This window comes from uncultured Parasphingorhabdus sp., assembly GCF_963975555.1.
Classification (GTDB): domain Bacteria; phylum Pseudomonadota; class Alphaproteobacteria; order Sphingomonadales; family Sphingomonadaceae; genus Parasphingorhabdus.
This window is the reverse complement of record NZ_CAXBHH010000004.1, coordinates 171,866-229,536: the sequence shown is the minus strand read 5'-3', so window position 1 is coordinate 229,536 and position 57,671 is coordinate 171,866. Positions and strand designations below refer to the sequence as shown.

General features: G+C 55.9%; 57 protein-coding genes and 1 tRNA gene (2 of these 58 running past the window's edge). 43 read left to right on the top strand and 15 right to left on the bottom strand.

Annotated features, from left to right (window positions below; genetic code table 11):
- The 3 genes from recA to alaS all read left to right on the top strand — a co-directional run.
- Positions 1-320 carry the 3' portion of a recombinase RecA gene (gene recA, locus AAC060_RS10915; RefSeq protein ID WP_339826041.1) on the top strand. It extends 772 nt beyond the left edge of the window, so 320 of the gene's 1,092 nt are visible here — the last part of the coding sequence; the start codon falls outside the window, past its left edge; its stop codon occupies positions 318-320.
- 324 nt (positions 321-644) lie between these two features.
- Positions 645-1,271: a glutathione S-transferase gene (locus AAC060_RS10910; protein ID WP_339826039.1), complete on the top strand. Its 627-nt coding sequence runs from the start codon at positions 645-647 to the stop codon at positions 1,269-1,271.
- A gap of 55 nt (positions 1,272-1,326) precedes the next feature.
- Complete coding sequence (gene alaS / locus AAC060_RS10905) at positions 1,327-3,975, top strand: alanine--tRNA ligase (RefSeq protein ID WP_339826345.1); 2,649 nt, start codon at positions 1,327-1,329, stop codon at positions 3,973-3,975.
- Here the strand turns inward: alaS and AAC060_RS10900 are convergent.
- Positions 3,953-5,782, bottom strand: coding sequence for a cation:proton antiporter (locus AAC060_RS10900; protein WP_339826037.1), 1,830 nt, complete (start codon positions 5,780-5,782; stop codon positions 3,953-3,955). The genes alaS and AAC060_RS10900 overlap by 23 nt on opposite strands.
- A gap of 198 nt (positions 5,783-5,980) precedes the next feature.
- Positions 5,981-7,201, bottom strand: coding sequence for an NADP-dependent isocitrate dehydrogenase (locus AAC060_RS10895; protein ID WP_339826035.1), 1,221 nt, complete (start codon positions 7,199-7,201; stop codon positions 5,981-5,983).
- Between the two features lie 180 nt (positions 7,202-7,381).
- Here AAC060_RS10895 and AAC060_RS10890 point away from each other — a divergent pair, with 180 nt between their 5' ends.
- Together AAC060_RS10890 and AAC060_RS10885 are read left to right on the top strand one after the other, a co-directional pair.
- Complete coding sequence (locus AAC060_RS10890) at positions 7,382-8,116, top strand: phosphatidylserine decarboxylase (RefSeq protein ID WP_339826033.1); 735 nt, start codon at positions 7,382-7,384, stop codon at positions 8,114-8,116.
- 37 nt (positions 8,117-8,153) lie between these two features.
- Positions 8,154-8,948, top strand: a complete 795-nt coding sequence (locus AAC060_RS10885) for a phosphatidylcholine/phosphatidylserine synthase (protein ID WP_339826031.1) — start codon at positions 8,154-8,156, stop codon at positions 8,946-8,948.
- 360 nt (positions 8,949-9,308) lie between these two features.
- Here AAC060_RS10885 and AAC060_RS10880 read toward each other — a convergent pair whose 3' ends face one another.
- Positions 9,309-11,300 (bottom strand): TonB-dependent receptor, encoded by a 1,992-nt coding sequence (locus tag AAC060_RS10880; RefSeq protein ID WP_339826028.1) that lies wholly within the window; start codon positions 11,298-11,300, stop codon positions 9,309-9,311.
- Between the two features lie 440 nt (positions 11,301-11,740).
- On the opposite strand from AAC060_RS10880, the gene rpsB reads away from it, so the two are divergent.
- The 12 genes from rpsB (at position 11,741) to rpmE (ending at position 23,235) form a co-directional block, all read left to right on the top strand.
- Positions 11,741-12,646, top strand: a complete 906-nt coding sequence (rpsB, locus tag AAC060_RS10875) for a 30S ribosomal protein S2 (protein WP_339826026.1) — start codon at positions 11,741-11,743, stop codon at positions 12,644-12,646.
- 110 nt (positions 12,647-12,756) lie between these two features.
- On the top strand, positions 12,757-13,680 hold the full coding sequence (tsf, locus tag AAC060_RS10870; RefSeq protein WP_339826024.1) for a translation elongation factor Ts: 924 nt from the start codon (positions 12,757-12,759) through the stop codon (positions 13,678-13,680).
- Positions 13,681-13,799: 119 nt separating this feature from the next.
- A complete protein-coding gene (gene pyrH / locus AAC060_RS10865) occupies positions 13,800-14,522 on the top strand; it encodes a UMP kinase (protein WP_339826022.1) in 723 nt (240 codons plus the stop codon).
- Between the two features lie 18 nt (positions 14,523-14,540).
- On the top strand, positions 14,541-15,098 hold the full coding sequence (frr, locus tag AAC060_RS10860; protein ID WP_339826019.1) for a ribosome recycling factor: 558 nt from the start codon (positions 14,541-14,543) through the stop codon (positions 15,096-15,098).
- A 53-nt stretch (positions 15,099-15,151) separates the two neighbouring features.
- Positions 15,152-15,862 carry an isoprenyl transferase gene (locus tag AAC060_RS10855; protein WP_339826343.1) on the top strand — a complete coding sequence of 237 codons (711 nt, stop codon included), beginning with the start codon at positions 15,152-15,154 and terminating at the stop codon, positions 15,860-15,862.
- 2 nt (positions 15,863-15,864) lie between these two features.
- Entirely contained in the window at positions 15,865-16,668 is an 804-nt protein-coding gene (locus AAC060_RS10850) for a phosphatidate cytidylyltransferase (RefSeq protein WP_339826016.1), read from the top strand.
- On the top strand, positions 16,665-17,825 hold the full coding sequence (locus tag AAC060_RS10845) for a 1-deoxy-D-xylulose-5-phosphate reductoisomerase (protein ID WP_339826013.1): 1,161 nt from the start codon (positions 16,665-16,667) through the stop codon (positions 17,823-17,825). Before AAC060_RS10850 ends, AAC060_RS10845 begins: the two co-directional genes overlap by 4 nt.
- A complete protein-coding gene (rseP, locus tag AAC060_RS10840; protein ID WP_339826011.1) occupies positions 17,822-18,946 on the top strand; it encodes an RIP metalloprotease RseP in 1,125 nt (374 codons plus the stop codon). Before AAC060_RS10845 ends, rseP begins: the two co-directional genes overlap by 4 nt.
- Positions 18,947-19,087: 141 nt before the next feature.
- Positions 19,088-21,736 carry an outer membrane protein assembly factor BamA gene (gene bamA / locus AAC060_RS10835; RefSeq protein WP_339826341.1) on the top strand — a complete coding sequence of 883 codons (2,649 nt, stop codon included), beginning with the start codon at positions 19,088-19,090 and terminating at the stop codon, positions 21,734-21,736.
- Entirely contained in the window at positions 21,736-22,425 is a 690-nt protein-coding gene (locus AAC060_RS10830) for an OmpH family outer membrane protein (RefSeq protein ID WP_339826008.1), read from the top strand. The genes bamA and AAC060_RS10830 overlap by 1 nt, the downstream gene beginning before the upstream one ends.
- 10 nt (positions 22,426-22,435) lie before the next feature.
- Entirely contained in the window at positions 22,436-22,894 is a 459-nt protein-coding gene (gene fabZ, locus AAC060_RS10825; protein WP_339826006.1) for a 3-hydroxyacyl-ACP dehydratase FabZ, read from the top strand.
- Positions 22,895-23,004: 110 nt separating this feature from the next.
- Positions 23,005-23,235: a 50S ribosomal protein L31 gene (gene rpmE, locus AAC060_RS10820; RefSeq protein ID WP_067198668.1), complete on the top strand. Its 231-nt coding sequence runs from the start codon at positions 23,005-23,007 to the stop codon at positions 23,233-23,235.
- Positions 23,236-23,268: 33 nt separating this feature from the next.
- On the opposite strand, the gene AAC060_RS10815 is transcribed toward rpmE, so the two are convergent.
- From AAC060_RS10815 to AAC060_RS10795, 5 genes are read right to left on the bottom strand one after another with little or no spacing between them, the layout of a single operon-like run.
- A complete protein-coding gene (locus AAC060_RS10815) occupies positions 23,269-24,216 on the bottom strand; it encodes a biotin-dependent carboxyltransferase family protein (RefSeq protein WP_339826003.1) in 948 nt (315 codons plus the stop codon).
- A complete protein-coding gene (locus AAC060_RS10810) occupies positions 24,213-24,884 on the bottom strand; it encodes a carboxyltransferase domain-containing protein (RefSeq protein ID WP_339826000.1) in 672 nt (223 codons plus the stop codon). Before AAC060_RS10810 ends, AAC060_RS10815 begins: the two co-directional genes overlap by 4 nt.
- Positions 24,884-25,639 carry a 5-oxoprolinase subunit PxpA gene (gene pxpA / locus AAC060_RS10805; protein ID WP_339825997.1) on the bottom strand — a complete coding sequence of 252 codons (756 nt, stop codon included), beginning with the start codon at positions 25,637-25,639 and terminating at the stop codon, positions 24,884-24,886. Before pxpA ends, AAC060_RS10810 begins: the two co-directional genes overlap by 1 nt.
- A complete protein-coding gene (locus AAC060_RS10800) occupies positions 25,636-26,847 on the bottom strand; it encodes an Nramp family divalent metal transporter (protein WP_339825994.1) in 1,212 nt (403 codons plus the stop codon). Before AAC060_RS10800 ends, pxpA begins: the two co-directional genes overlap by 4 nt.
- 15 nt (positions 26,848-26,862) lie before the next feature.
- A complete protein-coding gene (locus AAC060_RS10795; RefSeq protein ID WP_339825992.1) occupies positions 26,863-27,507 on the bottom strand; it encodes a 2OG-Fe(II) oxygenase in 645 nt (214 codons plus the stop codon).
- Between the two features lie 107 nt (positions 27,508-27,614).
- Between AAC060_RS10795 and gspJ the strand changes: the two genes are divergently transcribed.
- From gspJ to AAC060_RS10775, 4 genes are all read left to right on the top strand, one after another.
- A complete protein-coding gene (gene gspJ, locus AAC060_RS10790; protein ID WP_339825989.1) occupies positions 27,615-28,229 on the top strand; it encodes a type II secretion system minor pseudopilin GspJ in 615 nt (204 codons plus the stop codon).
- A complete protein-coding gene (gene gspK / locus AAC060_RS10785; RefSeq protein ID WP_339825986.1) occupies positions 28,226-29,221 on the top strand; it encodes a type II secretion system minor pseudopilin GspK in 996 nt (331 codons plus the stop codon). Before gspJ ends, gspK begins: the two co-directional genes overlap by 4 nt.
- 90 nt (positions 29,222-29,311) lie before the next feature.
- Positions 29,312-29,388 (top strand) — tRNA-His (locus AAC060_RS10780).
- Positions 29,389-29,519: 131 nt separating this feature from the next.
- Positions 29,520-30,572, top strand: a complete 1,053-nt coding sequence (locus tag AAC060_RS10775) for a Glu/Leu/Phe/Val dehydrogenase dimerization domain-containing protein (RefSeq protein ID WP_339825983.1) — start codon at positions 29,520-29,522, stop codon at positions 30,570-30,572.
- 311 nt (positions 30,573-30,883) lie between these two features.
- Here AAC060_RS10775 and AAC060_RS10770 read toward each other — a convergent pair whose 3' ends face one another.
- From AAC060_RS10770 to AAC060_RS10760, 3 genes are all read right to left on the bottom strand, one after another.
- On the bottom strand, positions 30,884-31,939 hold the full coding sequence (locus AAC060_RS10770) for a phytase (protein WP_339826339.1): 1,056 nt from the start codon (positions 31,937-31,939) through the stop codon (positions 30,884-30,886).
- On the bottom strand, positions 31,939-34,704 hold the full coding sequence (locus tag AAC060_RS10765; RefSeq protein ID WP_339826336.1) for a TonB-dependent receptor: 2,766 nt from the start codon (positions 34,702-34,704) through the stop codon (positions 31,939-31,941). Before AAC060_RS10765 ends, AAC060_RS10770 begins: the two co-directional genes overlap by 1 nt.
- A 235-nt stretch (positions 34,705-34,939) precedes the next feature.
- The gene (locus AAC060_RS10760; protein WP_339825980.1) at positions 34,940-35,449 is read right to left on the bottom strand and encodes a DUF983 domain-containing protein; all 510 of its coding nucleotides are present in this window, start codon (positions 35,447-35,449) and stop codon (positions 34,940-34,942) included.
- 278 nt (positions 35,450-35,727) lie between these two features.
- Between AAC060_RS10760 and AAC060_RS10755 the strand changes: the two genes are divergently transcribed.
- From AAC060_RS10755 to AAC060_RS10690, 14 genes are all read left to right on the top strand, one after another.
- Entirely contained in the window at positions 35,728-36,048 is a 321-nt protein-coding gene (locus AAC060_RS10755; RefSeq protein WP_339825977.1) for a helix-turn-helix transcriptional regulator, read from the top strand.
- Positions 36,049-36,059: 11 nt separating this feature from the next.
- Positions 36,060-37,727 carry a SulP family inorganic anion transporter gene (locus AAC060_RS10750; protein WP_339825974.1) on the top strand — a complete coding sequence of 556 codons (1,668 nt, stop codon included), beginning with the start codon at positions 36,060-36,062 and terminating at the stop codon, positions 37,725-37,727.
- A 172-nt stretch (positions 37,728-37,899) separates the two neighbouring features.
- A complete protein-coding gene (gene ccmC / locus AAC060_RS10745; protein WP_339825971.1) occupies positions 37,900-38,619 on the top strand; it encodes a heme ABC transporter permease CcmC in 720 nt (239 codons plus the stop codon).
- Complete coding sequence (locus AAC060_RS10740) at positions 38,616-38,747, top strand: heme exporter protein CcmD (protein ID WP_339825969.1); 132 nt, start codon at positions 38,616-38,618, stop codon at positions 38,745-38,747. The genes ccmC and AAC060_RS10740 overlap by 4 nt, the downstream gene beginning before the upstream one ends.
- Positions 38,744-39,193 carry a cytochrome c maturation protein CcmE gene (ccmE, locus tag AAC060_RS10735; RefSeq protein WP_339825967.1) on the top strand — a complete coding sequence of 150 codons (450 nt, stop codon included), beginning with the start codon at positions 38,744-38,746 and terminating at the stop codon, positions 39,191-39,193. Before AAC060_RS10740 ends, ccmE begins: the two co-directional genes overlap by 4 nt.
- Positions 39,190-41,127 carry a heme lyase CcmF/NrfE family subunit gene (locus AAC060_RS10730; protein WP_339825965.1) on the top strand — a complete coding sequence of 646 codons (1,938 nt, stop codon included), beginning with the start codon at positions 39,190-39,192 and terminating at the stop codon, positions 41,125-41,127. Before ccmE ends, AAC060_RS10730 begins: the two co-directional genes overlap by 4 nt.
- Positions 41,124-41,651 carry a DsbE family thiol:disulfide interchange protein gene (locus tag AAC060_RS10725; protein WP_339825962.1) on the top strand — a complete coding sequence of 176 codons (528 nt, stop codon included), beginning with the start codon at positions 41,124-41,126 and terminating at the stop codon, positions 41,649-41,651. The genes AAC060_RS10730 and AAC060_RS10725 overlap by 4 nt, the downstream gene beginning before the upstream one ends.
- A complete protein-coding gene (locus tag AAC060_RS10720; RefSeq protein ID WP_339825960.1) occupies positions 41,648-42,067 on the top strand; it encodes a cytochrome c-type biogenesis protein in 420 nt (139 codons plus the stop codon). Before AAC060_RS10725 ends, AAC060_RS10720 begins: the two co-directional genes overlap by 4 nt.
- Positions 42,064-42,720: a tetratricopeptide repeat protein gene (locus AAC060_RS10715; RefSeq protein ID WP_339825957.1), complete on the top strand. Its 657-nt coding sequence runs from the start codon at positions 42,064-42,066 to the stop codon at positions 42,718-42,720. The genes AAC060_RS10720 and AAC060_RS10715 overlap by 4 nt, the downstream gene beginning before the upstream one ends.
- 155 nt (positions 42,721-42,875) lie before the next feature.
- Positions 42,876-44,816 (top strand): potassium transporter Kup, encoded by a 1,941-nt coding sequence (locus AAC060_RS10710; RefSeq protein ID WP_339825954.1) that lies wholly within the window; start codon positions 42,876-42,878, stop codon positions 44,814-44,816.
- Between the two features lie 112 nt (positions 44,817-44,928).
- On the top strand, positions 44,929-45,381 hold the full coding sequence (rpiB, locus tag AAC060_RS10705) for a ribose 5-phosphate isomerase B (protein ID WP_339825952.1): 453 nt from the start codon (positions 44,929-44,931) through the stop codon (positions 45,379-45,381).
- Positions 45,378-46,685, top strand: a complete 1,308-nt coding sequence (gene glyA, locus AAC060_RS10700) for a serine hydroxymethyltransferase (protein ID WP_339825949.1) — start codon at positions 45,378-45,380, stop codon at positions 46,683-46,685. The genes rpiB and glyA overlap by 4 nt, the downstream gene beginning before the upstream one ends.
- 15 nt (positions 46,686-46,700) lie before the next feature.
- Complete coding sequence (nrdR, locus tag AAC060_RS10695) at positions 46,701-47,162, top strand: transcriptional regulator NrdR (protein ID WP_339825947.1); 462 nt, start codon at positions 46,701-46,703, stop codon at positions 47,160-47,162.
- Positions 47,159-47,902, top strand: a complete 744-nt coding sequence (locus AAC060_RS10690; protein ID WP_339825945.1) for an RNA methyltransferase — start codon at positions 47,159-47,161, stop codon at positions 47,900-47,902. Before nrdR ends, AAC060_RS10690 begins: the two co-directional genes overlap by 4 nt.
- 9 nt (positions 47,903-47,911) lie before the next feature.
- Here the strand turns inward: AAC060_RS10690 and AAC060_RS10685 are convergent, their stop codons facing one another.
- Complete coding sequence (locus AAC060_RS10685) at positions 47,912-48,220, bottom strand: chorismate mutase (protein WP_339825943.1); 309 nt, start codon at positions 48,218-48,220, stop codon at positions 47,912-47,914.
- Between the two features lie 219 nt (positions 48,221-48,439).
- Here AAC060_RS10685 and rpsD point away from each other — a divergent pair, with 219 nt between their 5' ends.
- The 6 genes from rpsD to aguB all read left to right on the top strand — a co-directional run bounded on the left by rpsD (position 48,440) and on the right by aguB (position 55,313).
- Positions 48,440-49,054: a 30S ribosomal protein S4 gene (rpsD, locus tag AAC060_RS10680; RefSeq protein ID WP_339825940.1), complete on the top strand. Its 615-nt coding sequence runs from the start codon at positions 48,440-48,442 to the stop codon at positions 49,052-49,054.
- A 192-nt stretch (positions 49,055-49,246) separates the two neighbouring features.
- Positions 49,247-50,923, top strand: coding sequence for a M28 family metallopeptidase (locus AAC060_RS10675; RefSeq protein WP_339825938.1), 1,677 nt, complete (start codon positions 49,247-49,249; stop codon positions 50,921-50,923).
- 15 nt (positions 50,924-50,938) lie between these two features.
- Entirely contained in the window at positions 50,939-51,922 is a 984-nt protein-coding gene (locus AAC060_RS10670; protein WP_339825936.1) for an agmatine deiminase family protein, read from the top strand.
- 68 nt (positions 51,923-51,990) lie between these two features.
- The gene (locus AAC060_RS10665; RefSeq protein ID WP_339825934.1) at positions 51,991-53,511 is read left to right on the top strand and encodes an FMN-binding glutamate synthase family protein; all 1,521 of its coding nucleotides are present in this window, start codon (positions 51,991-51,993) and stop codon (positions 53,509-53,511) included.
- 77 nt (positions 53,512-53,588) lie between these two features.
- Positions 53,589-54,446, top strand: a complete 858-nt coding sequence (locus AAC060_RS10660; RefSeq protein WP_339825932.1) for a hypothetical protein — start codon at positions 53,589-53,591, stop codon at positions 54,444-54,446.
- A gap of 18 nt (positions 54,447-54,464) precedes the next feature.
- Positions 54,465-55,313 carry an N-carbamoylputrescine amidase gene (gene aguB / locus AAC060_RS10655; protein ID WP_339825930.1) on the top strand — a complete coding sequence of 283 codons (849 nt, stop codon included), beginning with the start codon at positions 54,465-54,467 and terminating at the stop codon, positions 55,311-55,313.
- Here aguB and AAC060_RS10650 read toward each other — a convergent pair.
- Together AAC060_RS10650 and AAC060_RS10645 are read right to left on the bottom strand one after the other, a co-directional pair.
- On the bottom strand, positions 55,286-55,951 hold the full coding sequence (locus AAC060_RS10650) for a uracil-DNA glycosylase (protein ID WP_339825928.1): 666 nt from the start codon (positions 55,949-55,951) through the stop codon (positions 55,286-55,288). The two genes, aguB and AAC060_RS10650, sit on opposite strands and share 28 nt — an antisense overlap.
- 40 nt (positions 55,952-55,991) lie before the next feature.
- Positions 55,992-56,357, bottom strand: coding sequence for a DUF3597 domain-containing protein (locus AAC060_RS10645; protein WP_339825926.1), 366 nt, complete (start codon positions 56,355-56,357; stop codon positions 55,992-55,994).
- A 247-nt stretch (positions 56,358-56,604) separates the two neighbouring features.
- On the opposite strand from AAC060_RS10645, the gene AAC060_RS10640 reads away from it, so the two are divergent.
- Entirely contained in the window at positions 56,605-57,180 is a 576-nt protein-coding gene (locus AAC060_RS10640) for a DUF937 domain-containing protein (RefSeq protein WP_339825923.1), read from the top strand.
- 27 nt (positions 57,181-57,207) lie between these two features.
- Positions 57,208-57,588, top strand: coding sequence for a hypothetical protein (locus tag AAC060_RS10635; protein ID WP_339825920.1), 381 nt, complete (start codon positions 57,208-57,210; stop codon positions 57,586-57,588).
- Here the strand turns inward: AAC060_RS10635 and AAC060_RS10630 are convergent.
- On the bottom strand, positions 57,578-57,671 hold the 3' portion of the coding sequence (locus tag AAC060_RS10630; RefSeq protein ID WP_339825917.1) for an NfeD family protein. 386 nt of this gene lie beyond the right edge of the window; only the last 94 of its 480 coding nucleotides appear in the window; its start codon lies beyond the right edge, outside the window; the stop codon is at positions 57,578-57,580. The genes AAC060_RS10635 and AAC060_RS10630 overlap by 11 nt on opposite strands.

The window sequence follows — 57,671 nt, the reverse complement described above, 5'->3', positions numbered from 1 at the left end:
AAGTGGTCAAAAACAAGGTCGCGCCGCCGTTCAAGCAGGTCGAGTTTGACATCATGTACGGTCAGGGCATTTCCAAGGTCGGCGAGATTATCGATCTTGGCGTGAAGGCCGGCGTTGTCGAGAAATCGGGTGCCTGGTTCTCCTATGACTCGGTTCGCATCGGGCAGGGACGCGAGAATTCCAAACGCTTCCTTCTGGAACATCCGGAAATGATGGAAAAGCTGGAAAATCAGATTCGCGGCAAACAGGAAGAAGTGGCCGAGGAAATGATGAACGGTCCCGTGTCCAAAGCCAAAGACAATGATGATGATGAAAAATAGGTGATCGGACCATCAGAGAGGTGACTGATGTCATCGCTCTGATGGTCGCGCCTCCCGGTCGAAGGCCGTCTCTCGTTTCCCGGCTGACGCTGGAACGGGAAAACCAGAATATTATAAGTTTTGCCGGATCACTCTCCCCCGAGGCGATCCCTGGCATAGGGTCGTCCTTCTGTCCCCCGACTGTAGGACGGCCCATTTTTATTGGCGTTTTCTATAGGTAGTGGACTGCTAAAATCCGGGAAAAGATTGACATTTGGCTCCTTACAACGCTTCGCTTGACCCAGCTTTGACAAACCGCGAGCTTTTCGGAAGGCCAATATAGCAATGACCATCATTCTGCATCATCTTGAAAACAGCCGCTCGCAGCGGATCATCTGGTTGCTCGAGGAACTCGGCCTGCCTTACGAGATTAAACGCTATGAGCGGAATCCCAAAACCCAGAAAGCCCCGGACAGTCTGAAGGCTATCCATCCGCTCGGCAAGTCGCCGATGATCGAGGATGACGGGGACGTGATTATTGAAACCGCGGCGATTGCCGAATATCTGGTTGCGAAAGCCGACGGCAAACTGGGTGCGCCGGGTGACGCCAAGAATGCGCGACTCTATACCCAATATCTCCACTTTGCCGAGGGATCCATGATGCCGCCATTATACGGGCTGCTGGTTGTGGGACGTCTAGGCCTGCTCGGCCTGCCAGCGCGCAAACCGGTTGGCCAGATGGTCACTGACTTGCTTGTCTGGCTGGAAACCGAGCTGGCGGACCGGGACTATTTTGCTGGAGACCAACTCACCGCCGCCGATATCATGATGAGCTTCCCGCTCGAAGCATGTCAGCTCCGTGCTGGACTGGACGATCGCTATCCCAACCTGCAGGCTTGGCTGGCGCGCATTCATGCTCGTCCGCAATATCGTACCGCACTCGAAAAGGGCGGTCCTTATGCCTATGCATGATTTTCGATCCATTCTCGGGATTGTCAACGGCAGATCGCTCCCCTAAGTCGAAATGATGCAAACCACCAATGATATAAGACGGTCTTTTCTGGACTATTTCGCCGCCCAGGGTCACGAGATCGTCCCCTCGTCGCCGCTCATTCCCTATAATGATCCGACGCTGATGTTCATCAATGCGGGTATGGTCCCGTTCAAGAATATCTTCACCGGTGCAGAAAAAAGCCCTTATTCTACGGCTACTTCCAGCCAGAAATGCGTTCGCGCCGGCGGCAAGCATAATGATCTGGATAATGTCGGCTATACCGCGCGCCATCACACGTTTTTCGAAATGCTCGGGAATTTCTCCTTCGGCGACTATTTCAAGGAGCAGGCGATCCACCATGCCTGGGACCTGATTACAAAAACCTGGGGTATTTCACCCGACCGGTTGACCGTGACCGTCTATCATACTGACGATGAAGCCTTTGACCTTTGGAAGAAGATTGCAGGCCTTCCGGATGAACGTATCATTCGCATCGCTACCGATGACAATTTCTGGTCGATGGGCGATACCGGACCCTGCGGCCCTTGCAGTGAAATATTCTATGATCACGGCGACCATATTCCCGGTGGTCCTCCGGGCAGCCCGGACGAAGACGGCGATCGCTTTGTCGAAATCTGGAACCTCGTGTTCATGCAATATGACCAGCGCGGCGAGGGCGATCGCGTCGATCTGCCCAAGCCGTCGATCGATACCGGTATGGGACTCGAACGTGTTGCTGCCGTCATGCAGGGCGTGCACGACAATTATGACATCGACCTGTTCAAGGCGCTGATCGCCGAGTCCGGGTCGCTGACCGGCACGGCCACGACAGGCGATAATCAGGCCAGCCACCGGGTGATTGCAGACCATTTGCGGGCTTCCTCTTTCCTTGTCGCGGACGGCGTCCTGCCATCGAACGAAGGCCGCGGCTATGTGCTGCGCCGGATCATGCGCCGGGCCATGCGCCATGCCCACTTGCTCGGCGCCAAGGATCCGTTGATGCACCGGATGGTCGGTTCGTTAACGGGCGAAATGGGCAATGCATTCCCCGAGCTGATCCGCGCGAAACCGCTGATCGAAGAGACATTGCTTCGCGAGGAAAATAATTTTCGCCGGACATTGGCCAATGGCCTGAAGCTGCTCGATGCCGAAATCGCCGATATGGGTGAAGGTGATATCCTGCCTGGCGAAACCGCGTTTAAACTCTATGATACATTCGGTTTTCCTTATGATCTGACCGAAGACGCTTTGCGCGCCCAATCGCTGGGTGTGGATCGCGACGGCTTTGACAAGGCGATGGCGGAGCAAAAAGCCGCTGCCCGTGCTGCCTGGAAAGGGTCCGGCGATCAGGCTTCCGACGCTGTGTGGTTCGATATTGCAGAGCGGGAAGGCAGTACCGAATTTACCGGCTATACGTCCGAAGAGGGCGAGGGCGTCGTTGTCGCACTGGTCAAGGATGGCGTAGAGATTGAAGTTGCCAATAAAGGCGATACGGTCACCCTGCTGACGAACCAGACGCCTTTTTACGGCGAAAGCGGCGGGCAGATGGGTGATGCCGGCAAGATCTCTGGCACCGACAGTTTCGCCGCTAGCGTGACCGACACCAGAAAACCGCTGGGACGGCTCCATGCCCATCAGATCGAAATCAGGTCGGGCTCCGTGTCCGTCGGAGACATGGTGCACCTCGAAGTGGATGGAAACCGGCGCACTGCGTTGCGTGCCAATCACAGCGCCACCCATTTGCTGCACAAGGCGTTGCGGCATCATCTCGGCGACCATGTGACGCAGAAGGGCAGTCTCGTCGCTGCTGACCGCCTGCGCTTCGATTTTTCGCATCTGTCGGCTTTGACCGAAGCAGAAATGAAAGCCGTCGAGGCTGATGTGAACGCGCAGATCCGCGGAAATAGTCTGGTCACCACGCGGTTGATGAGCCCCGATGAGGCCGTAGAAGCAGGCGCACTGGCTCTTTTTGGCGAAAAATATGGCGATGAAGTGCGCGTGCTGTCGATGGGCCGGGAAGCCGATCTCGATTATTCGGTAGAATTATGCGGCGGCACCCATGTCCAGGCTCTTGGCGATATTGGGTTGATGGTCATCATTTCAGAATCCGCGGTCGCCAGCGGCGTCCGGAGAATCGAAGCGCTGACCGGTGAAGCGGCACGCCTGTGGTTTGGCGACCGTGACGCCAAGCTTAAATCTATTGCTGCGACGCTCAAGGCTTCTCCCGAAGAAGCAGCGGATCGTGTCGCCATATTGGTTGAAGAACGCAAAAAGCTGGACCGGGAACTGACCGAAGCAAAAACTGCGCTGGCATTGGCCGGCGATGGCGGAAGCACGCAAGCGACCGAGACGGAATCCATCGGCGGCGTCGCGTTTAGCGGCAAGGTCATTCAGGGCCTGAATCCCAAGGAATTGCGCGGTCTGGTCGATCAGGCGAAAAAGGAACTGTCGAGCGGTGTCAGTGCGATGGTTGCGGTTAACGACGGTCGTGCAACGGTTGCGGTCGGAGTGACGGACGACTTGACCGAGCGCTTGAGCGCGGTCGATCTGGTTCAAGCCGGGGTTGCTGCAGTTGGCGGCAAGGGCGGTGGCGGTCGTCCGGACATGGCGCAAGGCGGAGGGCCTGATGGCGCAAAAGCCGATGAAGCGATTGCCGCTATCAGGTCTGTTCTTGCGGGCTGAGACCGTCCGGCACCAAATCGTCAGCTGTCGCCTGTCCGGTGGAAGTGGAATAGGATTTCAGTTTGGGTTCCTGCTCGAGATCGCCGTCTTCCTGAATCTGCTTGCGATAGATATCGCGCAGTTCATGGATCGAGGCGATGACCGGGCCCATGGCAACGCCATTTTCGACCAGCACGGCTTCAGATAATTGCAGGGAACCCTCTAGCGCTTCTGGAACCGCATTCGTCGCACCTGCTTGATAGAGCTCTGCAGCATGCTCGATATCACGGGCCCTGGCAATGATCGGCAGGTCCGGCACCCAGGCGCGGACCTTCTTGACGATCTGTACAGAGAGCACTGGCTCATCCATCGTCAGGACCAGAGCTTTTGCGTGGCCCAGCCGCAAACGGTCGAGCATTTCGTTGCGGGATACATTGCCGAACTTGATGGGATAGCCTTCGCGGCGGGCCTTTGCGACCGTATCAATGTTGGTCTCTACCGCCAGAAATTTTTGATTATGGGTGATCAGCAAGTCGGCGATCAGCTTGCCGACCCGGCCAAAGCCGATAATGATTGTTTGCTGGGGTTCAACCTGTTGCTCATCCGGAGCCAGGTTACTGCCGCTGCGCATTTCCATTCTTCGGGCAATGTCATGGCCGAACCGGGCCAGCAATGGTGTGATGGTCAGGCCGATTGCGGTCACGATCTGCCAGAATGCTGCAGTTTGTGGCTGGATCAGCTGCGCCTGCATCGCCGCAGCCAATACGATCAACGTGGTTTCCGAGGGACTGGACATCAAAACGCCGGCTTCGGTAGCCGTGCCTGCCCGAGCACCGGCAAAACGCAGCAGGCCGCCGGTAACGGCAGCCTTGACCACAACCACGCCGACGACCGCAGTGAGAAGGCTTGCCCAGTTTTCAAGGACAACGCGAATATCGACTTGCATGCCAACGGTGATCAGAAACACGCCAAGCGCTAGGCCCTTAAACGGCTGGGTGATCACCTCGACTTCACCGTGATATTCGGTTTCCGCGATGAGCAGGCCAGCGAGAAGGGCGCCGACGATCGGTGACAATCCGGTAGCGGCTGTCGCAAGGCTAGCGAGGATGATGACCAGCAAACTGACGGCGAGGAACAGCTCGGGGCTCTTGGTGCGAGCCGCTTGCGCAAAAATTCGTGGCAACAGCAGTCGCCCGAGGACGAGCATGCCCGCAATCACCGCGCCGCCCAGCAGAAGCGTCCGCCATAGATCACCCCATCCGCCATCGGCGGTTATCGCCGGAGAGATGGCGCCCAAAAGGAAAATGATCGGAACAATGGCGACGTCTTCGAACAGAAGCATGGCCAGAGCCGCGCGACCGACCGGGCTTTTGGTGCCAGACATCGGTAGTACCAGAGCGGTCGAGGACAGCGCCAAAGCCAGTCCCAGTCCCAGGGCACCAGCCGGATTTTGACCGAGCAGATATAGGACAGAACCGATGATCAGTCCCGACACCAGCAACTCTGCCGCACCGACCCCGAAGACAAGGCGGCGCAGGGACCAGAGCCGTTTGAACGACAATTCCAGCCCGATCGAGAAGAGCAATAATATGATACCCATTTCGGCGAACGGCTCGATCGCTTCGCTATCGCTGATCGTGACAAATTGTAACCATCCATATTGGCTCTGGAGAGAGCCGAGCCCGGACGGTCCGAGCAATATGCCGACTAGAATGAAGCCGATGATCGGCGTGATGCGGAAACGGGTGAAGGCAGGAATAACGATTCCTGCCGCACCGAGGATCACGATGGCATCTATGAAGGCTGGATTTTCGAGCGGACTGTGCATGGTGCGTCTCTATACGCGAACGATGCTATTTGTCAGCAGGTTACGTGATGGAGGACGCAATTGATAGGAGAGCCTGTGATTATCGTTGAGTTAGCTCACGATAGTTCGTTGCTGCGGCCTATCCCCAGGGGGATCATCGGATTGGAGCTTGGGCGACAGGATATCCCATCGCCCGAAGCTTCCATCATTCCGGAATTATTATTTCCAGTTTTCCATTTCCGTTTCCAGATTGGAGCGAACCGCTTCAAAAAACTGCTCGGTCGTCATCCACGACTGGTCTGGACCGATAAGGATCGCGAGATCCTTGGTCATGTCGCCATTTTCAACGGTCTGGATACAGACACGTTCCAAAGTTTCGGCGAAGCGCGTGACGTCTGGTGTGTTATCGAATTGGCCACGATAGATAAGGCCGCGTGTCCAGGCAAAGATCGACGCAATCGGATTGGTCGATGTTGCCTTGCCTTGCTGATGCTGGCGATAGTGGCGGGTTACCGTACCGTGCGCGGCTTCTGCTTCGACACAATCGCCGGTTGGTGTCATCAATACCGATGTCATTAAGCCGAGCGAACCGAAGCCCTGCGCGACTGTGTCCGACTGGACATCGCCATCATAGTTTTTGCAGGCCCAGACGAACTTGCCGCTCCATTTCATTGCCGAAGCAACCATGTCATCGATCAGACGATGTTCGTAGGTGATGCCAGCCTTGTCGAACTTGTCTTTGAACTCGGCTTCGAAAATTTCTTCGAACAGATCCTTGAAACGCCCGTCATAGGCTTTCATGATCGTGTTCTTGGTCGACAGATAGACCGGCCATTGACGGTTGAGGCCATAGTTCATCGATGCGCGGGCAAAATCGCGAATCGAGTCGTCCAGGTTATACATCGCCATGGCAACGCCCGGGGAGGGGAACTGGAAGACTTCCTCGTCGATTTTATCGCCATTGTCGCCTTCCCAGATCAGCCGCAGCTTGCCGGGGCCCGGAACCTTGAAGTCGGTCGCACGATATTGGTCGCCAAAGGCATGACGACCGACAACGATAGGATCTGTCCAGCCTGGTACGAGGCGCGGCACATTGTCGATGACGATGGGTTCGCGGAATACAACGCCGCCCAAGATGTTCCGGATCGTGCCGTTCGGGGATTTCCACATCCGCTTCAGGCCGAATTCTTCTACCCGCGCTTCGTCGGGTGTGATCGTCGCGCATTTCACGCCAACGCCATGTTTCTTGATCGCATTGGCTGCATCGACGGTAATTTTGTCGTTGGTTTCATCGCGTACTTCGATCGCGAGATCATAATAATGCAAATCAATGTCGAGATAAGGTTCAATCAATCGTTCACGAATCCATTGCCAGATGATGCGAGTCATTTCATCGCCGTCAAGTTCGACGACTGGATTTTTGACCTTGATTTTCGACATATCGTGTAGACTTTCCTGAAACGGGAGCAAAAGGGAGGACTGATTGTTGCGAGCCTCTTAGCAAAGATTGTCATTTGTTCAACCTTGAGTTGCTGAGGGCCGTGCAAAATCGGCATCGCGAATTGCCGATAAATCAACGGGAGTGTTGTCAGAACAATGGGCCGTCTCTAAGTAGCATCAATGGCAATCGAGAAATATTCAAACAAAGGACTGGGAGAAGCCAAATGGGCTTTTCCACCGATCCATCCTGAAGGTCGCAAATTTGCGGTCATCGCTGGCGTCATCACCGCATTTTTTGCGGTCATGGCCTGGGAAACCCTGGCTTGGCCGATGGCGGGCATTACCGTGTGGGTATTGGCGTTTTTCCGCGATCCCAAGCGGGTTACGCCACTCGACGAGAAATATATTGTTGCACCTGCCGATGGCCTGGTGAACCTGATTATGCCGGTGAAGCCACCCGTTGAATTACAGGGCGAGGGCGGCCTTGGCGATGAAGAGTTGATCCGGGTTTCGATTTTCATGAGTGTGTTTGATGTGCACGTTAACCGGACGCCGATCGAGGGAACGGTCAAGCGTCAGGCCTATATTTCCGGAAAATTTCTGAACGCGGACCTTGATAAAGCGAGCGAAGAAAATGAACGGCAACATTTCCTGGTCGAACGCAATGACGGGCTGAAGGTAGGTTTTACCCAGATTGCGGGTCTGGTAGCACGACGGATCATGGCCTTCGTCAAGGAAGGTGATTTTGTCGCCGTCGGACAGCGAATCGGACTGATTCGTTTTGGTAGCCGCGTCGATGTCTATCTGCCCAAGGGGACTGAACCCAATGTCGTGTTGGGGCAGCGGACGATCGCCGGTGAAACCGTGATCGCGATCATCGGGCAGATGAAAGAGATTGAAGGCGTCGGCCAATGACAGTCGTACCATTCGCCGTCAGATGGCAGCAATATTGATGGCTGACAAAGGTTCCATAAAAAGACCCGAGAGAGGCATATCTTTGCGCGCCTTTGTCCCGAATGCGGTCACAGCGCTGGCGCTGTGCGTGGGTTTGAGCAGCGTTCGCTTCGCTTATCTGGATAATTGGGTGCTGGCAGCGGGATCAATTGTTCTCGCGGGGATATTGGATGGTCTGGATGGCCGGATTGCGCGCCTGTTAAATGCACAGAGCCGCTTTGGTGCCGAACTCGACTCGTTGTCGGATGTTATCGCTTTCGGTGTTTCTCCGGCGCTAGTGATGTTCCTCTGGTCGACCCAATATATGCCGCAATTTGGTTGGGTGTTGGCACTCACTATGGCGGTCGGTTGTGCGCTCAGGCTAGCGCGTTTCAATGCTTTGATCGACGAAGATGATCAGCCTCATAAATCGGCTGGGTTTCTGACCGGTATTCCGGCGCCGGTCGGTGCCGGTCTGGCAATGTTGCCCCTTTATCTGTGGATGATCACCGATCAGGAAATTTTCCGCCATTATGCGCTGGTGTCGCCGTGGATTGTTCTGATCGCGTTTCTGATGATTTCCAATACTGCAACGTTCAGTTGGTCGTCATTACGCCTCCGCAAGAACATCAGGCTTGAAGGGATCGCCGTGGTTGCACTGGTTGGTGTTGCCCTGATCAACTCCCCGTGGATCATGCTTACAGCAATCAGCATCGTCTATCTGATAATGATTCCCTTCAGCGTCAGAAGCTACGCGAGAGTCAGGCGGCAACGCGCAGCGGAACGGGCTGTGCCGAGCGATACTGTTTCATAAGCTGGGGCGTTTTGACTGTCCGGTGACGATAGGTCGTCTGCGGTAAGATCGCCGCCGAATGATTGGTCGAAAATTCGCTCTCAATGACGCTGAGAATTTTCCCGCGATATTGAACAAACATAATGGTGATGACGAATAAGGCGCCGGCAAAAGCGAGTGCAAAAAAAGTAGCGATAGCGATACTAAGCATGATACGACCTCATTTGTTCTTTCAATGAGCGCCTAATGTTCCATTTATGTTCTCATTGTCAAGCGCTTTGTGAATCATGGTGACAATACGAGCCGGGAATCAAAAAGTTGCGAGATGCGGTGGCGGTATCGGCTACCCGTTCGCTATTCGCGGTGAATCTACCTTAATGGTCAGTCTCCTCCGAATCTTATCCGCACACCACCGTTAAGAGTAAATCCGTCGAGGGGTGCCCATGCATCGACTGTCCATTGACCGCTGGCAGCCCGTTGCGGAAGCAATAGTGGATCGTAACGGGTCTGGCGGATATTGAGCAAATTTTCTGCGTTGACGAACAGGCTGATGCCGCCAAGCACGATCTCGCCCAGAATGCCGAGATGGACGTAAGCCCGGCTGTTTTGCCGATAGGGATTGTCTTCAAGCTTCTGCTTGCCGGTATAATAAGCTTCCAGACCGATGCGGCCCTTGCCATGTTCTTCCCACATCCCGACAAGTCCGGCAGTGTGACGCGGTGTCAATGGTGTGGTGCGGTGACCGGGGCCTGTGGGGTCGGGCTCGCTACTGTCGACGAAGACATAGCTTCCGGTCAGGGTATATCCGTTCTGCTTGAACCGGAGCAACAGTTCCGATCCGCGAACGCGCGAGGTTCCGTTGATGTTGGCGAGACGCACGCGGTCTGGCGCGATCTCCACAAGTCGGGTCGCATTTTCGATATTGGCGCCGAACAGGGTGACATTGGCTTCGAAGGGGCCACGGGCGTAGCCGATATCCAGCGAAGCGGTCCGGGCTTTTTCAGCAGCAAGATCGCCAAGCGGTTCCAGCCGTGACAGCCCCGCTGCCTCGATTTCGTCGACGAACGGCGTAGGCGCAAAGAAGCCGCCACCAAGTGATCCGCGGATCGTCCAGAAGCCGGGCCGGTAAAGCGCCGAAAGCCGGGGGCTAAACTGCGTGCCAAACTCGTCGTGAAAATCGACGCGCGCGCTTGCCGCCAGAGTCAGGTCCCGCGTTGCCTCATGCTCCAGCTGCCCGAAAATTCCTGGCACATCGTAGTTATAGTCAAATGCGGAGAATGTCTTCGAACGAAAGCGGTCTGATTGAAAGGCGACGCCGCCGACCCAACTGGTTGAACCGATGCCGCCCGATACCGATGCTTCGGTAAACAGGTTTTCGTGACGGTCATCCTCAATGGTTGTTCCGAAACGGTGCAAATGGTCCTGCCGCATCGCAGAAGCGCGGAGATGCAAGGTTGTCGTGGACCCCAATGGCGTTTCCGCAACCAGACCTGCGTCAAGACGATCAGTGTCCTGTGTCTGCTGGAACGGTGATCCGCCGGGCACCAGACGGCCGGGCAGGGTGCCGCCAATTCGCTCCTCGGTCATCATGCCAAGGGTGAGGTAGACGGAACTGCCGTCTTCACCGTCCCATTGAAATCGCGGGCGGGCGGATAACCGGTCATAGGCCGGAATGTCGTACCAGCCATCGCCGTCAATGTCCTGGCCGCTTTGACGATGGGCACCGGCGGTTAGCGACACCCCGAGGCCTGAGGCGAGCGGCGTGGATAGATAGCCCGTGATGTCCTGCCCGTTGCGGGTAGTGGTATTCATCAGGATCTCTGCCGCGAACCTATCGTCCGGACGTCGGGAGATCAGGTTGATCACGCCGCCAAGTGCTGACGATCCGTAAAGCGCGAAAGCAGCGCCCTTGATGACTTCTACCTGGGAAAGGTCGGTAGGAGGAATCTGCAGCAGTCCGAGCGATGCGGATTGTCCGCCATAAAGCGGCAGGCCATCGGCCAGCAACTGGGTATAGCGTCCTTCGAGGCCCTGAATGCGCACATTGGCAGCGCCAAGGGCAGGAGAGGTGACCTGCACACGCACCCCGCCGGTTTCGCTGACCAGCATCGCGATATTGCCCGGACGCATAATCGCTTTTTCTTCAATCTCTTCACCCGCGATCACTTCGACGCGGATCGGCTCATCCTGTACGCGTCGACGGTTGCGGGTACCTTGAACAATAATGGCTTCTTCGGCTTCATCATCGTGATGGTCGTCGGAATGTGCCGCTTCATCATGATTATCTTGTGCGACGGCCTGTGCCGCAGCCGGGGCAGCAAAAAACAACGTGCTCGCAGAAGCAAGAAGGAGCGGGCGGTAGCAGGATGTCATGAGAAGTCTTTCGTGAAAATATGAAGGTTGGAACATTAGAGAATGGGCGATCGGATCGCCGGGAAGGAGGCGGGCGTAGGCAGATGCACTCGCAGCAAATCCATTCTCAACGTGAGATTCTTAATCTTGCTTGTGCCGTCGGGAATTGTTGCAGCAAATTTTTGGCATGCAGTTGGCCTCCTCTGGTCTCGATTCGCCGGGTCTTATGGACCCTGTAGCAACTAGAGGGTCAACCGATGCCTGTCTGGGAACTGGCAAATGCAGCAGAAGAACGTAGGTAAGGCAGGCGAAGCCCAGTTTGTGGTTGCATTTTGTTCCGCTTCGCCTTAACGGCACGCTCATTCCACATGGAAAGCACTCATACCGGTGCCGATAGCGGTCTTTAAGGTCGTTTGAGGTTCTCAGCTTTCCAGAGGCATAACCGGATAAGGAGAAATATTATGGCGGCCCCTGTCGTCACCCTACAGCAATTGATTGAAGCCGGAGCTCATTTCGGCCACCAGACCCACCGCTGGAACCCGAAGATGAAACCGTACATCTTTGGCGCCCGCAACAGTGTCCATATTCTTGACCTTTCGCAGAGCGTGCCCTTGTTCGCACGGGCGCTTGATTTTATCGCCAATGCGGCTTCCGCTGGCGGCAAGGTTCTCTTCGTGGGTACCAAGCGTCAGGCGCAAGAGCCTATCGCTGAAGCCGCCCGCGCAAGTGGCCAGCATTTCGTAAACCATCGCTGGCTCGGCGGCATGCTGACCAACTGGAAAACCATTTCAAACTCGATTCGCCGGATGAAAACCCTGGAAGAGCAGCTCGGTGGTGACACCGCTGGCTTTACCAAGAAAGAAGTCCTGCAGATGACGCGCGAGCACATCAAGCTGGAACTTTCGCTTGGCGGTATCCGTGACATGGGCGGCATTCCTGATGTCATGTTCGTGATCGATGCCAACAAGGAAGAACTCGCCATCAAGGAAGCCAATGTTCTGGGTATTCCGGTTGTCGCGATCCTCGACTCGAACGTTGATCCAAGCAACATCGCTTTCCCGGTACCGGGCAATGACGATGCGGCGCGCGCGATTCGCCTCTATTGCGAATCCGTTGCTGCAGCAGCCACCAAGGGCGGCCAGGACGCTATGGTTGCAGCTGGCGCAGATCTCGGGGCAGCTGTTGCTCCTCCGGTCGAGCAGATTGTTTCGAGCGAAGCCAATGCAAGTGCGATGGCTTCCGGTGAAGAAGCAGCGGTTGCCGATATTGCTGGAATAGCAGCAGAAATGGCACCGGCTGAAGCAGCTCCTGCTGAAGCGAAGGCTGAAGAAAAAGCGGCTCCTGAAAAGGCTGACGATAAAGCCTGAACTTGAAGCATCTTTCTGCAGCCATATATGGGCTGCTACGAAAATAAACGGGGCGACATTTATGTCGCCCCAATTTCACATTTCCCGATCAAGAAATTGAGGAACAAATTATGGCTATTACAGCAGCAGCAGTGAAAGAACTGCGCGAGCGCACCGGCGCTGGCATGATGGATTGCAAAAAAGCGCTGAACGAAACCAATGGCGACGTTGAAGCGGCGGTTGACCTGTTGCGGACCAAAGGTCTTGCCGCAGCCCAGAAAAAATCAAGCCGTACGGCTGCTGAAGGCCTTGTCGGCGTCTCGGTCGAAGGCACCAAGGGTGTTGCTGTCGAAGTGAACAGTGAAACCGATTTCGTTGCCAAGAATGACCAGTTCCAGGACTTTGTTACCAAGGTAACAGCTGTTGCACTGGGGCTGAATGAAGATGATGTCGAAGCGCTTGCTGCAGCGGATTATCCTACCGGCGGTAGCGTAAAAGACGTTCTGACCAACAATATTGCGACAATCGGTGAAAACCAGGCGATCCGCCGGATGAAAACGGTTGCGGTATCCAGCGGTCTGGTCGTTCCTTATATCCACAATGCGGTCACCCCGACGATGGGCAAGATCGGCGTATTGGTTGCGCTGGAAAGCACGGCCGGTGCCGATGTTCTCGAACCACTCGGCAAGCAGATTGCGATGCATATCGCTGCTGCATTCCCGCTGGCTCTGAACGCAGACGGCCTTGATCCCGAATTGCTGGCTCGTGAGCGCGCAATTGCTACCGAAAAAGCGGCTGAATCCGGCAAGCCTGAGAATATTGTCGAGAAAATGGTCGACGGCGCGATGGCAAAATTTGCCAAGGAAAATGCTCTGCTCAGCCAGACTTTCGTGATGGATAACAAAACTCCTGTCGCGCAAGTCGTCGAGCAAGCCGGTAAAGATGCTGGCGTTGAAATCAAGCTTACCGAATATGTCCGGTTCCAGCTTGGTGAAGGCATCGAGAAGAAAGAAGAAGATTTCGCAGCCGAAGTCGCTGCTGCGGTTGCTGGTTAATCGAGCAACAGTTTGAATATTTCAGGCGGTAACGCTTGGCAGCATGGCGCGGACTATCTATGGTCTGCGCCATATTTGTTTTTGGGGCCGGGCTTTGATTCCGGCAGGATTGGATTTGCATGAAACGACCCGCGTTTAAGCGTATTTTGCTGAAGCTCTCTGGTGAAGTCCTGATGGGTTCGAGTGAATTCGGGATCGACCCTGAGACGGTTAACCGCATCGCGACCGAAGTGAAGTCTGCCAAAGAGGCCGGTTTCGAGCTTTGTCTGGTCGTTGGCGGAGGCAATATTTTCAGGGGACTGGCTGCCGCAGCAAAGGGCTTTGAACGGACAAGCGCCGACTATATGGGCATGCTCGCAACCGTGATGAATGCTCTGGCGGTCCAGAATGCGCTCGAACAAATGGGCTGTGACACGCGGGTCTTGTCTGCCATTCCGATGGCGAGTGTGTGCGAGCCGTATATTCGCCGCAAGGCGGTGCGCCACCTTGAAAAGGGCCGGATCGTTATTTTTGCAGCAGGAACAGGCAACCCCTATTTCACAACCGATACCGCAGCAGCATTGCGTGCCGCCGAAATGGGCTGCGAGGCGCTTTTCAAGGGCACTAGCGTTGACGGTGTCTATAATGCCGATCCGAAAAAAGACCCTGCCGCAACACGCTATGAGGAATTGAGCTTCGATCAGGTTTTGAGCGACAATCTGAAGGTGATGGATGCCAGTGCCGTCGCGCTTTGCCGCGAGAACAAGATACCGATAGTCGTATTCTCGATCCGTGAGCAGGGTAATCTTGCAACCGTCTTGAGTGGCGGTGGAACTGCGACCATGGTCGGAACAACCGAATAATATTTAGGGGAAACAGCAATGGCACAATATGACAAAGCCGACCTGCAAAAGAGGATGAATAGCACGCTGGAGGCGCTCAAGCATGATTTGAGTGGCTTGCGTACGGGGCGCGCGAATATCGCGCTGCTGGATACAATCACGGTCGAGGTTTACGGCTCGAAAATGCCGCTCAACCAGGTTGCCACTGTATCGGTGCCCGAGTCACGGATGCTCTCGGTTCAGGTTTGGGACAAGGGCAATATCCAGCCGGTAGAAAAAGCAATCCGTTCCGCAGGTCTGGGGCTGAATCCAATGACGGATGGTCCCAATATCAGGCTTCCTATCCCCGATCTGACCGAAGAACGTCGCAAAGATCTTGCTAAACTGACCGGACAATTTGCTGAAAAGGCCCGCATAGCGATCCGCAATGTGCGGCGCGATGGCATGGATGACCTGAAGGCCGATGAGAGCAAGAAGCAAATCAGCGAAGATGACCGGAAGCGGCTTGAGACCGAAGTCCAGAAGCTGACTGATGAGATGATTGCTGAAGCCGACAAGCTGGCTGACGCAAAAGAGCAGGAAATCCTGACTCAGTGAAGCTCACGCGTTCCAAGGGCGGTTCTGGAGATCTGGTGCAAAGCGTCGCCGGCATAGCAGACCCGACATATGGCGTCCGTCACATCGCGATCATCATGGATGGGAATGGGCGCTGGGCGAAGCGCAAGCATCTTCCGCGTGCGCTTGGTCACAAGAAGGGTGTCGAGGCGGTTCGCAACATCGTTCGCGTGGCCGGGAAAATGGGCGTCGAAGCAATGACGCTCTATGCATTCTCGTCCGAAAACTGGAATCGGCCGGAAGATGAAATCAGCGATCTCATGGGACTGCTGCGCCAGTATATACAGTCTGATATCAATGAATTCGTCGAAAATGGTGTGCGGTTGAAGGTCATCGGCAATTATAAGGTGCTGGATGCCGACATCGTTACGATGATCGACAATGCCATTGAGAAAACGGCCGGGAATGACAAGATGACGCTGGCCGTCGCGCTCAACTACGGCGCGCAGGATGAAATGCTCCGGGCGGTCCAGCATATTGCGACCGCTGTAAAGCAAGGCGACCTGCAACCTGACGAAATTGGTCTCGAACATATATCCAGCGGTTTGGATACTGCCGATCTGCCGCCGCTCGACTTGCTGGTCAGGACATCGGGCGAATTGCGCCTGTCCAATTTTCTCTTGTGGCAAGCGGCCTATGCCGAACTCTATTTTACCGACACGCTGTGGCCCGATTTTGACAAGAAGGAGCTTGAGCAAGCTCTGAAATCATTCGGGGACCGTGAGCGACGGTTTGGTGGACGCTGAACATGGATGAACCAGTCGCTCCCAAACCCGGCAAGTCGAATGAACTGCAAACACGTATCGTCGTAGGCGTGCTGCTGATCGCGGCAGCTTTGCTGGCGGGATATTTTGGCGGGATGCTTCTGTGGCTGCTCGTTGTATTGATGGCCCTAGGCATCATGAGCGAATGGGCAGGGCTGGCAGGGCGTCACGAAAATCGCAAGCTGGCGATGTATGCGCTGTCGGTGCCTTTGGCGATCATGTCGCCATGGGCTGCCGGGGCATCATTTCTGGGGCTCGGTCTGATCTTTGGTGCGGCGATGTTCGTTGCGATATTTGACCGCTCGTTCAAACTCGGGGCCGGCGTGATCTATGCCGGTTTACCTGCACTTGCGATCCTCTATTTGCGCGATATCGACAAGGGCATATTGATCATGCTCTGGACGCTGGCTCTGGTCTGGGCCACCGATATCGGTGCCTATTTTTCAGGCCGTGCGATTGGCGGGCCAAAATTGGCCCCGCAATATAGTCCCAATAAGACCTGGGCGGGTCTGATTGGCGGCGTCATTTTGACAGCGGCGGTAAGCTTTGTTCTGCACATCTATTGGGGGCTCCCTTTCTATCTGGTGCTGCTCAGCATTCCTCTGGCGGTTTTGGCGCAGATGGGTGACTTGTTCGAAAGCGCGCTCAAGCGGAAAGCGGGCGCGAAGGACAGCGGTACAATCTTTCCCGGCCACGGCGGTGTGATGGATCGTCTCGACGGCTTGATCCCGGTCGCGCCGGTTGTCGCGTTGGTCATGCTGGTCGAACACTGGCCAACCCTGTCATGACCAAATCAATCTCGATATTTGGTGCGACAGGATCAGTAGGTCTTTCGACTCTCGACCTTGTTCGTCAGCATCCGGACCAATATAATATCATTGCCATGACCGCCAACAGCAATGCTTCCCATCTGGCTGCTCTGGCCAGGGAGTTTTCGGCAGAGATCGCGGTTGTTGCAGAAGATTCTGCCTATGAAGAACTCAAACAAGAACTGGCAGGGACGTCTATCGAAGCGGCAAGCGGAGCGGAGGCCCTGGTCGCCGCGGCTGCCTTGGGTGCAGACTGGACGATGGCGGCGATCGTCGGTTGCGCCGGGCTGCCGCCAACGCTCGAAGCCTTGCGCTGTGGCAAGACGGTCGCGCTCGCCAACAAGGAAGCGCTGGTTTCCGCTGGCGCACTGATGATCACCGAGGCGCAAAAATCCGGGGCGACCCTGTTGCCGGTGGATTCAGAACATAATGCTATATTCCAGGCGCTTCAGGGCGGCCGGATTGATCAGGTCCGCAAGATCACTCTGACCGCCAGCGGCGGCCCGTTTCGGACTTGGACACGGGAGCAAATGGCCAGCGTCACGCCGGAGCAGGCGGTAGCCCACCCCAATTGGGATATGGGTGCCAAAATCTCGGTCGACAGCGCGACGATGATGAACAAGGGGCTGGAACTGATCGAGGCGCATTATCTGTTCCCGATCGGTCTCGAGAAGATCGACATATTGGTCCACCCCCAGTCGGTCATTCATTCGATGGTGGAATATCACGACCGCTCGACGCTGGCGCAGCTTGGCTCTCCGGATATGCGGATACCCATCGCCAGCGCTCTGGCCTGGCCGGACCGGATGACCACCAATTGCGAGCCGCTCAACTTGGCGGACATCGGCAGGCTTGATTTTGAGCTACCCGACGAAGACCGTTTCCCGGCAACCAAAATTGCCAGAGCCGCAATCACGGCAGGCGGCGCGAAACCGGCGATGCTCAACGCGGCTAATGAGGTTGCCGTCGCTGCGTTTCTCAAGCGCGCGGTTCAGTTTCTGGACATCACAGAGATTGTAACGCGGCTGTTAGATAGTTATAGCCCGCCGGAACCGAGCGAGTTGGCGGATATTTTTGCGATAGACAAAGAGGCGCGTGTTCGGACCGAGCAACTGGTCGAGGAATTTAAGGTTTGACGGATAACCCCGGTATTTTGCTGACGCTTCTGGCGTTTCTTATTGTCATTGGTGTGCTCGTATTCGTGCACGAGATGGGCCATTATCTGGTCGGTCGCTGGTGCGGTGTGAAGGCCGAGACCTTTTCCATCGGTTTTGGCAAAGAGATAACCGGGTGGACCGATAAACGGGGGACCCGCTGGAAAGTCTGTATTTTGCCATTGGGCGGGTATGTCCAATTTGCCGGAGACATGGATCCTTCAGGGATGAAGAGCAAAGAATGGCTCAACCTGCCAGCCGCGGAGCGCAATCAAACATTCCAGTCCAAATCTCTCTGGCGCCGCGCCGCGATTGTCGTTGCAGGCCCGGCAATCAATTTTATCTTTGCGATATTGATCATCATGGGTTTTGTTATCGCCTACGGGACGAGTGCAACCCTGCCTGTTGCACAGGATATTTCCGAAAATTCGACTGCAGCCAGCATTGGTATGAAGTCTGGAGACAGGATCATTTCCGTCGACGGTGAAAAAATTGACCTGTTTCAGGACCTGCAGCAGAAAATCATGCTGATACCCGATCAAAATGTGGAAATCGTCTACGAACGGGACGGCCAGCTAATCGCCAAGCAGGGCAAGATTGGCGTCAATATTTTGAAGGACAGGTTCGGGAATGAATTTCGGCTTGGTTTGCTGGGAATGTCTTCCAGCCAAGTGGAATGGCGGGAAGTCAGTCCGATAGAGGCTCCTGTCATAGCAGTCGAGAAAACGATCGGCATTGTCGGCCAAATTACGACAACCCTGGGTCAGGTCATAACCGGCAAGCGTTCGGTCAAGGAACTGGGCGGTCCGCTTAAAATTGCACAAGTTTCCGGCGAGCAGTTCAAACTGGGGCTTGAAGCTTTCATTCTCTTTGTGGCGCTGATCTCAATTAACTTGGGGTTCATCAACCTGCTGCCAATCCCGATGCTCGATGGAGGGCATTTGATGTTCTACGCAATTGAAGCGGTTCGGCGAAAACCGGCTAGTGCAAAGGTGCAGGAATGGGCGTTCCGGTCCGGATTTGCATTGGTCATGGTGTTCATGCTGGTGGTGACGTTTAACGATTTGTCTTCTTTTGGTCTGTTCCGGGCGGTCTCCGGCTGATTGACCATTGATTGACTCGCTGCATTGGGGCAGGGGGTTCGCGAAGTTGGTGCATTGATGCCAATTTCATTTTATTTTTTGGTTTATGGTGTGAAAGCGAGTTTGTCTGTGGATCATAAAAAGCGGCTTCTACCCTTGTTGATGTGTGGTACCATTTTGGGTGGCACTGCTGTTCCCCTACAGGCGCAAGCGCAGGAAACGACATCAGTCGTGCCTGCCACAGCCGCTGACGGCGCGATACGGTCCATCGTGGTTAACGGTGCCCAGCGGTTGGAACCGACCACGGTCTTGTCATATATGAAATTGCGCGTCGGTCAGACCTATACGCAGGAATCTGCCGATCAGGCCCTGAAGGACCTGTTCGAGACCGAATTGTTCAAAGACGTCAGCATTCGCAACAACGATGGTGCCGTCATTATCGAGGTGGTCGAGAATCCGGTGATCAACCGGATTTTGCTCGAGGGCAATAAACGGATCAAGGAAGATAAAATCTATCCCGAGATTCGTCTGGCTCCGCGTCAGATATTCACCCGTTCGAAGGTCCGGGCCGATGTGGCTAGAATCGTCGAGCTGTACAAACGCAAAGGCCGTTTTGCGGCCAATGTCGAACCCAAGATGGTTCAACTGGACCAAAATCGTGTCGATATCGTCTTCGAAATCAACGAAGGCCCGAAGTCCAAAGTCCAGCAGATCAATATCATCGGCAATGATGAGTTTTCAGACGGCCAGCTGCGTGGTGAAATGGTCACCAAGCAATCGCGCTTCTATCGTTTCTTCAGTTCGAGCGACACTTATGATCCGGACCGTCTGGCATTTGACCAACAGAAACTCCGTCAGTTTTATTTGACCGAAGGCTATGCGGATTTCCGCGTTATTTCAGCCGTGGCGGAACTTACACCGGACAAGAAAGACTTCATCATCACTTATGTGGTGGAAGAAGGCGAGCGCTATAAGTTTGGTGAAGTGACGGTGGAAAGCGACATCCGCGATTTTACGCCCGAATTTCTAACGCCTCAGTTGCCGATGAAGGCCGGAGATTTTTACGACGCCAAACAGGTTGAAGACACGGTCGAGCGCCTGTCAGAAACCGCCGGGCTTTTTGGATATGCTTTCGCTGATGTCCGTCCGCAATTTACGCGGAACAAAGAAACGCTAACTATGGATATCCTGTTCCAGGTTGCGGAAAGTGATCGCGTTTATGTCGAACGGATCGATATCAACGGGAACACATTGACCCAGGACAAGGTCGTACGCCGCGAGTTCCGCCTGAACGAAGGTGATGCGTTTAACAGCTTCCAAGTCAAACGCTCTGCCAACCGGATCAAATCGCTGGGATTTTTCCAGGAAGATCTGGAAATCGAACAGAAGCAGGGCAGCGCTCCCGACCGCATTATATTGGAAGCCAATGTTGAAGAAAAGGCGACTGGTGAACTCCAGCTTTCTGCCGGTTTTTCCAGCGTCGAGAATTTCATTCTCCAGGCCTCCGTCCGGCAGCGGAATTTCCGCGGCAAGGGTCAGGAACTGCGCGCTAGTGTCAGTTATTCCAGCTATTCACAGTCGATCGAACTGGGCTTTACGGAGCCTTATCTGTTCGACCGGAATATTGCCGTGGGTGTGGATGTCTTCCGGCGTGATTTGAACAGCTTCAATTATGTCAACAGTGACCGCCAAACCACCTTCGAGCAGCTTACTACGGGTTTCCAGATCCGGGGTGGTGTCCCAATCACCGAATATCTTTCCGCGTCGGTCCGTTATGGCCTCAGCCAGGACGACGTGACGCTGGAGCCATCGCTGTTTTTCACGGATAGCAATGGCGATTTAATCCGCGGTAACAGCGCTGGTGATGCATGTGATCCTTTGGTCGCAGGGCGCTACTTATGCGACGCTCTGGGCAATCGTACGACATCATCGATCGGCGCTTCGTTGATCTATGATGACCGGGACAATCGCGTCCGGCCAACGCGGGGGCAGTCGATCGTTGGCAGTGTCGATTTCGCCGGCTTGGGTGGGAGCGTCAAATATATCCGCGGCCGACTGAATGCTTCCAAGCACTGGCGTGTTCTGGGTGACTTCATCTTTACGGCAAGTGCTGAAGGCGGGTATATCCATCCACTGGAAAACCGCTCGAACACTGCGGGAGATGGCATTGATGATGTGCGTCTGACAGACCGCTTTTTCCTCGGGGAACCGCAAATCCGCGGTTTCGATATTCGCGGCGTTGGTCCACGTGTCGTGCGCTCCTCCACCATCCCGGGGCTGGATACCAATGGTAATCCGATCAACGTGATCTCTGAATCCAGTAATCTAAGTGACGATGCCATTGGTGGTCGTGCTTATTATCTTGGACGGGCAGAGCTTGAAATTCCACTCGGATCCGGTGCCCGCGAACTGGGTTTGCGGCCTTCGATTTTCCTTGATGTCGGCGCAGTTTTCAATGTCGTCCAGCCGCTTCTTTTGACCGATCTTCAAACCCAAGCATCCAGTACTGTTGACAGTCAGGGAAATGCATCGCCCACCGGACTTTCTGCTCCGCTCTACTTGACCACCGATGCAACAGGAGCGGCGGCGACTACCTTCGACGCGACCACCAACGGGGTCGCCAATTCGATAGCTACCAGCTACACAGAGCAATTCTTTGGTGATACAATGAGCCCGCGCCTCTCTGTAGGCTTTGGTGTGAACTGGAACTCTCCATTCGGTCCATTCAGGATCGACATTGCCAAGGCTCTACTGAAAGAGCCGGGTGATGATACAAAGTTATTCACATTTAACGTAGGAACACAATTCTGATGACACGTTTTTTCAAAACTGCACTCACCGTTCTCGCCGTAACTGCTGCGCCCTTGGCGTTTGGCTCGGTCGCTAGCGCTCAGGTTTCCGGCATTGCCACGGTGAACCCGACAATCGCCATCGCGAAAACAAAAGCTTTCTCTGCCGCCTATTCGCAGATCGGAACGCAGTATAAATCCTACTTTGACCAGATCGATGCGCGCAACAAGACGCTGAACGGATTGCGGGCGCAGCTGGATACAAACAACGACAAACAACTGACACAGGAAGAGCTGGACGCGGCTGTAAGGGCGAAAAACCCCGTTCTGCAGAGCATTGATACGGAAGAGGCCGAGATCCAGAAGCTACAAACGCCCGCAATCAAAGCGCAAATGTTCGCTGTTGAGAGCATCTTCAAAGAATATGGCAATGCACAGCAGCAAGTCGTCTCGAACAAGAAAATCGGCGTAATCCTGAGCCCCGATGCATTTATTTACGCTCCGCCACAGGCCGATGTAACTGATGACGTTACGGCTGCTCTGGACGCGAGAGTTCCAAGTGTGGGCACAACACCGCCAGCAGATTGGCAACCGCAGCGCAACACGGTATCGCTGCATCAGCAGCTGCAGCAATTGCTGGTAGCAAGTGCGCGTAGCCAGGCTGCCCAGCAGCAGCAACAGCCACCTGCGGCTCAACCAGCCAGTCGCTAGTTGATCGTCTATGACAGAAACGCCCAATTATGATGTAACCAAAGTGATGGCGGTGTTGCCACACCGTTATCCCATGCTTCTGGTTGACCGGGTGGAAGAGCTCGTAAAAGACGAATCCATCCGTGCGATCAAAGCCGTCACGATGAACGAGGGTTTTTTTCAAGGTCATTTTCCGGGTCGGCCGATCATGCCCGGCGTCTTGATTGTCGAAGCGCTGGCGCAAGCCGCCGGCGTTTTGGCAATGGAGAGCTTTGACATGGTCGGGTCGGGCAAGCTGGTCTATTTTATGGCGATAGACGGGGCAAAGTTCCGTCAACCGGTCGAACCGGGCTGCTTGTTGACGTTGAATGTGAAATTCGAACAAAAGCGCGCGCGTGTTTGCAAATTCTCAGGGCGCGCGATGATCGGGGACAAGCTGGCCGCCGAGGCGAACTTTACCGCGATGATCGCTGACCCTCCTGAAGGCTAAGCTTTTTCAAAAGAATCTTGCCCTTTTGCCATTCGCCGGTTAATGCGCCGCTTCCGTTAAATTTATTCGCTTTGGGCCTGGTCGGAAACCAGCCCGCTTAGGAGCCGAAAATGAAATCCGATACGCATCCAGACTATCACATGATCACCGTTCAGATGACCGACGGCACGACTTTTGAAACCCGTTCAACATGGGGTAAAGAAGGCGATACGTTGCAACTGGATATCGATCCTTCCTCGCACCCAGCATGGACTGGCGGCAACCAGCGCCTGCTCGATCAAGGTGGCCAGGTGGCTCGTTTCAACAAACGTTTTGGTGGTTTGTCGCTCAAAAAGAGCTGATCTTTATCGAGGCTATTGGATAGCTTCGATAAATTACCACAATTTGATCTGGCCCAGCCATGACTTCAGGAGGGAAAGCTTTTCCCGATAGATTTCTGTGGCTCGGTCGGTCGTGGTTTCTACAAACTGAATCCGTGCACCCGCACCCAGCTGTCCGATCAAATGACGGTCGGCCCTGATAACCTGCGCAATTCGGGGATAGCCCCCGGTTGTCTGCGCGTCGGGACCGAGCAGATAGGGCTGGCCGCTTGGCGGCAACTGGATTGTTCCGGAAAAAACTGCTGCGCTAGGCATATTGGACGAGTCGCTAGGGCTTAGAGGCGCGCCTTCAAGTGCCAAGCCCATCCGATTGGCGCGTGCTCCGACAGTATAGGGGTTCAGGCATAGATCATCCAGCAGCTCTGCATGAGCATCAACAGCCTCGGGGCCCCGTATAACCCGCAGCACATGGTCATCGCTATAATGTAGCCTGAGACCTTCCGGCGTGGTTCGTTCCACATCCGTGATGGGCGAATCGGGCGTGAAGGCTATGATATCGTCTTTCCCAAGCGCTCGTCCATGAAATCCGCCGAGACCCGCAGCGAGATAGGTTGACTGTCCATCGAGCAATTGGTCTGCATGAATATTCGCCGATACGGACAAATAGGTCCGGCATCCCGGGCGGCTCGGACCGATGTCGAGCTGGTCTCCTGCCATGACTTTCAGAGTCTGGTGCTGGGGGCGGTCCCGGCCATTGATTCGGACATATTCTGCCGCACCGACGACAGAGATAGAGCAGGGCTCGTCCATTTGGAAAAGCGCGTCGGTCAGTGTGATCTCGATCGCGAGTTCATTAAAGGACTTGCCGACGAGAAAATTTGCCAGTGCCAGGGAAAGACAATCGGCTGCGCCGGCGGCGGGCATGCCAAGATGCCGATGCCCGGTAAAAGGCGCGCCCTGTAAAGTCGTTTGCAGCCCGGCTTTCAAAACAGTGATGCTCATTCTTCCGCTTCCAGTGGCCAATTGTCGAACGCGTTTTTCGAAATCGACTCGAAGCGCACAGTATCTCCGGCTGAGAGCAGGGCTGGCTGGATTTTCGAAGGATCAAACAGGCGGAGCGGTGTGCGACCGATAATCGGCCAGCCGCCTGGGCTATCAAAGGAGTAAATGCAACTCTGCCGGCCTATGATACCGATGGAACCCGCAGCGACCAATTGTCTGGGATTCGCCAGTCGGCCAACGGCTGGGCATGATTCCGTGCTTTCGAGATAAGCAAAACCGGGCATGAAGCCCAGCATGGCCACCCGTTGCATTTTTGATGCGTGCCAGGACGGCAACGCCTCCACTGCTATCCCCAACTTTCTCGCCACATGGTCGCGATCGGGAGCTAATTGTTCGCCATAACATACTGGAATAATTAATGAATTACTTGATTTCCCAGAGGCCGGTGCCGCGCGATCCAGTTGATATCGAACCATATTGACAGCGTCATCGGGCGAAGCAAGAGCTGGGTCGAACTGGACTGCTATGCTGTCGAGGCCCGAGACAATTTCGATCCAATGATCGCCCGTAGAAAAGGCTATTTGTGCGGCCAGAACAGCTTCCCAATCGGGCAATGTTATATTGATCCAGTCATCGCAGGTGTGGATCGTGGGTTTGTGGGCCGCCACTATCTGACAGGCCTGATCACTAGTCCGACCTTCTCCAGCGCCAGACGCATTTTTTTGGCGGTTTCCAAAGCACCATCGCTATCTGAATGGAGGCACAGGCTGTGTGCCTCGATCTTCAGGAGGTTTCCACCCTTCGCAATCAGCTCGGCTCCTTGTGCCAGTGCCATTCCCTGACGGAGACGTTCGTCTTCGTCTGCAAGCACAGCTCCCGCCTCGCTGCGGGGTGTCAATCGACCGTTTTCCGTATATCGGCGATCAATAAAGGCCTCGGCAATGAAAGATATTTTTCTCCCCATCGCCTTTTTCTGGATGAGGGATCGTGGCATGCCAACCAGCGCAAGATTGCTTCTTGTTGCCAACTCGATGAGCAGCTCGGCGAGCTCCGGATCATCCTGGGCGTCGTTATACAAGGCACCATGCGGCTTGAGATGGGTTAGCGGCACGCCGACTTGTTCTGCTATGGTTGTGATATCGTGCAACTGGCTGGTCAAACATGCTTCCAAATCTTCCAATGAGATATTCACTGATTGGCGACCGAAGCCGCTACGATCGGGGTAAGAGGGATGGGCCCCGGCCGCGATATGCCTGGACTTGGCGGCCGCCAGCATGGTCCTCATGCTTGTCGGCGAACCGGCATGGCCGCCGCAGGCGATGTTGCAGCTGGAGACGATATCCATAATCGCGATATCGCGCGCGATACCAGCAGGGCTCTCGTCCTCGCCAAGGTCGGCATTCAGATCGATCGTCGACGTCATGGCCAGAACCCCAGAGCGCGTGCTATTAATCGGAAACCCAAAGCGGTGGTTATCAGTAAAATGACCGCCCCCAAGACATTGGCCTTGAGGCCATTGGCATGTTGTCCGAGCAGTTTCTTGTTGTTGGCCAGTTTGAGCAGAAAAACCGCGACGATGGGCAGCAGAAGTCCGTTGGCAATCTGGGCAACGAATATCAGTTCAACCGGACGATAGCCTAGCAGAGCTGCGAACGTTCCGGAGAGGATGACAATCAGCGCGCCGATCTGGAACGGCCTGCGCGAACTGGAAGACTTGAAAATTTCCTGCACGATATAGCCGGTAGCCAATGGAGCGGTGATGGCGGAAGTCAAGCCGGCTGCAAACAGGCCTGCGCCGAGCGTGACGGTCGCCATGCTGCCGAACAAAGGCGTGAGCTGCTCGGCCATATCAACCGCATTTTCGATCGTCTTGCCGCTGCCAAAAAGGCTGGCCGCTGCCGTTGCCAATATTGTCATAGACACCAGTCCGCCGATACCGATCGAAACCATGGTATCTAGCTGTGCCTCGGGCAATTGCTCTTTATCCCAGCGCTCACGCACGCTCGCCGCATGGAGAAACAGATTATAGGGAACGATGGTCGTGCCAATGAGCGCAATCGCGGTCATCAGCCCACCTTCCGGAATGGATGGAACAAAACCTTGCAACAATGATCCGAGATCCGGCCTGATCAGCAGAAAAGTCAGGAGAAAGGCGGCGCTCATTAACAATACCAGAAGGATCAGGATATTCTCTATCCATTTCGGTTTCGAGAATATCAGCATGGCTGATGCGAACAGGGCAATGGTGATGATGACTGGCGTAATACCAAAGGATAGAGGCCCGCCGTTAATCGCTTCGAGACCAAGCGCGGCGCCTGACATATTGCCTGCCTCATAGGCTGCATTGCCCAGTACGAGCGCGGAAATCAGAAGCAGGGCGGCCAGTCCACGAATGATCGGCGACGCGACGGATTTGAGCATCGCTTCTGCCAGCCCCAGTTGCGTGACCAACGCGATGCGTACCGCAAAGGACTGGAGGATGATTGTGGTGATGGTAGCGAATAGCAAGGCCCAGAGCAGTGCAAAACCGAAATTCGCTCCCGCCAATGTGCATGCGGTGACGGTTCCCGGACCAATGAAGGCTGCGGATACCATCATGCCTGGGCCGGGCCGGTAGCGGCTGAGTTTCATGGTTTTGAGTGCAATTTATTTAACCGTCCATGGCCAGGGTTTCTCACGATACCATTTGGTGATCACATATTTTGTGCCGCTACGGACTTTCATCCCGTGATGCAGGGTCCAGTTGTTGACGCTACCATCGAAATTCCGGTTATTCCAGCACAGCATTGTACCGGTCTCAGGGGTAAAACTCTTCTTGAAATGGGTGAAGCGTGTGGCACCCCCCGCGTCTGGTGCATTGAGATAGAGCATGAACGTCCAGGTGCGCTGACCGGAGATTGAGCAATATTTCTGAAAATCCTGGCCATTAGGGTCGAAGAAGTCGGTATGCGCCTTGAACTCCTGACCAACGGCATAGCGTTGGCCCTGTAAAGGTTCGCCGAATTGCTTGTCGATATTGGCAAAGCTGCAGATCTTCGCGTCAATCTCCGCCACGAAACTGTCATCATGGTCGAGGTCGCAGGTTTCGCTCGTACGAAAATAGTCGTCACCGTTCGGATCAGCAATGGTCGAAGGGCGCCGCCGGTCGTCGATCAGCGGCACAAGTTTGCTACATTCGACGGGGCTAAGGAAATTTTTGACAATACATAATTCGATTTCCTTGCGTGGAAACCGCTGCACTTTTCCCAGTGCGACGAGATAGTCAGCCGTTGTATCATTGGCCCCTGTCATATGAACGTCCAAAATTGTTCCTAACTACCTCATGTTACGATAAATGAATCCCTGTCGATCGCAACCGCTGTTTGCGGCTTGGGCCAATCTGAATATAAGCGAGGCTGATGGAAAAAACTCCTGCCGAATCCCGCAATAGCAACGGCTTCACTCTAGTCGAGATGATGGTCGCGCTGTTCATTTTTTCCATGTTGTCGGTGGCAGGGGTGATCATGCTCCGGTCCGCGGTTGATAGCGATGAGGTAACCGCCGGGAAGCTTGGCCAGATGGCAGAAATGCAGCGCTTCGTTTCCTTGATGGAAGCCGATATGAGCCAGACCTTGCCGCGGACCTATCGCGATGATCGCGGTGATCGGATGCCGGCCTTCGCCAGCGAGACCGGAGGGGCGGAGAAAACACTCCTTAAATTTACCCGGGGTGGTCAGAGCAATATCAATGGTCAGGCCCGATCTAATCTGGAACGGGTCGAATATCGGCTCGCCGATGGCAATCTCGAACGCTGGCGTTTCAGGATGACCGATGGCGGGTCTATCGATCAGCCTGCGGTTCTGATCTCGAACATCGGTTCTTTCGAGCTGCGCTTTCGCGACAAGCGAGGGCAGTGGTCGAATGGCTGGGAAACCGAGAGGCTGGCCGACTTGCCGCGTGCGATCGAAATGCAGTTTGAGCAAGATGGGCGGCGTTATCGTCACTTGTTTCTGGTCGGGACGGGCTATTTGTGAGAAAATTGCAGGAAATCGGGACGAAAAAGGAACGCGGTGCGGCGTTGTTGACGGTTTTGTTGCTGGTTGCGGTGATAGCTATACTGGCGGCGCACGGGATTGACCGCTTGGCCGGCGCCACCAAGCTGGCCTCCAACGCGCGGGAACTGTCACAGGCCAAGGCCTATCTGATTGCAGCCGAGTCCATCGGGATACAGTCTGCCGAAGAGATTGTATCCGCCTCTCCCGGCCGGACGATCAATGTTGGTGGCTGGAACGGTCGGGAGCAGAAATTCCCGGTACCGGGAGGGTTGGTAGCAGCGTCGCTCGCTGACGGTGGCAATTGTTTCAACATCAACAGTCTTGTGACGCAGCAGCAGGATATTCTGTCGGCGAGGCCGGAAGGCATGGCGCAATTTTCACGGCTCATGGTGATGCTTGGTATATTGGATGGTGATGCGGCGGATATTGCGGAATCGGTGGCGGACTGGATCGACAGCGATACGGTGGCGGCGCCCCGAGGGGCAGAGGATCAATATTATCTGCAGCAGGAAAAGCCCTATCGCACGGCCAATGCGCTGATCGTCGATGTCAGCGAATTGCGAACGATCAAAGGCGTGTCCGATGATGTTTTTGTTCGCTTGGCGCCATGGATATGCGCCTTGCCGACCACCGATCTGTCGCCAATCAATATCAACACGCTGCGGCCCGAGCAGGCGATATTGCTGGCTATGCTGGGCGCAGTTCCATCTGATCTTACGCCCGCACGGCAGTTTCTCGGGCGGCGGCCGGAACTGGGATACGGCAGTCTGAATGATTTCTGGGCGCAATCCTATCCTGCCAGTCTGGGAGCAACGTCCGAAGTCCAAAGCCAGGTCAAGCTGACCACACGCTGGTTCCGGGCCGACCTGACCGTCGAGATGCAAAGTGCGCTGGTCGAGGAGCGGGCGTTGATCGATGCAGCGCGGCGACCGGGCCGCCTTGTCCATCGTCAGCGCGGCGACGCGCTTTAATTCAATATTGCCCCGCTAAATGCTTGACGATTGCTATCTGCTATCCCTATGCACCGCTCCGCAATGCGGCTATATAGTGCGCGGCTTGTGGCGATCGTAGCTCAGTTGGTTAGAGCGCCGGTTTGTGGTACCGGAGGTCGGGGGTTCAAGACCCCTCGATCGCCCCATTCTTCCCTAGAGAAGCAGACGAAGCACGAAGGTCATCACCACTTGGCCGTGCTGCAAAGTCTCTCTTTATTTGTAATTAAATTACAGCTATGGGAAATTTAATTACTCCAATTTGCCAGGGAAGACTGCCATGAGCGTGATGTGGGATTTGCCGGATTTTGACGACCATGAAGCGGTCCATTTTTTCCATGATGCAGACACCGGCCTCAGCGCGATTATCGCCCTGCACAGTACGCATCTCGGGCCCGGCGCTGGCGGTACGCGCTTCTGGCACTATGAGAATCGCGAAACCGCGGTCACCGACGCGCTGCGTCTGTCGCGCGGCATGAGCTTCAAGAATGCGATGGCCGGCCTTCCGCTCGGCGGCGGCAAAGCCGTTATCCTGGCCGACCGCAATCGCACCAAGACACCGGAAATGCTCGCAGCTTTTGGCCGGATGATCGAGTCGCTTGGCGGACAATATGTGACCGCTGAAGACGTCGGAATCACGGCTGCGGATATGGTCGCTTTGACCAAGGAGACCAAATATGTCTCCGGACTGCCGGTCAGCAACAGCGGCGAAGCCGGCGGCGATCCCGGGCCCTTTACCGCCATGGGCGTCTATCTCGGCGTCAAGGCTGCGGTGGCGCATAAGCTTGGCCGTGACAATATGGACGGCGTCCATGTCGCGATCCAGGGCGTTGGCAGCGTCGGCGGCGGTCTTGCCCGGTTGCTCGCGAAGGATGGCGCAAAGCTGAGTATCGCTGATATCAACAAAGAACATGCTTCCGCCGTGGCAGAGGAAATTGGCGCAACGGTCGTCGGTCTCGACGAGGTCATGCGGATCGAGGCAGATGTGTTCAGTCCCAATGCCTTGGGTGCGATACTGGACAAGGTTTCGATCGCTCATCTCAATGTTCCGATCGTCGCGGGCGGAGCCAATAACCAGTTGGCGACTCCTGAAGACGGACAGCGAATCTTTGACCGTAACATATTGTTTGCGCCGGATTATGTGATCAACTCCGGCGGCATCATCAGCGTTGGCCTTGAGTATCTCGGTGACGGCGACGTCAAGGAAGTCAATCGCCGTGTTGCGATGATTCCGCAGCGGCTGACCGAAATCTGGGAACAGAGCGCGGCGCAAAAACTGCCGGATTCGGATGTCGCCGACAATATGGCGATGGCCCTGATCGGGCGGGGTTAGGCACAGGCCGAACTTTACACGGATCAATTGGTTTATTTTCTGTAATCTTTGTCTGAAAGTCCCATATTTCTGCCATTCTCTACCCGCCGGACCGGCGCCTAGTGTAACCTTTGGATTCTGCGCCTGGTCGGGCGGTTTTTTAAGTTCGTGCGGGCATCCTCCTTCCGTTCAAATGTCAAAAAGCCTGTCCCGCGCATGGCGAAGGACAGGCCGGAAGATAAGGGATCAGGCCGACTGTAGGAAAGAAGTTTAGCTGGATTGACGGAAGGGAGCGCCGCCAAAGCGCTCCCTTCCGTCCAAGTTACCGAATATTATGGCGCAACCGCAGCCTTGATCTTTGACCAGCTGACCAGTTTGAAATTTTGCGTGCCGCCTTCGTTGGCACCATCCTGCATGACCATTAGCCCTTCGGGATAAGCGGGGCCAAAGTCGCCCAAGATGACTTCGATACCGTCTGTTTCAGAAGTACCATCGATGGCGCCATCTACCAGACGGAAGCGGTTCACATAGGTTCCTGTTACAAGGTCATAGAGCACATAGGCATTATCGCCCTGACTGGAGGCGACCAGATAGCCGCCATTTTCGCCTTCGGCTGCCAGTGCCAGGCCTTCGACATCCGCGACCAGTTCACGACCGTTGATATTGGCAAAGCGCTGTGGCGCGAAATTGTCTGCGTCCAGATCGAACAGCCAGATGCCGGCATTTTCCTCGCCCACATAGAGGCGTCCGGTGCGATCATCGACAACGCAGCCTTCCGGCTGAGTGGCCAGCTTATATTCCCGTGTGATCTTTGAAGTCGCTTTGCCATCGGCAAAGGATAGGGTCAGCTCACGGACGAAACCGCTTTTCTCGATCATATAAGCGAAGGTCTCGCCGCCATGATCCTGACCAAAACAAAAACCATAAGCTTCGCCGGCACCCGCCGGATATTTGCCCAAAAGCGACAATTTAGCGGTTTCCGTGTCGAGCTTGTAGAGACCGACATGGGCATTGGCTGGATCATTGCGGATACTCGCGCCAACCAGCACGGTCTTTTTGCCACCGATCATGACTTCGCGCAGATCGACGTTGTTGAGCTCGCCTTCAGGAAGGAAGGATCTTTTTGATCCGTCCAGCCCGTAGACATATAGCCCGGCGCGCTTGTCGGTGCCGATGATCAGGCTTTTCACCGGATCCTTGGCATTGCGCCAGATCGCCGGATCATCCGCAGCGTCGCGGTTGACCGTACCGACCGGAACCGTTTCCGCGTCTGCGGTCAGTTCCAGCGTCGGTACCGAAGAGGCGGCGGATGAAGCCATCCCGGTTTTGGCCGTACATCCGGCGAGGGCGGCGCTGCCCAAAAGCAGCAAAAGTGCAGTATTTTTCATCACATTGTTATCTTTGCGCCAAATTTGAAGGTCGAGCCATATTCTTCATATTGCAGCAGTCTCTGGGTCGATTCGAAATTCTGATAGGCGAAATATTTGGCATTGTTGATGTTGATCCATTCCGCAAACAGTCGCAAATTCTTGTTCAGCTTGAATTTAACACTGGCGTCCAGCTGGAAATGATTGTCGACATAGCGGTCCTCGCTGGCTTCCGCGCCGAGCTCGTCGAGATAGCGATCCCGATAGGTGCCCGCCAAGCGGAAATCGAATGGACCCTTCTCGTAACCCAGCACCGCGTTGAACGTATGCTTGGAGCTGCTCGGCAGAGCGATGCTGCGCAGATCATTGATGTCACCATCTGTCGGCACTGTGCCAGTGGCGTCGGTATAGGTATAGTTGAAATTGACGAGAAAGCCGTCGAGCGGATCGGGCAGAAAGTTGAGCGCTTGCGCGAAGCCCAGTTCGATGCCGAAGACTTCGGCGCTGCTACCGTTGATCGGTATGGTTGCCTCGTCAAAGTCAATGCCGAAGCGGGTGCCGTTTTCCTCGAGCGAATCCACGATGAAATTCTTGATGTCCTTGTAAAAGACATTGGCTGTAAGCGCGCCGTTCGAGCTGAAATAATATTCAGCCGAAGCGTCGAAGTTCCAGGCTTCATAAGGCTGCAGATCCGGATTACCAAATTCACCTTCGCGCTCGTCGTCGTCATTTTGCTCGACGGCGAAGCGGGGGGCGAGATCGGACAGGTTGGGGCGAACGATGCTGCGATAGCCAGCAGCGCGCAATACCAGATTGCGCTGCGGTTCGAAGCGGATATTCAGGCTTGGCAGCCAGTCATCATAGCTGCGCGAGAAGCTGTTCGGAGCAACAATGACCGTATCCTCGGTAAACAGCACGCCGCCAAAGGTCGCATCTTCCTCTACCAGTGTCACCGTGTTCGCGGAAATGACGTTTTCGGTCCGTTCGAAACGGAGACCACCGATGACGCGCAGCTTGTTGCTGTCCCAGCGGCCGAGCAGATAGCCGGCGTAAATATCTTCCTGATTCACATAGTCGGAGACAGCGGAATCAAACTGGCTGTCGATTTCCTGCAGCTCGAAATCGCCGAAATTGGCGCGAAAATATTCCGTCGGGCCACTGTGGCTGGCGACCGGGCCGAGATCGGCGATGCGATAGGTTTGCGTGCCGAGTACATCGGCCAATGTATAATTGCCGGTGCCATCCTCGTAGAATTCTACATTATTGTCGTGGCTTTTCTCGCGCCAGCGGCCCTTGAAGCCACCTTGAACGGTGAAGTCACCGCCATCCATTGCAAAAATATGGGAGACGTCGAGGCGGGCCGAATATTCTTCATCCTGCGCGTCCGACAAGGTGGTCAGTTCGACATCGTCCAGTTCGTAGACGCTGGCGTCATTGGCAAGAGCCGCACCGGAAACTATGCTGTAAAGTGGCATCCGGGCGTCACTATAGTCGAACAATACGCCGACGCCGTCGCCTTCGAATTTGTTGGAGAATGTGCTGGGATCGAGCGAACCGTTTTCATATTCGCTGGATTTTGACCAGCTGCCCGAATATTCGATTTTCCAGGGACCGGTCTCGGTCTTGCCGCCGAGCACGACGGACCGGATCTTCTGGGTCTCGAACCGGTCTTTGACATCGCGTTCGATTTCGATTTCGCCATCGGCGTCATCGAACAGGGCGCTATTGGCATCGCCGCTGCTGGCTTCCTCGTCGAGCTTGAAGGTGGTGCGGGTACGAAATTCCTGATCGTCAAACTGGCTGTAGATACCGCGGGCATATAATTCCGTGCTGTCGCTGGCGCGGAAATCGAAAGAGAGCGAGGCGCTGATCCGTTCCCGTTCCACATCATAATCGCGATACTGGACTTCGTCGGCATAAACGACGCCGTCGTCATTGGTGTCCCAGCCCTCGGCTTCGATATTGTCGGTTTCAAACTTGCGCTTATAGTAAGATATACCGCCTGCCACGCCGATATCGTCGGTAAGGCGGGTCGAGAAGTCGATGCTTCCCTTTGGCGAAACATGACCGGCATAGTCGTTGTAACTGCCCTCGATCTTGCCCGTCAGAAGGTCCTTCTTGCGGTCAAAGGCGCTGACCGTCTTGATTTCGATCGAAGCGCCGATCGTGTCCGCATCCATATCGGGGGTCAGCGACTTCTTGATTTCGATCGATTCAATAAGATCGCTCGAAATCACGTCGAGCGCGACCGATCGGACATCGCTTTCGGGGGAGGGGATGCGGACGCCGTTCAGGGAGGAAGCGTTCAAATTCGGATCAAGGCCGCGTACCGAGACAAACCGGCCTTCACCCTGATCGTTCAATATGTTGACACCGGCTACCCGGCGGAGGGATTCCGCAACATTCTGGTCGGGAAACTGGCCGATGGAATCGCGGGTGATGACCGAGCTTACACCGTCCGCCTCGCGCTTGCGGGAGAGCGAGCTGGCCTGATTGGCGCTTTGGCCGATGACCAGAATTTCGGTGCCGGATCCTGTCTGTAACAGGATGTTGGCGACGGTGGAGCCGGTCTCGGTGACGGTTACGCTGCTTTGACCGGTGTCTGCACCGACATAGCGCGTTTCCAGCGTATAGGTACCGGCTGGGACTTCGGGAAATCTGTAGCTGCCATCGCGCTCGGTGGTGACTACACGGTCCAGTTCAAGGATGCGAACCTGTGCCGATTGCAAGCCTCTGGTTTCGCTGGGATCGCTGACCACGCCGCTGACCGTACCTGCTGATGCCATGCCCGGAAGGGTCAGCAAAATGCTCGCTGATCCGATTAGTAACTCTTTGCGAAATTTAGATATTCTGGCCATGGTGCCCTCCGGTAAATCTGATGTACCGGGCCTCTAGGCGCTAATTGTGAAGGGAAATGACCGTTTTGAAGACTCCGGGATGAATCATTGATGACGGTCCGGTTACAGGCCGAAAATTGGCAAAATCAGCGTGGGGAACGAGCGTCCGTTCCGGGAATTCCGGCTATCGTTGATCCTGACGATTATCGGGTATTCCGGCAGCGGCTGGCCGGGGAGGCTTTTCAAAGTCGTGCAATCCCATCCACCACTGAATGGCAATGATCGCGCCTTTTGCCGGCTGCAGCAACGAACCCAGCAGAATGAGCGCCAGCGTTATTATGATCGCCAGATTGGTCCACATGGAGAAATCGGTTTCGTTGATCATGAAAATGATGACTGGTGCCAGGATATGCCCGGTCACAATGATCGCGACATAGGCCGGGAAATCATCCGCCTGCTGAGCGGTCCAGTCCTGACCGCAGATCGGGCAATGTTCGATCGGCTTGAGCAGCCGGGGAAACATCTGGCCTTCACCGCAGCTGGGGCAGCGGCCATGCAGGCCACGGATGGCAGCCTGAAAAGCGGTTTTAGGCAAATCAGGCGCGCTATATTCGTCCGCTATATTCAGGTCGACAACATCCTCGCCCGGCATATCGTCAACGATTCTATCCAGCAAAGTCTCAAATCCGGCCATCAATTTTATCCCGTCCAATTGTCATTGGAAATATGGGCTGGCTTCGTGCCAGCCGCTTGCATTTGACAGTCGCAGGATGCTCTTCCCGCGACCGTGATGGCGATGAGCGGGTCAGTCAAAGTGCAGACCGCATCGCCAAGGTGAACGTCATCATGTTTGTTTTCTTGTCCGGATCGCCGATCCCGAGTCACCATAAATGATGAAAGGTCACTATACAGGATTAGAATAAATTGTTAATACTGATATTTGATGTTTAATATATGATAATGGATAGATAAATGATCACGTCGCAACAAATGCGGGCATCGCGAGCCATGCTGGGTATCGATCAGAGGCAATTGGCGGAACTGGCCGGGCTTTCTCTGCCGACGATCCAGCGCATGGAGGCGTCCGACGGACAGGTGCGCGGGGTCGTTGACACACTGGTCAAGGTTATCGGCGCGCTGGAAAATAGCGGGATCGAATTGATAGGCGAGAATGCGTCGAGCATCGGCATCGGCCGCGGGGTGCGTTTGCGCGAAACGATGGATGGCAGGACGGCGAATGCAGTCGGTTCGATCCTGTTCGACAAGGCCACGCCTGATGCAGAAGCAGAATAGAGGTTCATCCGGTGCATAGCTTCACTCCCAAAATCCTCACGACCATGCGCGAAGGCTATAACCCCGGCCTGTTTAAAGCGGATGCCATTGCCGGGCTAACGGTTGCCATCGTTGCGCTGCCCCTATCGATGGCGCTGGCTATTGCCAGCGGCGCATCGCCCGACAAGGGTTTGATCACCGCCGTTATTGCCGGTTTTCTGATCTCGTTTTTCGGCGGCTCCCGGGTTCAGGTTGGCGGACCAACGGGCGCTTTTGTTGTGGTCGTGTTCAATGTCATCGCCCAGCACGGCTATGATGGTCTGCTCGTCGCGACATTGATGGCGGGGCTGATCCTGATCGCGGCAGGGGCGTTCAAGATCGGGCGCCTGATCAAGTTCATCCCGCATCCGGTGGTGACCGGTTTTACCGCCGGGATCGCCGTGATCATCGCTTCCAGTCAGGTGAAGGATTTTCTGGGCCTTTCGCTCGAAAATGTACCTTCCGAATTTCTGCCCAAATGGCAGGCTTATTTCGGGGCGATATCAACGGTGCATGTTGCGACCTTGCTGGTCGGTCTCGGTGCTTTTTCGCTGATTATCGCGCTGAGAAGATTCGCCCCCAGATTGCCGGGCTTCCTCATCGCCCTGATATTGGCGGCGGCGGTGGTCGCGTTGCTCAAGCTTCCGGTCGATACCATCGGTACCCGTTTCCCTGATATGCCGACGACGATGCCGATGCCTTCGCTGCCGGCCCTGTCCTGGGCAAGGATAGTGGAATTGCTGCCCTCGGCATTCACCATCGCCTTTCTTGCCGGGATCGAGGCGCTGCTGTCGGCGGTCGTCGCGGACGGCATGACCGGTACCCGCCACCGCTCCAATCAGGAACTGATCGGGCAGGGGATCGCCAATCTCGGCTCGGTGGCGTTCGGCGGTCTGCCTGCAACCGGCGCGATTGCGCGGACAGCGACGAATATCAAAGCCGGCGCGAAAACTCCGGTGGCCGGGATGATGCACGCGCTGTTCATATTGGCGTTCATTTTATTCGGTAGCGATCTGATGGCCTATGTGCCGATGGCGGCGCTGGCCGCGATCCTGTTCGTCGTCGCATGGGGCATGTGCGAGATCGACCGGTTCATCGCCTTGCTGCGCATGCCGAATAGTGACCGGGCCGTATTGTTGCTGACCTTCGGACTGACCGTATTGGTCGATTTGACCGTGGCGATCGGCGTCGGGGTCACTCTGGCGTCGCTCCTGTTCATGGCGCGGATGAGCGAGACCGTCCTTTTCGATAACGGCAATGCACCGGACCATGATGACGAATTGGATGGCGATGATCTGGGGCAGCGCGATGATCTTCCGAAGGGCGTCGAAGTGTTCCGGATCAGCGGGCCGGTATTTTTTGGCGTGGCAGGCGAATTGCTCGATGCCATGCGCAAGATCGGGCGCACGCCCAAAGTGATCATATTGCGCATGCGGCTTGTGCCGATGCTCGACGCCAGCGGGGTGACGATGATCGAGGAATTTATCGAACAGGCCAGCGTCTCTGGCGCCAAGATCATTTTGTCCGGCGTACAGTCTCAGCCGAAGAAAATGCTCGCGCGTATCGGCTTGTCCGATGACAAAGCCGGTATATTTTTCGAAGCCGATTATGCCGCCGCGCTGAAACATGCCAAAGAATTGACAAAGATAACGGTCCACTAGTCGGAGCGGGGATAAAGGTCGTGGATGGTGGTCGGGAAACGGCCGGTCTGTGGATTTTCCGCGTTGCCGCTGATCACAATTTGCAAAAGCACTTGTCGCCTTGCCCCGCTTCTGCCATCGAAACCCGCGATTGATGTTGATCATCCGCAACCGAGGCAATATCGCTTTACCCATGCACGCATATGCCAATCCCGCCCGTTTCCTGTCACTCGCCAGGCCGCTGACGCCGTTTCTGCTGTTCGGCGGCATCGCCATGGTATTGGCTGCCTGCGTCTGGGGTCTTTGGGCGACGCCGGCCGAGCGGTTGCAGGGTGATACGGTAAAGATCATTTTCGTTCACGTGCCGATGGCGTGGCTCGGCATGGCCGGATGGTCCGGCATTGCTATTGCCAGTGTGTCTGAACTGATCTGGCGGCATCCGCTGGCGTCGCACGCGGCGCGCGCGATTGCGGTTCCGGGTGCTTTGTTTTCCCTTTTATGTCTGATCACCGGATCGATCTGGGGGCGTCCGGCATGGGGCACCTGGTGGGTCTGGGATGGTCGTCTGACCTCGATGCTGGTGCTGTTCTTTCTCTATCTTGCCTATATCGTGCTGGCCAACGAGACGAGCAAGGCCAATGGCCAGAGCCGGATTGCCGCAATTTTCGGTGTCGTCGGTATCGTCAATCTACCGATCATCCGCTTTTCGGTCGAATGGTGGGAGACCCAGCATCAGGGCACGAGCATCAGCATCATGGGAAAATCGACCATCGATGCTCTCTATTTATGGCCTCTATTGGTTTCGGCGATAGGTTTCTCTCTGCTATTCGGCGCGATTGTGCTTATGCGGATGCGCGCCAGTCTGGCGCAAACCAAAGTCGATGCCCGGCTGAAAAGGATGGCAGCCGAATGAACCACTGGCCTTTTGTCTTTGCATCTTATGCCATAGTGCTGATTGGCACGGCAGCGGTTATCGTGAACAGTTTTGTTGCGATGCGCCGGGCGGAACGGAAGGCAGAGCAGTTGAGTAAGCGGAAATGAAAGCAAAACATCAAAGATTGACTCTGGTTCTACTGGCGGTGGTTGCACTGATCGGGGCCGGTTCGCTGGCCGCCTATGCGCTGCAGGACCAGGCGAGCTATTTCTACACCCCGTCGGATATTGCGGAAAAGAAACCGGAAGCAGGTTCGGCTATTCGCCTTGGCGGCATGGTCGAAGAGGGTTCGATCCAGCGCTCGGCTGACGGTGTGACGGTAGAATTTATTGTGCAGGACGGTACCGCGCGGCAAAAGGTCACTTATACCGGCATTACGCCCGATCTGTTTGTCGAGGGTTCGGGTGTCGTCGCCGACGGCCGGCTGGACGCCAACGGCATGTTTGTCGCCGAGACTTTGCTCGCCAAACATGATGAAAATTACATCCCACGAGAGCTGGAAGGCATTGATATGACATCCGGCAAGGATAAAACGGAGACGCTGGTCCAATGATCGCCGAAGCTGGTCTGATCGCGCTATGGCTTGCCGCTGCGCTCGCGCTCCTTCAATTTGCTCTGGGCGCGATTGGTTTGCGCACTGGACGACAGGAATATTTTGCAGCAATCCGGTCTGTAACGGTCGCGCAGGGCGTGTTTGTTGCCTTGTCATTCCTGCTCCTGATCTGGCTGTTCTTGCGTTCCGACATGTCGGTCCGGCTGGTCGTGATGAACAGCGTTTCGGTGAAGCCTTTCATTTACAAATTCTCCGGAACCTGGGGCAATCACGAAGGATCGATGCTGCTCTGGGTGACGGTGATGGGTGTGGCCGGCGCCTTTATCGCATTATTCGAACGCTCGCTGAAAACCAGAACGCTGGTCGCAACTCTGGCGGCACAGGCTTTTATCAGTCTGGGATTTTATGCTTTTCTGTTGATATCATCCAATCCGTTCGAGCGGATGTTTCCGGTACCGGCGGACGGCCAGGGTCTCAATCCACTGCTGCAGGACCCCGGTCTCGCTTTTCATCCGCCGACGCTTTATTTCGGCTATGTCGGACTTTCGGTAGCCTTTTCCTTCGCAGTCGGGGCGATGATCACCCGCGATGTCGACGCGGCCTTTGCCAAGGCGATGCGGCCATGGGTGCTGGGCGCCTGGATATTCCTGACGCTTGGTATTACGGCGGGCAGCTATTGGGCCTATTACGAACTGGGCTGGGGCGGCTGGTGGTTCTGGGACCCGGTCGAGAATGCCGCGCTCATGCCTTGGCTGGCAGCGACAGCGCTGCTCCACTCGGTAACCGTTCTGGCGACACGCGACGGATTGCGCGCGTGGACGCTGATGCTGGCTGTGGTCGCTTTCTCGATGTCGATGATCGGTACATTCCTCGTACGCTCCGGCATTTTGACCAGCGTTCACGCCTTTGCCGTCGATCCGGAAAGAGGCAGCTTCATTCTGGCTCTGCTCGCCATTTATATCGGTGGCGCCATGGCTTTGTTTGCGTTGCGCGTCAGCACCGTGAAAGAAGGATCGCGGTTCGAACTGGTCAGCCGGGAAGGGGCGCTGGTCGCCAACAACCTACTACTATCGGTTATTTTGGCGCTGGTGTTCATTGGTACGCTCTATCCGTTGCTGGTCGAAGCATTGACCGGGGACAAGCTGTCCGTCGGCCCTCCCTATTTCAATCTGGCGACCGGACCGCTAGCGCTGATGCTGGTCGCGGTGATGGCGGCCGGCCCGCTGTTGCGCTGGCGACGGGATAATCCGAAGACATTGTTAAACCGTATTTCGATTCCGATATTGATCACTGCTGCTGCCCTGTTTTCACTGGCTTTGTTCACCACCGGCATGTCGGTCCTCGCGTTGCTCGGACTGGCACTGGCAGCCGGTGTCGCGGTGGCCAGTTTCGCGCCCTTGTGGAAGCGTAACCTGCGGCGCACACCGCTCCACACCTATGGCATGGTCCTTGCCCATTTCGGCATCGCGGTCGCTCTGGTCGGCATGGCTTGCGATAGCAGCTTTACCGAAGAAAATCTGGTAGCGGCAAAGCCGGGTGACGAAATTTCCATCAACAAATGGAAATTGAAATTTGAAGCAATCGAACCGATGGCAGGTCCCAACTGGACCGCGCTAGAAAGCCGGATTACTGCGCAATATGGCGACGGAACGGTGCATGAAATCAAGCCGCAGAACCGCATGTTTCCTGCAGCCCAGACCCAAACCAGCGAAGCCGCTTTGCTAACGCGCTGGAACGGGCAGCTTTATGTGGTGCTGGGTGATGGGGACAGCGAGGGGCGCTGGCAGATTCGGGTCTGGTGGAAGCCATTTGTGACATGGATCTGGTACGGTGGAATATTGATCGCGCTGGGTGGATTTATGGCCATGGCCGGCCGGTTGCGGCGCGGCTATAAACAGCGCAAGCAGCGGGAATATGCCGAGGCTATGGTATGAACCGCTGGTTGCTCTGGTTGCCGCTCGTGCTTTTCGGCATTTTCTTCGCCGCAGTCGCGACCGGTCTGATCATGCCCAAGGATAATATCATCGAGAGCAAGATGGTGGGTAAGCCGATGCCCGCATTTGCCTTGCCAGCTGCGGTTGAGCAGCGGCCTGGCGTTAGCAGCGCCGATCTCACGAAGGGCAAGCCGACATTGCTCAATATCTTCGCTAGCTGGTGCGTGCCTTGTATTGCGGAAGCTCCACAATTGTTGGCGCTGCAGAAGGCCGGGGTCGAGATCAACGCGATCGCCAGCCGCGATACGCCCGAAGATATCGCCAATTTCCTTAACCGCTGGGGCAATCCTTATGCCCGGATCGGTACCGATACGACCAGCAAGGTGCAGCTTGAACTCGGTTCATCCGGCGTTCCGGAGACTTTCGTGATCGATGGCAATGGCATCATCGTCCACCAGCATATCGGAGATATCCGCGAAGAAGATGTTCCCAAGCTTCTGAAATTGCTGGAGGACGCGAAATGAAGCGTTTCCTCGCTCTGCTGATCATCATGGGTCTTGCGGTCCCGGTCGCCGCACAAACCGGCTTGCCGCCTGCGCCTTATGCCAACCGGCAACTGGATGACCCGCAACAGGAAGCCGCCGCGCGTGACCTGATGGATGAACTGCGCTGTCTCAAATGCCAGAGCCAGTCGATTGCCGACAGCAACGCGCCGATGGCCGGTGATATGCGCAGCCAGGTGCGGGAGAAAATTGCAGCCGGGGAAAGCCCGGAAGCCGTCAGAAGCTGGCTGGTAGAACGCTATGGCAACTGGGTGTCCTACAATCCGCCGATAGCTTCGGCGGTCACATGGCCGCTATGGATGGCGCCGATCATCCTTCTGCTCGCCGCCTTGTGGCTGGCGCGCGGGCGTTTCCGCAAACCCAAGGATGATGAATGATGGGCTGGATCATAATTTTTGTATTTGTACTGGTTTGTGCTGCTGCGCTGATCTTCTTGGGCAAAATGCCTCGCGCCACATATGAAATTACCGCTGCCGCGCTGTTGCTTGGTATTGCGGGCTACGCCTGGCAGGGCCATCCCGGCATGGCCGGGGTCTCGGTCGAGCCGACCGAAAAGCCCAATAGCTTTGACGATGATACAATCGATGCACGCAACGATATGGGCGAACGTTTCGGAACCGCGCGGGAATGGCTGGTCTTTTCCGACTCCCTCAATCGTCAAGGCAAGCATGGCGCGGCCGCGAATTATTTGCGCAACGGGGTGCGGGAACATCCCGATGATCCCGACCTGTGGGTCGGACTGGGCAATGCGCTGGTCGTACACGCCGATGGCGTGATCACGCCGGCCGCGCAATTCGCCTTTCAGAAAGCCGCCGATCTGTCACCCGAACATCCCGGACCACCGTTTTTTCTGGGGCTTGCTTATGCGCAGTCTGGCAAGATTGATCAGGCGCGGGCTATCTGGACCGAATTGTTGGCCCGGAGCAGCGAAGATGCCCCGTGGCGAGCGGATCTCGAGTCGCGACTGGCGACGATGGAAAAGATCCAACCATCGCTCCCCGTCGAGCCCGGATTGCCAACTGAGCAGTAAAAAACCTTGTGATATGAACGAGTTGATATTAGCTGCCCGTCGCTTTGTTGCACCCGCTAATGGCCCGTGCTAATCGCGCGCGCTTGCTGACACGAATGCCAGTAAATAGCTTGTTGTGTCCAAATTGATCGGGGTATCGCCTTAACGGCTAACCAATGTCTGCAGAACAAACCGAAAGTGCAGAATCGTCAGGCAGCACGGTGCAAACGCACGGGTCGCCACAGCGAAACACTGCCATAGCCAAGCTTGCCGCAGGCGCGATCGGGATCGTGTTCGGTGACATTGGTACAAGCCCGCTATACGCGTTTCGCGAAACGTTTATCGGTGCCCACCCGCTGGAACTGGACCGTATCCATGTTCTCGGTGTGGTCAGCCTGATTTTCTGGTCGATGACGCTGGTTGTGACGATCCAATATGTCAGCATCACCATGCGCGCGGACAACAAGGGGCAGGGCGGCAGCCTGGCACTAGTGGCGCTGATATCCGGCGTGATGCGACGATCAAAATATGGCTGGCTGGCGATATTGCTCGGCGTATTCGCGACGGCGCTGTTTTACGGCGACAGCATGATCACGCCGGCTATTTCGGTTCTGTCGGCGGTCGAAGGTCTCGCCGTCGTGCAGCCCGGATTGGGCCATCTCGTCATTCCGATCGCGCTCACCCTGTTGGTAATGCTGTTCCTGATCCAGTCCCGCGGTACCGCCAAAATCGGCGCGCTGTTCGCGCCGGTGATGTTCGTTTATTTTGCCGTCATCGGCACGCTGGGCATCATCCAGATTATCCAGCATCCTTCGATTCTGTTCGCTTTCAATCCCTGGTATGCCGTCCAGTTTTTCATCACCGACGGGGTGAAGGCGTTTCTGGCCCTCGGCTCTGTTGTTCTCGCGGTTACCGGATCCGAAGCCCTGTTTGCCGACATGGGCCATTTCGGCAAAAAGCCGATGCGGGTTGCCTGGTATGGTTTCGTGATGCCGGCTTTGCTGTGCAATTATTTCGGCCAGGGCGCGATGATCCTGTCTCTGGATGCCGTGGGCGCGACCGAAGCGATCAAAAGCCCGTTCTTCATCATGGCGCCGGAAGTGCTTCGTCTGCCGCTCGTGATACTGGCGACCATGGCGACATTCATTGCCAGCCAGGCTGTTATTTCGGGCTCTTTCTCGGTGACGCACCAGGCTATCCAGCTCGGCTTTATTCCGCGTCTGACGATCAAGCACACCAGCGCGTCGGAAGCGGGCCAGATCTATATCCCCTTCGTCAACTGGGCGATCATGATTGCGGTGATCCTGCTGGTGCTGACCTTCCAGAGTTCGAGCAATCTGGCCTCGGCTTACGGGATAGCGGTTACCGGCGCGATGTTCATCGACACCTGCTTGCTGGCTATCGTGATGGTGGTTCTCTGGAAATGGAAATTGTGGATTACCATTCCGCTGCTGGCCGTTTTCTTCATTGTCGATGGCGCCTATTTCGCGGCGAACCTGACCAAGGTTCCCGATGGCGGCTGGTTCCCGCTGGCCGTTGGCGGTGTCGCTTTCATCATCCTGACGACATGGGCCAAAGGGCGCCAGATCATGCGTAAAAACATGGCGGAAGCGGCCATGCCGATCGAGATATTCACGAAATCAGCCGCCAACAGCGCTACCCGGGTCCCCGGAACGGCCATTTTCATGGCGTCCTCATCCGCTGGCGTACCATCGGCGCTGCTTCATAATATCAAGCATAACAAGGTCATCCATGAACGGGTGGTCATTCTCACCGTCAACATCAACGATGTTCCGACGGTCGACGCCAACAAACGCTGCGAAGTGAAGGATCTTGGCAACGGTTTCTATCGTCTCATTCTCCATTTTGGCTTCATGCAGGAAACCGATGTGCCCGAGGCTCTGAAAGCGGTGAAGGGCTGCGGCATGGAATTCGACATGATGACGACAAGCTTTTTCCTGTCGCGCCAGACCTTGCTGCCGTCGAAAAAACCCGAGATGATGGTCTGGCGAGAGAAGCTCTTTGCCTGGATGTTGCGCAACGCTGCGACCGCAATGGAGTTTTTCAAGCTGCCCACCAACCGGGTGGTAGAGCTCGGGAGCCAGATGGAAATCTGACGGCGTCGCCAGCCGGCCTTTGACGGCTTTGCGCCGCGTCAAATATTCGGTGGCCTATCGGGGCGCTGTCTACTAAATAGCGGCCATCCGATTCTCGCTACAGGAAATGCCCATGCGCATCGCTATTGCCTCTGATCATGCCGCTCTGGATATGAAGGCCGCTCTGGTCGACTGGCTGAATGACGCAGGCCATGATGTTACGGACCTCGGGCCGATGACCGGCGACAGCGTCGACTATCCCGATTTTGGCTATAAACTGGCCGCCGAAGTGGCATCGGGCCGCGCCGAACGGGGCGTAGCGCTCTGCGGTTCGGGTATCGGCATCTCGATCGCCGTCAACCGCAATCCCGCCTGTCGCTGCGCGCTGGTTTCCGAAAGTCTGTCAGCCAGACTATCGCGGGAACATAATGACGCAAATGTGATCGCCATGGGCGCAAGGCTGGTCGGCATCGAAATCGCAAAAGACTGTCTCGACATCTTTTTGAAAACCCCATTTGGCGGCGACCGGCATCAGCGCCGGGTCGATAAATTGTCCGCCCCCCAAGTTGAAGGATTAAGCGCATGAGCAACGTTGCCGATATACAGGATGTCAGACAGACCGGTTTCTTTGACTTTTCGGTGGATGAAAGTGATCCGGCGGTTGCCGGAGCGATCAATTCCGAATTGGCACGTCAGCAGAACCAGATCGAACTGATCGCTTCTGAAAATATCGTTTCCAAGGCGGTGCTGCAGGCGCAGGGCTCTGTCTTCACTAACAAATATGCCGAAGGCTATCCCGGACGCCGCTATTATCAGGGCTGCGCGCCGTCGGATGCGGTCGAGACACTGGCGATCGAACGCGCCAAGCAGTTGTTTGATTGCGGCTTTGCCAATGTGCAGCCGCATTCCGGAGCGCAGGCCAATGGCGCGGTGATGCTCGCGCTGGTCAAGCCGGGCGACACCATTCTGGGCATGTCGCTGGATGCCGGAGGCCATCTGACCCATGGCGCCAAGCCGGCCCAGTCGGGCAAATGGTTCAACGCAATCCAATATGGCGTGAATGATGACGATCATCTGATCAACTATGAAGAAGTCGAAGCGCTCGCCCGAGAACATCAGCCGAAATTGATCATCGCCGGTGGTTCCGCCTATCCGCGCCACATTGATTTTGCCAAATTCCGCGCGATTGCCGACGCCGTCGGAGCCTTGTTCATGGTCGACATGGCGCATTTCGCCGGACTGGTTGCCACCGGCCTGCACCCCAGTCCGCTGGGCTATGCCGATGTCGTCACCACCACGACCCACAAAACCCTGCGCGGACCGCGCGGCGGCATGATATTGACCAACGACGAAGCCATTGCCAAGAAAATCAATTCTGCGGTTTTCCCTGGTCTCCAGGGCGGCCCGTTGATGCATGTGATCGCTGCCAAAGCGGTTGCCTTTGGCGAAGCACTCCGTCCCGAATTCACCAGCTATTGCGCTGCGGTGATTGAAAATGCGAAAATTCTGGCTGCAACGCTGAAAGAACGCGGCGCCGACGTGGTGGCTGGCGGTACGGACACCCACCTCGCGCTGATCGACCTATCACCTCTGGGAATCACCGGTCGTGATGCCGATGAAGCGCTCGAACGGGCAGGGATCACCTGCAACAAGAACAGCATCCCCAATGATCCACAGCCACCGATGAAAACCAGCGGTATCCGGGTCGGATCGCCCGCCGGTACGACCCGCGGCTTTGGTCCGGCAGAGTTTAAACTCATTGGCGATATGGTCGCGGATGTGCTGGACGGGCTGCGCGAAAAAGGCGAGGGCGGTGATCCTGGGATCGAAGCAGATGTGCGTGAGCGGGTACAGGCGCTTTGCGACCGTTTCCCGATTTACCAGGATTGATCGGAACAGCATAACATGCGTTGCCCTTTTTGTGCCCATGACGACAGCCAGGTCAAAGACAGCCGTCCGACCGAGGACAATACAACGATCAGACGCCGGCGTCAGTGCGAAGGCTGTGGCGCGCGGTTCACGACCTTTGAACGCGTGCAGTTGCGTGAAATAACGGTGGTCAAAAGCGAGGACCGCAAGGAACCGTTTGACCGGTCGAAGATCGATCTGTCGGTATCCCTCGCTTGCCGCAAACGCGGTCTGGCGCAGGAGCAGATGGATCAGCTCGTTTCGGGCATCCAGCGCCAGCTGGAAACTAGCGGCGAAACCGAAATTCCTTCCAAGCGAATTGGTGAAATGGTGATGGACGGCCTGAAGGCGCTCGACAGCGTCGCCTATATCCGCTTTGCTTCGGTCTACAAGGATTTCACCGAGGCCAAGGATTTCAAAGAATTTGCCCGGAGCGTGAAAGACGTCGACGGAGCGTGAGCAACCAGCCCGCAATCATATTGGTGAACCCGCAGCTCGGTCAAAATATCGGCAAGGCCGCAAGGGCGATGCTGAATTTTGGCCTGACCGAGATGCGCATTGTCAAGCCGCGGGACGGCTGGCCCAATCCGGATGCCGGCCCATCGGCTTCCGGCGCGGATCTGGTTCTGGAACAGGCGCAGGTCTTTGAAACTACCGCCGAGGCGGTGGCTGACTGCGCTCATGTCTATGCAACAACCGTCCGCAAGCGGGGGATGACCAAGACGGTGCTTACACCTTGGGAAGCGGCCGAAGACATGGCGCAAGCGAGCGGCAAATGCGCGATATTGTTCGGACCGGAACGGGCGGGTCTGGAAGTTGTCGACGTCGAATTGGCCCGCAAGATCATTACGGTACCGATCAATCCGGAATTCGGATCGCTCAATCTGGCCCAGGCGGTCATCCTTGTGGCTTATGAAATATCCAAAATGGACAGCGTCGCCAATGTCCAGCCGACGCTGGAAAAGAAACTGGCTGAACCGGCTCCGCAGAAAGAGCTGGATATGTTTTATGAACATCTCGAGCGGGCGCTGGACAAGAACGGCTATTTCTATCCGGCGGAACGGGCTGGAGCGACGAAAGTGACGCTTCGCAATATGCTGACCAAACCGGCATGGACGAATGAAGAGGTCAAGACCTGGCGTGGGGTTATATCTTCGCTGGAACGGCCACCACGCAAGGATAAAGCTGAAAAGCCCTGATGACAGGCGCTATTTGCGCAGCTGGTCCCATTTCTGCAATTCGTAGCTGATCGATGTTTCCACCAGCATTTCCCAGATCGCGGCCATCGTCGGGACCGGAATCCCGGCTTCTTCTGCCAGATGTTTGACATTCTGAAGAACAGCCGCCTTGCGCGCTTCATCACGCACGACGTTGCGATCCTGTTTGATCCGGGCGGCTGCATCCATGCAGGCAAAACGCTGGGCCATCAGAGCGATGATTTCCGAGTCGATACGGTCCACTTGTTCGCGGACATCGGTCATGGTTTCCATGGGCGGCAAGGGCTTGGGATCATTCATGCCAGCCCATTAATCATCACGAGACAGAGAGTCGAGACCTGCCAGTCATATTGGCAAGATTTTCGCGGCCTAACGATGTTGACAATCGCAGCTTTGCTCGCCATAGGCCCGCTCTTGCAATTGGCTCCGCACCCCGGTGAAGCGGTGGCCGCATCAAAATCAAGGTTTTGATGGTGCGTTCCGGGAAGACTTAGAAACAGCAAATGAGGAGTCATTCATATGACCAAACGTACCAGTTCCAAATATAAGCTCGATCGCCGTATGGGCGAGAATATTTGGGGTCGTCCCAAATCTCCTGTCAATCGTCGCGACTATGGCCCAGGCCAGCACGGTCAGCGTCGCAAGGGCAAGCTTTCCGACTTCGGTATCCAGTTGCGCGCCAAGCAGAAGCTCAAGGGCTATTATGGCGATGTGACGGAAAAGCAGTTCCGTCGCGCTTATAAAGAAGCCGCAGCGATGAAAGGCGATACCAGCCAGAATCTGATCGGCCTGCTCGAGCAGCGTCTCGATATGGTTGTCTATCGCGCCAAATTCACGCCGACCATCTTTTCTGCCCGTCAGCTCGTGAGCCACGGACATATCCGGGTAAACGGCGTCAAATGTAATGTTGCATCGCGCAAGGTTGTACCGGGCGACGTGATCTCTCTGAGTGCCAAGGCACAGGAAATGCTGCTCGTTATCGAAGCGCAGAGCCTGCCAGAGCGTGATATTCCTGAATATGTTACGCCAGATGGCACGGACAAGGTAACCTATGTCCGCATCCCGACACTGGATGAAGTACCTTATCCGGTGACAATGGAACCCAATCTGGTCGTCGAATTCTATTCGCGCTGATTGTTTTCAACGATATTTACGAAAAAGGGCGGCTCCAACGAGCGGCCCTTTTTTTTCGCGTTCCATATCTTTCCCGTGCTGCGATGGATGGTAACGCGATGGGTGAACCGTTCGCTTCTTGCCTTGCTGAAACGCGTCTGGCATTGAGCAGCTAATGTTTTTTGAAACAGAGAATTTTAGAAGGATAGCTATATGTTGAAACGATCGCTTTGGGCGTTGCTGGCGCCATCGCTGGTACTGGCCGGTTGCACGAAAATTGATGAAGGCGATGCCGCTGTCGCGCTGCCCGAAATCGCGGCACCCGAATTGTCGGTCGAGACAATGAAGTCGATCACTGAAGAGCTTTCTTCTGACGCCTATGAAGGCCGGGCACCCGGCACGCCGGGCGAGGAGAAAACCCTTGCGCTGCTGACCAAGAAATTTGCCGAAGCCGGACTGGAGCCGGGCAATGGCGATAGCTGGTTCCAGGATGTACCGCTGGTCGGGATTACCTCGAAAAACATGTCTCCCCTGAAAATCAGCGGCGGAAAGAGCGATTTGTCTTTTGCTTTTGGCAGTGACTATGTCGTCTCGAGTTATCAGGAGCAGCCGAAGATCGACGTTGCCGGTAGTGACATGGTGTTTGTCGGCTATGGCATCAACGCTCCCGAGCGCGGCTGGAACGATTATGCCGGGGTCGATGTCAAAGGCAAGACCGTCGTTATCTTGGTGAATGATCCCGATTTCGGCACCGAAAGCCTTGAAGGCGAATTTGGTGGCCGGGCGATGACCTATTACGGGCGCTGGACCTATAAATATGAAGAAGCGGCACGGCAGGGCGCTGCGGCGGCTTTGATCATCCATGATACCGATCCGGCAGCTTACGGCTGGAATGTTGTCGAGTCGAGTTGGACCGGAGAACAATTTTACGCCCAGTCGGCCAATGGCGGCGCGGACCAGACCAAATTGAACGGCTGGATCCAGAAGGATGCTGCGGCCAAGATTTTTGCGGCAGCCGGGCATGACCTGACCGCGCAAATGGCGGCGGCGAAGAAAAAGGGTTTCAAGGCGATTGACCTGAAACTGAAAGCATCCGCTTCGCTCGAGAATGACATTAAGAAAACCGACAGCAAGAATGTTGTCGGTATTTTGAAGGGCAAGACCCGTCCCGACGAATATGTGATCTATACCGCGCATTGGGACCATCTCGGTCGCTGCAAGCCGGCACCCGATGGCGATGATATCTGCAATGGTGCGGTCGACAATGCTACCGGTACGGCGGCGTTGGTCGCTCTGGCGGAAGCCCATGTCAAAGCCGGCGCGCCGGATCGCAGCATTATCTTCCTTGCCGTAACCGCCGAGGAGTCTGGTCTACTGGGTTCGGCTTATTATGCGCAAAATCCGATCTATCCGCTTAGCAAGACCGTTGGCGGCGTGAACATGGATGCGTTCGGCATGGCCGGACCCGCCAAGAATGTGATTGTGGTCGGTAAAGGGAAATCCGGGCTGGATCGCTATCTTGAAGCGGCACTGACCGGGGATGGCCGCGTGGCCGAAGCCGAACCGACACCGGAGAAGGGATTCTATTATCGTTCCGATCATTTCAGCTTCGCTAAGCTTGGCGTGCCGATGATCTATTTCGAAGGCGGCGAGGATCTCGTCGACGGTGGCCGGGAAGCCGGTGAAGCGATTTCGAAAGACTATACCGAAAACCGCTATCATGGCCCGAAGGACGAATATGATCCGAACTGGAACTGGGACGGCGTGATGGGCGATCTGAAGATCTATTATACCGTCGCGCGGATGTTGGCAATGACCGAAGACTGGCCGAACTGGAACGATGGCGACGAATTCCGTGCAACGCGGGACAAAAGCCGCGCCGGCAACTGATTCCGGACGACACGCATGACGAGATGGCCCGCAGAGTGGGAACCGCATCAGGCGGTATGGATCGGCTTTCCCGGCGATCCGGCGGAATGGCCGGTGGGCCGGGAGGCGGCGCAACGCGAAGTGGCGGCCTTTGCCAATGCGGTAGCGGATGACGGCGCTGGCGAGAAAGTTGTTCTCGTTTGCCGTGATACTGCGGACGCAGATGTCGCGCGCGGACTGGTCCAGTCGTGCGTGGACGTGGTTGTCGAACCCTTTGGCGATGTCTGGCTGCGCGATAGCGCGCCGGTTTTTGTAGCGGGCCAGAAGGGCCTTGATGGCCGGAACTTTCGCTTCAACGGCTGGGGCGGCAAATATGAAATGGCCGGTGATCAGGATATCGGCGAGCGGCTGGCGAGGCGGTTCGACCTGCCGGTCAGCGACCAAGGCTGGATATTGGAAGGAGGCGCTATCGATGGCGATGGCGCTGGCCGACTGATCACGACTGCGCAATGCGTGCTCAACTCCAATCGCAATGACCGGTTTGGTAAAGAGCAGGTTGCCGAACGGTTGCGCGATGCTCTGGCGGTGCAGGATATCTGCTGGCTCGGAGACGGGCTGGCTGCCGACCATACCGATGGCCATGTCGACAATCTCGCCCGTTTCGTTGCACCTGGCACGGTCGCAATCCCGCAAGCAGACCAATCGGATGATCCCAACGAAGCGATCTTTGACGATGCAGCAGCGCGAGCCGCTTCATCGGGCTTGCAGGTCGTGCGCTTGCCATCGGCGGGGCGATATGAAGTCGACGGTGACATCGCGCCGGCCAGCTATATGAATTTCTATATCGGTAATACGGTTGTGGCGGTTCCCCAATATGGGGCTGCAAACGACAGCAAGGCGGTCGACAAGATCGCCGCGCTGTTTCCTGATCACAAGGTGATTGGCCTGTCCAGCAAAGCGCTGCTCCGCGGCGGCGGCAGTTTCCACTGCATTTCTCAACAGATTCCGCAGCAAGCGTAACCCGATTGCTGATTTGAGCGAACCTCTGTCTGGACGGCGCAAGCTTCTACCAGTTGAGAGGACGATTGATGACGGACGGAATTCTGAGCGTATTGAGCGCACTGACCTATATTTTTATCCTGCTGCTCGGGCTGGGAATGGCCGCTGTCGTTATCCTGTTCATTATCGATATCACGCAGAAGCAGGATGCAGTGCGGCGGAACTATCCGGTTATTGGCCGCTTTCGTCATATTTTCTCCACTCTTGGTGAATTTTTCCGGCAATATTTCTTCGCCATGGATCGGGAAGAAATGCCGTTCAATCGGGCCGAACGGGAATGGGTGACACGGGCCGGTAAAGGCATGGACAATACGATTGCATTCGGATCGACCAAGAATCTGGATCCCGCCGGCACGGCGATTTTTGTCAATTGTCCATTTCCGACGCTTGAGACCGATGCAGCGGAAACCACGACATGTGTCATCGGGGAATATTCCAGACATCCTTACGAAGCCACATCCTTCTTCAATATCTCCGCGATGAGCTTCGGCGCCTTGTCCGTTCCTGCGGTTCAGGCGCTTTCACACGGTGCAAAAATGGCGGGTTGCTGGATGAATACAGGGGAGGGCGGTCTGTCGCCTTTTCATCTGGAAGGGGGCTGCGATATTGTTTTCCAGATCGGCACCGCGAAATATGGCGTGCGCGATGCGGATGGCAGTCTGAGCGATGACAAGCTGCGAGCGGTCGCTGCGCACGAACAGGTCAGGATGTTCGAGATAAAGCTGTCGCAAGGCGCCAAACCAGGCAAGGGCGGGATATTACCTGGCGAGAAGGTGAACCGGATGATCGCGGAAATCCGCGGCATAACCGAGGGGCAGCCGAGTATATCGCCCAACCGCCATCCCGAGATCAACAGCGTCGATCAATTGCTCGATTTCATCCACCACGTACGGGAAGTGACCGGCAAGCCGACTGGTATCAAGGCTGTGGTCGGTGCTTATGGCTGGCTCGAGCAATTGTGCGAAGCCATCCACGAGCGCGGGATCGAGAGTGCTCCGGACTTTTTCACGCTGGATGGAGGGGATGGCGGCACAGGTGCAGCGCCAATGCCGCTGATGGACAATGTCGGATTGCAGTTGAAGGAAAGCCTGCCGATGCTATCCGATATCTTCCACCGCTATGGCTTGCGCGACCGGATCAAGATTATCGCCTCGGGCAAACGGATCACACCGTCCAGCGCCGCCTGGGCAATTTGTGCGGGCGCCGATTTCGTAAACACAGCGCGCGGGTTCATGTTTTCGCTCGGCTGTATCCAGTCGCTGAAATGCAACAAGAATAGCTGCCCGACCGGGATTACCACCCACAATCCGCGCCTGCAGCGCGGTCTCGATCCGCAGGACAAGAAAGTGAAAGTCGCTAATTACTGCAGGAATATTGTCCACGAAGTGGAGGTGATCGCGCATAGTTGCGGCGTTGACGAGCCGCGGAAACTTGGCCGGAAACATGTCCGGATTGTGCAGGATACTGGAAATTCCGTGCCTTTTGACGAATTATACCCGAGGCCAGACGTCCTGATGCAATATAGACCGTCTATGGATAGGGCTCTATAAAACATATTGAGTCCGGGCTATCTTCGCATAGACTAGCAGGCAGGAAGAACAGATCCCGACTATTTTAGAGGAACAAGATGATGAAAAAATTACTGATGGCGAGCGCCGCGCTGGCAATGCTGGGAACGGCCGTTCCGGCGGCTGCCGACCAACAGGCAAAAAATGGTGCTGCGATGACCGATGCCGGCCTGCAGACGGTATTGTCGCATAATCGACGCGCCGACGACAAGGCCCGCGATGTTTATCGCCATCCTGCACAGACGCTTGCTTTCTTTGGCGTCAAACCCGGGCAGACCGTCGTCGAATATGGACCCGGCGGTGGCTGGTATACGCGCGTGTTGGCGCCCTATCTGGCCGCTAGCGGGCAATATGTTGCGATCAACGCCGACAGTTCCGACAGCAGCTTTCCGGATCGTGCCCGCGAAGCACGGACCAAGGGCTGGCCTGAGAGTTTCCCGGCGACAGCAGCCAAGTGGACAGGCGTTGATGCCGGCAAGATACTCGCCTTCGAAAGCGACGAAATGCCGGACGAGATGAAGGGCAAGGTCGACCGGATACTGATCTTCCGCTCCTTGCACGGCATGCTCAACGGCAGCCGGGCCGACTCCGAACTCCGCGCCTTGCGCGACATGCTAGCCGATGACGGCATGGTCGGGATTGTCCAGCACCGCGCCAAGAAGGATGCCTCCTACGCCATGTCCAACGGCTCGAAAGGCTATCTGAAACAGGGGTCGGTCGTAGCCCTGTTCGAACTGAACGGTTTTGAACTGGTCAGCCAATCCGAAATCAACGCCAATCCGGCTGATATGTCCGATTATCCAGGCGGCGTGTGGACTTTGCCGCCGGTGCTGTCGTCAGGCGATACCGACAAAGCCAAATATGAAGCTATCGGTGAATCCGACCGGATGACATTATTGTTTAAGAAGCGCCCTTAAGCCGCTAATGGGGCTGCTATGACCAATATATCCGTAGCAGCCCTGCAGCTGCCCCTGGGCGGCGATGAACAGACAAATATCTATGCCGTCAGCGGCCTGATCGCCGAAGCGGCGGAGCAGGGCGCGCAGATCATCCTGCCCCCCGAGCTGTTTGCCGGTCCCTATTTCTGCAAGACCGAGGACGAGGCGCTATTCGCTCTGGCCCAGCCAGTGGGCGAGAGCACCCCGGTGCTCGCCATGCAGAAGCTCGCCAGGCAATATGGCGTTGCCATCCCCGCCAGTTTCTTCGAACGCGACGGACCGCATCATTATAACAGCCTTGCGATGATCAATCCCGATGGCGAGATCATGGGCGTCTATCGCAAAAGCCATATTCCCGACGGTCCCGGTTATGAGGAAAAATTCTACTTTCGCCCCGGCAATTCAGGTTTCAAGATCTGGGACGTGTTCGGCACCCGGATCGGCGTCGGCATCTGCTGGGATCAATGGTATCCGGAGACCGCACGGGCAATGGCACTGATGGGCGCGGAAGTCCTCTTCTATCCCACTGCGATCGGTTCGGAACCTTATGACGCAGACCTAGACACCAGCCGGATGTGGCGGCGGGCGATGCAGGGCCATGCCGTGAGCAATTGCATGCCGGTGGTCGCGAGCAACCGCATCGGTGTCGAAGAGGAGCAGGCCTTTTACGGACACAGTTTCATCACCAATGAATGGGGTGATCTGGTGACGGAATATGGCTCGCAGGAAACCGGCGTTCTGACAGCATCATTCGATCTCGATCAGGCGCGCAAGCACCGCGCTGGCATGGGATTTTTCAGGGACCGGCGTCCGGAGCTTTATGGGCGGTTGGCCGAGGATAAATAGGCCGCCTGCTCGAACACTTCCTCAAACATCTCCACTGTCAACCGCCGTGTATTCACATTATACCGGCTGCAGTGATAGCTGTCGATCAGGGTGCGGCCATCGGGTAGCTCGTGCTTTGCGCCATGGGCGAACTTATGGTCTGCGAGCTTTGCGCCGGACAGGCGAATGATGCTCTCGTGAGCGACCCTGCCTAGTGCCAGGATGATTTTCAGATCTGGCAATCCGTCCAACGTCTTCGCGAGATAAGGTCGGCAATTGCTGATCTCGGCGCCAGTCGGCTTGTTCTCCGGCGGCAGGCATTTGACGGCGTTGAGAATGATTGCGCCGTTCAGGGTGATCCCGTCGGTAGGGGCATTGGCAAACACACCATCGACAAATCCGAATTTGGTCAAAGTGGCGAATAGCATCTCGCCCGAGGCGTCGCCGGTAAACGGTCTGCCGGTCCGGTTGGCGCCTTCTGTGCCGGGCGCGAGGCCTACCACGGCGAGCCATGCCTTCGGGTCACCAAAGGCGGGGACGGGTGCGTTCCACCAGTCCGGATGGTCCTTGCGCAAAGATTTCCGCAGGCCAACCAGTCTCGGGCAGCGGCGACAGCCTTTCGGGGCTTCTGCAAAAAGAAGGGGGCTATGATCGCTCACAGCCCCCGCCTAATTTCAAACGGACTTGTCGTCCAGATGATTAGTCTTTCAGTTCAGCCGGAACGATGCCGCCGGCTGCAGCGATCTTGTTCATGACCTGCTTGTGCAGCAGGATATTGTCTTCCGCAGACCCGCTATAGTCGCTGTTGCCGAGTTCCTGCGCCAGTTCCTTGCGGTTGCCATAGCTGGCATCGATCTGGACGAGTTTCATCAGGTCGACAATCGAAGTGCGCCAGTTGAGCTTGTCCGAGCCCGGGATGCTGTCGAGCCGTGAGGCAACGTCTACTTCGCTGATCGCCGCTCGTTCAGTCGGGGCTGCTGCAACCGGTGCAGCTTTGACTTCGGGTTCTGCTGCTTTGGCTTCGCCGCCAAAAATCGCGTTCTTGATTTTTCCGAAAATGCTCATGTCTTGTTCCTTTATATATTAGGGGCCTTGCGTTCCGCTTTCACGTGACCGCGCCCTTGAATAGATATCTCGGTGCTAGCCGGTGCGGAGTCAATTGCCGCTCTCCGGCAACGACGCTTATCCGCCATCCCCAATGTGTAAACACTCGTAAATCCGCGGATTGGCCGGTTTCTGTCGCGAAAATATGCTAAGGTCCTGACAAGTAAAGAATCGAACCATGCCGTCATGGCAATGAAGGAGAGCGACGATGAATATTATGGATATGTTGCAGCAGTCGGGTGGCATCGGCACGATGGCCAAGGAACTGGGTGTCAACGAAAGCGTCGCACAAGCGGGCGCCGCAGCATTGCTGCCTGCCATATTGGGCGGCTTCAAGAAGACGACCCAGGCGCAACCAAGCGGCCTCGACGGGCTAGGCGGATTGCTCGGTCAGCTCGGTGGTGGCGGACTGCTCGACAGCGTGCTGGGTACGCAGCCCACGCCGGTGGACAAGGGCAATGAAGTGCTCGGCCAGATATTCGGTTCCAAGGAAGTCAGCCGGACCGTCGCAGCCGGCGCAGAACAGCAGACGGGGATCAGCAGTGATTTGCTCAAGAAAATGCTGCCGGTCGTTGCGATGATGGTGGCCGGATATATGGCCAAGGAAAGCTCGGACAGCGCCGGTAGCGGCAGCGGACTGGGCGGCCTGATCGGCGGTTTGCTCGGCGGCGGCAGCAAGGCGTCTTCGGGAGGTCTTGGCGGTATCGCCTCGATGCTCGACCTGAACGGCGATGGCAATCCTCTGGATGACATCATCGGCATGGCCGGCAAACTGGTCCGCTAAACCGACTTTTATTGAAGGATATAAATTATGAGCATGCTCGAAAAAATCATGGATATGCTGCCTGAGAATTTCAGTATCGACGACATTGCGGAAAAAGCCGGAATGACGGCGGAGGAAGCCAAAAAGGGCGGTGAGGCGCTGTTCGCAAAATTGCGCGACGGCAGCACCGACAAGATGACCGCAGTCAAGGAAGCCGCCGCCGAAGCTGGTGTTGATGCCGAAAAGCTCAAAGGCCTGTTGCCGGCACTGGCAGAAAAAGCCGGACTTGATGGCGAGGGAAGTCTGATGGACAAGCTGACCGGCGATGACGGTATACTGGGCAAGGTCACCGGATTTCTGGATCGCGATGGCGATGGCAATCCGCTCAACGACATTACCAATATGGCCAAGGGTTTCTTCAAGAAATAGGTTTGGATTCCAATATTGCGGTGTCTTCCAGCGCTTCCAGCCGGAGGACACCGCCTTCTACCGCTGCAACCTTTGCAACGGTC

Coding starts and splice junctions, on each gene's coding strand:
- AAC060_RS10890 (WP_339826033.1), top strand. CDS start 7,382: ATGGCAATCGAGAAATATTCAAACAAAGGACTGGGAGAAGCCAAATGG.
- glyA (WP_339825949.1), top strand. CDS start 45,378: ATGAGCAACGTTGCCGATATACAGGATGTCAGACAGACCGGTTTCTTT.
- gspJ (WP_339825989.1), top strand. CDS start 27,615: ATGGAAAAAACTCCTGCCGAATCCCGCAATAGCAACGGCTTCACTCTA.
- ccmE (WP_339825967.1), top strand. CDS start 38,744: ATGAAAGCAAAACATCAAAGATTGACTCTGGTTCTACTGGCGGTGGTT.
- aguB (WP_339825930.1), top strand. CDS start 54,465: ATGACCAATATATCCGTAGCAGCCCTGCAGCTGCCCCTGGGCGGCGAT.
- alaS (WP_339826345.1), top strand. CDS start 1,327: ATGCAAACCACCAATGATATAAGACGGTCTTTTCTGGACTATTTCGCC.
- AAC060_RS10640 (WP_339825923.1), top strand. CDS start 56,605: ATGAATATTATGGATATGTTGCAGCAGTCGGGTGGCATCGGCACGATG.
- frr (WP_339826019.1), top strand. CDS start 14,541: ATGGCACAATATGACAAAGCCGACCTGCAAAAGAGGATGAATAGCACG.
- rpmE (WP_067198668.1), top strand. CDS start 23,005: ATGAAATCCGATACGCATCCAGACTATCACATGATCACCGTTCAGATG.
- AAC060_RS10635 (WP_339825920.1), top strand. CDS start 57,208: ATGAGCATGCTCGAAAAAATCATGGATATGCTGCCTGAGAATTTCAGT.
- tsf (WP_339826024.1), top strand. CDS start 12,757: ATGGCTATTACAGCAGCAGCAGTGAAAGAACTGCGCGAGCGCACCGGC.
- AAC060_RS10800 (WP_339825994.1), bottom strand. CDS start 26,847: ATGAAACTCAGCCGCTACCGGCCCGGCCCAGGCATGATGGTATCCGCA.
- AAC060_RS10845 (WP_339826013.1), top strand. CDS start 16,665: ATGACCAAATCAATCTCGATATTTGGTGCGACAGGATCAGTAGGTCTT.
- nrdR (WP_339825947.1), top strand. CDS start 46,701: ATGCGTTGCCCTTTTTGTGCCCATGACGACAGCCAGGTCAAAGACAGC.
- rpsD (WP_339825940.1), top strand. CDS start 48,440: ATGACCAAACGTACCAGTTCCAAATATAAGCTCGATCGCCGTATGGGC.
- AAC060_RS10685 (WP_339825943.1), bottom strand. CDS start 48,220: ATGAATGATCCCAAGCCCTTGCCGCCCATGGAAACCATGACCGATGTC.
- AAC060_RS10755 (WP_339825977.1), top strand. CDS start 35,728: ATGATCACGTCGCAACAAATGCGGGCATCGCGAGCCATGCTGGGTATC.
- AAC060_RS10815 (WP_339826003.1), bottom strand. CDS start 24,216: ATGAGCATCACTGTTTTGAAAGCCGGGCTGCAAACGACTTTACAGGGC.
- pyrH (WP_339826022.1), top strand. CDS start 13,800: ATGAAACGACCCGCGTTTAAGCGTATTTTGCTGAAGCTCTCTGGTGAA.
- AAC060_RS10645 (WP_339825926.1), bottom strand. CDS start 56,357: ATGAGCATTTTCGGAAAAATCAAGAACGCGATTTTTGGCGGCGAAGCC.
- AAC060_RS10770 (WP_339826339.1), bottom strand. CDS start 31,939: ATGAAAAATACTGCACTTTTGCTGCTTTTGGGCAGCGCCGCCCTCGCC.
- AAC060_RS10720 (WP_339825960.1), top strand. CDS start 41,648: ATGAAGCGTTTCCTCGCTCTGCTGATCATCATGGGTCTTGCGGTCCCG.
- AAC060_RS10885 (WP_339826031.1), top strand. CDS start 8,154: ATGGCTGACAAAGGTTCCATAAAAAGACCCGAGAGAGGCATATCTTTG.
- AAC060_RS10715 (WP_339825957.1), top strand. CDS start 42,064: ATGATGGGCTGGATCATAATTTTTGTATTTGTACTGGTTTGTGCTGCT.
- AAC060_RS10795 (WP_339825992.1), bottom strand. CDS start 27,507: ATGACAGGGGCCAATGATACAACGGCTGACTATCTCGTCGCACTGGGA.
- AAC060_RS10675 (WP_339825938.1), top strand. CDS start 49,247: ATGTTGAAACGATCGCTTTGGGCGTTGCTGGCGCCATCGCTGGTACTG.
- pxpA (WP_339825997.1), bottom strand. CDS start 25,639: ATGACGTCGACGATCGATCTGAATGCCGACCTTGGCGAGGACGAGAGC.
- AAC060_RS10670 (WP_339825936.1), top strand. CDS start 50,939: ATGACGAGATGGCCCGCAGAGTGGGAACCGCATCAGGCGGTATGGATC.
- fabZ (WP_339826006.1), top strand. CDS start 22,436: ATGACAGAAACGCCCAATTATGATGTAACCAAAGTGATGGCGGTGTTG.
- rpsB (WP_339826026.1), top strand. CDS start 11,741: ATGGCGGCCCCTGTCGTCACCCTACAGCAATTGATTGAAGCCGGAGCT.
- bamA (WP_339826341.1), top strand. CDS start 19,088: ATGTGTGGTACCATTTTGGGTGGCACTGCTGTTCCCCTACAGGCGCAA.
- ccmC (WP_339825971.1), top strand. CDS start 37,900: ATGCACGCATATGCCAATCCCGCCCGTTTCCTGTCACTCGCCAGGCCG.
- AAC060_RS10710 (WP_339825954.1), top strand. CDS start 42,876: ATGTCTGCAGAACAAACCGAAAGTGCAGAATCGTCAGGCAGCACGGTG.
- AAC060_RS10740 (WP_339825969.1), top strand. CDS start 38,616: ATGAACCACTGGCCTTTTGTCTTTGCATCTTATGCCATAGTGCTGATT.
- AAC060_RS10900 (WP_339826037.1), bottom strand. CDS start 5,782: ATGCACAGTCCGCTCGAAAATCCAGCCTTCATAGATGCCATCGTGATC.
- AAC060_RS10880 (WP_339826028.1), bottom strand. CDS start 11,300: ATGACATCCTGCTACCGCCCGCTCCTTCTTGCTTCTGCGAGCACGTTG.
- rpiB (WP_339825952.1), top strand. CDS start 44,929: ATGCGCATCGCTATTGCCTCTGATCATGCCGCTCTGGATATGAAGGCC.
- AAC060_RS10895 (WP_339826035.1), bottom strand. CDS start 7,201: ATGTCGAAAATCAAGGTCAAAAATCCAGTCGTCGAACTTGACGGCGAT.
- AAC060_RS10850 (WP_339826016.1), top strand. CDS start 15,865: ATGGATGAACCAGTCGCTCCCAAACCCGGCAAGTCGAATGAACTGCAA.
- AAC060_RS10760 (WP_339825980.1), bottom strand. CDS start 35,449: ATGGCCGGATTTGAGACTTTGCTGGATAGAATCGTTGACGATATGCCG.
- AAC060_RS10660 (WP_339825932.1), top strand. CDS start 53,589: ATGATGAAAAAATTACTGATGGCGAGCGCCGCGCTGGCAATGCTGGGA.
- AAC060_RS10665 (WP_339825934.1), top strand. CDS start 51,991: ATGACGGACGGAATTCTGAGCGTATTGAGCGCACTGACCTATATTTTT.
- AAC060_RS10725 (WP_339825962.1), top strand. CDS start 41,124: ATGAACCGCTGGTTGCTCTGGTTGCCGCTCGTGCTTTTCGGCATTTTC.
- AAC060_RS10775 (WP_339825983.1), top strand. CDS start 29,520: ATGAGCGTGATGTGGGATTTGCCGGATTTTGACGACCATGAAGCGGTC.
- AAC060_RS10765 (WP_339826336.1), bottom strand. CDS start 34,704: ATGGCATCAGCAGGTACGGTCAGCGGCGTGGTCAGCGATCCCAGCGAA.
- AAC060_RS10910 (WP_339826039.1), top strand. CDS start 645: ATGACCATCATTCTGCATCATCTTGAAAACAGCCGCTCGCAGCGGATC.
- AAC060_RS10730 (WP_339825965.1), top strand. CDS start 39,190: ATGATCGCCGAAGCTGGTCTGATCGCGCTATGGCTTGCCGCTGCGCTC.
- AAC060_RS10830 (WP_339826008.1), top strand. CDS start 21,736: ATGACACGTTTTTTCAAAACTGCACTCACCGTTCTCGCCGTAACTGCT.